Source organism: Streptomyces sp. NPDC059832 (assembly GCF_042731715.1).
Taxonomy (GTDB): domain Bacteria; phylum Actinomycetota; class Actinomycetes; order Streptomycetales; family Streptomycetaceae; genus Streptomyces.
The window spans coordinates 1-53,763 of sequence record NZ_JBHWIY010000026.1; the positions used below are offsets into that span (position 1 = coordinate 1).

Annotated in this window: 48 protein-coding genes and 10 pseudogenes; 27 read left to right on the forward strand and 31 right to left on the reverse strand. The window is 68.8% G+C overall.

The features are described from left to right. Nucleotides 1–2: 2 nt before the first annotated feature. From ACFV8T_RS32960 to ACFV8T_RS32975, 4 genes and pseudogenes are all read right to left on the reverse strand, one after another. The gene (locus tag ACFV8T_RS32960; protein ID WP_385334761.1) at nt 3–248 is read right to left on the reverse strand and encodes a zinc-ribbon domain-containing protein; all 246 of its coding nucleotides are present in this window, start codon (nt 246–248) and stop codon (nt 3–5) included. Nucleotides 249–317: 69 nt separating this feature from the next. Further along, entirely contained in the window at nt 318–839 is a 522-nt protein-coding gene (locus tag ACFV8T_RS32965) for an ATP-binding protein (RefSeq protein WP_385334763.1), read from the reverse strand. 822 nt (nt 840–1,661) lie between these two features. Next, a pseudogene (locus tag ACFV8T_RS32970) lies at nt 1,662–2,243 on the reverse strand (IS630 family transposase); the annotation flags it as partial. A 151-nt stretch (nt 2,244–2,394) separates the two neighbouring features. Beyond that, a complete protein-coding gene (locus ACFV8T_RS32975; RefSeq protein ID WP_385334945.1) occupies nt 2,395–3,093 on the reverse strand; it encodes a hypothetical protein in 699 nt (232 codons plus the stop codon). Nucleotides 3,094–3,758: 665 nt separating this feature from the next. Here ACFV8T_RS32975 and ACFV8T_RS32980 point away from each other — a divergent pair. After that, nucleotides 3,759–3,974 (forward strand): hypothetical protein, encoded by a 216-nt coding sequence (locus tag ACFV8T_RS32980; protein WP_385334765.1) that lies wholly within the window; start codon nt 3,759–3,761, stop codon nt 3,972–3,974. A gap of 131 nt (nt 3,975–4,105) precedes the next feature. Beyond that, the gene (locus tag ACFV8T_RS32985) at nt 4,106–4,405 is read left to right on the forward strand and encodes a tail fiber domain-containing protein (RefSeq protein ID WP_385334767.1); all 300 of its coding nucleotides are present in this window, start codon (nt 4,106–4,108) and stop codon (nt 4,403–4,405) included. A 370-nt stretch (nt 4,406–4,775) separates the two neighbouring features. Here the strand turns inward: ACFV8T_RS32985 and ACFV8T_RS32990 are convergent, their stop codons facing one another. From ACFV8T_RS32990 to ACFV8T_RS33000, 3 genes are read right to left on the reverse strand one after another with little or no spacing between them, the layout of a single operon-like run. Next, nucleotides 4,776–5,102: a hypothetical protein gene (locus ACFV8T_RS32990; RefSeq protein ID WP_385334769.1), complete on the reverse strand. Its 327-nt coding sequence runs from the start codon at nt 5,100–5,102 to the stop codon at nt 4,776–4,778. 42 nt (nt 5,103–5,144) lie between these two features. Then, nucleotides 5,145–6,008: a DUF3592 domain-containing protein gene (locus ACFV8T_RS32995; RefSeq protein ID WP_385334771.1), complete on the reverse strand. Its 864-nt coding sequence runs from the start codon at nt 6,006–6,008 to the stop codon at nt 5,145–5,147. A 23-nt stretch (nt 6,009–6,031) separates the two neighbouring features. Beyond that, nucleotides 6,032–7,117, reverse strand: a complete 1,086-nt coding sequence (locus ACFV8T_RS33000; RefSeq protein ID WP_385334773.1) for a hypothetical protein — start codon at nt 7,115–7,117, stop codon at nt 6,032–6,034. A 598-nt stretch (nt 7,118–7,715) separates the two neighbouring features. On the opposite strand from ACFV8T_RS33000, the gene ACFV8T_RS33005 reads away from it, so the two are divergent. From ACFV8T_RS33005 to ACFV8T_RS33020, 4 genes and pseudogenes are all read left to right on the forward strand, one after another. After that, nucleotides 7,716–8,630 (forward strand): serine protease, encoded by a 915-nt coding sequence (locus ACFV8T_RS33005; protein WP_385334775.1) that lies wholly within the window; start codon nt 7,716–7,718, stop codon nt 8,628–8,630. Between the two features lie 326 nt (nt 8,631–8,956). Further along, nucleotides 8,957–9,197 (forward strand): annotated as a pseudogene (locus ACFV8T_RS33010) (IS5/IS1182 family transposase); the annotation flags it as partial. Between the two features lie 118 nt (nt 9,198–9,315). Then, a complete protein-coding gene (locus ACFV8T_RS33015) occupies nt 9,316–10,119 on the forward strand; it encodes a MerR family transcriptional regulator (protein WP_385334777.1) in 804 nt (267 codons plus the stop codon). Beyond that, complete coding sequence (locus ACFV8T_RS33020; RefSeq protein WP_385334779.1) at nt 10,116–11,129, forward strand: BtrH N-terminal domain-containing protein; 1,014 nt, start codon at nt 10,116–10,118, stop codon at nt 11,127–11,129. Before ACFV8T_RS33015 ends, ACFV8T_RS33020 begins: the two co-directional genes overlap by 4 nt. Before the next feature lie 297 nt (nt 11,130–11,426). On the opposite strand, the pseudogene ACFV8T_RS33025 reads toward ACFV8T_RS33020, so the two are convergent. Continuing rightward, nucleotides 11,427–11,894: pseudogene (locus tag ACFV8T_RS33025) on the reverse strand (aldo/keto reductase); the annotation flags it as partial. Nucleotides 11,895–11,965: 71 nt separating this feature from the next. Here ACFV8T_RS33025 and ACFV8T_RS33030 point away from each other — a divergent pair. Together ACFV8T_RS33030 and ACFV8T_RS33035 are read left to right on the forward strand one after the other, a co-directional pair. Further along, nucleotides 11,966–12,235: a hypothetical protein gene (locus ACFV8T_RS33030; protein WP_385334947.1), complete on the forward strand. Its 270-nt coding sequence runs from the start codon at nt 11,966–11,968 to the stop codon at nt 12,233–12,235. A 94-nt stretch (nt 12,236–12,329) separates the two neighbouring features. Then, nucleotides 12,330–12,768: pseudogene (locus ACFV8T_RS33035) on the forward strand (transposase); the annotation flags it as partial. Nucleotides 12,769–12,863: 95 nt separating this feature from the next. Here the strand turns inward: ACFV8T_RS33035 and ACFV8T_RS33040 are convergent. From ACFV8T_RS33040 to ACFV8T_RS33055, 4 genes and pseudogenes are all read right to left on the reverse strand, one after another. Continuing rightward, nucleotides 12,864–13,631 (reverse strand): alpha/beta hydrolase family protein, encoded by a 768-nt coding sequence (locus ACFV8T_RS33040; RefSeq protein WP_385334781.1) that lies wholly within the window; start codon nt 13,629–13,631, stop codon nt 12,864–12,866. 393 nt (nt 13,632–14,024) lie between these two features. Beyond that, nucleotides 14,025–14,470: pseudogene (locus ACFV8T_RS33045) on the reverse strand (cupin domain-containing protein); the annotation flags it as partial. Between the two features lie 66 nt (nt 14,471–14,536). After that, nucleotides 14,537–15,138, reverse strand: a pseudogene (locus ACFV8T_RS33050) (IS5 family transposase); the annotation flags it as partial. Next, nucleotides 15,138–15,404, reverse strand: coding sequence for a hypothetical protein (locus ACFV8T_RS33055; protein ID WP_385334783.1), 267 nt, complete (start codon nt 15,402–15,404; stop codon nt 15,138–15,140). The pseudogene ACFV8T_RS33050 and the gene ACFV8T_RS33055, both read right to left, overlap by 1 nt. 124 nt (nt 15,405–15,528) lie before the next feature. Here ACFV8T_RS33055 and ACFV8T_RS33060 point away from each other — a divergent pair, with 124 nt between their 5' ends. Continuing rightward, nucleotides 15,529–16,137, forward strand: coding sequence for a hypothetical protein (locus ACFV8T_RS33060; RefSeq protein ID WP_385334785.1), 609 nt, complete (start codon nt 15,529–15,531; stop codon nt 16,135–16,137). A 339-nt stretch (nt 16,138–16,476) separates the two neighbouring features. Here ACFV8T_RS33060 and ACFV8T_RS33065 read toward each other — a convergent pair whose 3' ends face one another. Then, a complete protein-coding gene (locus tag ACFV8T_RS33065) occupies nt 16,477–17,193 on the reverse strand; it encodes a TetR/AcrR family transcriptional regulator C-terminal domain-containing protein (protein ID WP_385334787.1) in 717 nt (238 codons plus the stop codon). Nucleotides 17,194–17,292: 99 nt separating this feature from the next. Between ACFV8T_RS33065 and ACFV8T_RS33070 the strand changes: the two genes are divergently transcribed. From ACFV8T_RS33070 to ACFV8T_RS33095, 6 genes are all read left to right on the forward strand, one after another. Next, nucleotides 17,293–18,978 (forward strand): CocE/NonD family hydrolase, encoded by a 1,686-nt coding sequence (locus ACFV8T_RS33070; RefSeq protein WP_385334789.1) that lies wholly within the window; start codon nt 17,293–17,295, stop codon nt 18,976–18,978. A gap of 596 nt (nt 18,979–19,574) precedes the next feature. Beyond that, on the forward strand, nt 19,575–20,801 hold the full coding sequence (locus ACFV8T_RS33075) for an acyl-CoA dehydrogenase family protein (protein WP_385334791.1): 1,227 nt from the start codon (nt 19,575–19,577) through the stop codon (nt 20,799–20,801). Between the two features lie 5 nt (nt 20,802–20,806). Next, on the forward strand, nt 20,807–22,039 hold the full coding sequence (locus ACFV8T_RS33080; protein WP_385334793.1) for a CaiB/BaiF CoA transferase family protein: 1,233 nt from the start codon (nt 20,807–20,809) through the stop codon (nt 22,037–22,039). After that, nucleotides 22,036–22,818 carry a crotonase/enoyl-CoA hydratase family protein gene (locus ACFV8T_RS33085; RefSeq protein WP_385334795.1) on the forward strand — a complete coding sequence of 261 codons (783 nt, stop codon included), beginning with the start codon at nt 22,036–22,038 and terminating at the stop codon, nt 22,816–22,818. The genes ACFV8T_RS33080 and ACFV8T_RS33085 overlap by 4 nt, the downstream gene beginning before the upstream one ends. 67 nt (nt 22,819–22,885) lie before the next feature. Beyond that, entirely contained in the window at nt 22,886–23,875 is a 990-nt protein-coding gene (locus tag ACFV8T_RS33090; RefSeq protein WP_385334797.1) for a 3-hydroxyacyl-CoA dehydrogenase NAD-binding domain-containing protein, read from the forward strand. Beyond that, a complete protein-coding gene (locus tag ACFV8T_RS33095; protein ID WP_385334799.1) occupies nt 23,872–24,777 on the forward strand; it encodes a 3-hydroxyacyl-CoA dehydrogenase in 906 nt (301 codons plus the stop codon). Before ACFV8T_RS33090 ends, ACFV8T_RS33095 begins: the two co-directional genes overlap by 4 nt. A gap of 233 nt (nt 24,778–25,010) precedes the next feature. On the opposite strand, the gene ACFV8T_RS33100 is transcribed toward ACFV8T_RS33095, so the two are convergent. From ACFV8T_RS33100 to ACFV8T_RS33110, 3 genes are all read right to left on the reverse strand, one after another. Next, nucleotides 25,011–25,172 (reverse strand): hypothetical protein, encoded by a 162-nt coding sequence (locus ACFV8T_RS33100; RefSeq protein WP_385334801.1) that lies wholly within the window; start codon nt 25,170–25,172, stop codon nt 25,011–25,013. 179 nt (nt 25,173–25,351) lie between these two features. Further along, entirely contained in the window at nt 25,352–26,089 is a 738-nt protein-coding gene (locus ACFV8T_RS33105; protein ID WP_385334803.1) for a transposase, read from the reverse strand. Beyond that, nucleotides 26,086–26,910: a dienelactone hydrolase family protein gene (locus tag ACFV8T_RS33110; RefSeq protein WP_385334805.1), complete on the reverse strand. Its 825-nt coding sequence runs from the start codon at nt 26,908–26,910 to the stop codon at nt 26,086–26,088. Before ACFV8T_RS33110 ends, ACFV8T_RS33105 begins: the two co-directional genes overlap by 4 nt. Before the next feature lie 99 nt (nt 26,911–27,009). Between ACFV8T_RS33110 and ACFV8T_RS33115 the strand changes: the two genes are divergently transcribed. After that, nucleotides 27,010–28,020 (forward strand): GlxA family transcriptional regulator, encoded by a 1,011-nt coding sequence (locus ACFV8T_RS33115; protein WP_385334807.1) that lies wholly within the window; start codon nt 27,010–27,012, stop codon nt 28,018–28,020. 530 nt (nt 28,021–28,550) lie between these two features. On the opposite strand, the gene ACFV8T_RS33120 is transcribed toward ACFV8T_RS33115, so the two are convergent. Beyond that, nucleotides 28,551–29,660 carry an FAD-dependent oxidoreductase gene (locus ACFV8T_RS33120; RefSeq protein ID WP_385334809.1) on the reverse strand — a complete coding sequence of 370 codons (1,110 nt, stop codon included), beginning with the start codon at nt 29,658–29,660 and terminating at the stop codon, nt 28,551–28,553. Nucleotides 29,661–29,730: 70 nt separating this feature from the next. Here ACFV8T_RS33120 and ACFV8T_RS33125 point away from each other — a divergent pair, with 70 nt between their 5' ends. Continuing rightward, nucleotides 29,731–30,411: a TetR/AcrR family transcriptional regulator gene (locus tag ACFV8T_RS33125; protein WP_385334811.1), complete on the forward strand. Its 681-nt coding sequence runs from the start codon at nt 29,731–29,733 to the stop codon at nt 30,409–30,411. 245 nt (nt 30,412–30,656) lie between these two features. Here ACFV8T_RS33125 and ACFV8T_RS33130 read toward each other — a convergent pair whose 3' ends face one another. Continuing rightward, entirely contained in the window at nt 30,657–31,040 is a 384-nt protein-coding gene (locus tag ACFV8T_RS33130; RefSeq protein ID WP_385334813.1) for a hypothetical protein, read from the reverse strand. Between the two features lie 398 nt (nt 31,041–31,438). Here ACFV8T_RS33130 and ACFV8T_RS33135 point away from each other — a divergent pair, with 398 nt between their 5' ends. Continuing rightward, nucleotides 31,439–31,981: a DUF4232 domain-containing protein gene (locus tag ACFV8T_RS33135; RefSeq protein ID WP_385334815.1), complete on the forward strand. Its 543-nt coding sequence runs from the start codon at nt 31,439–31,441 to the stop codon at nt 31,979–31,981. Here ACFV8T_RS33135 and ACFV8T_RS33140 read toward each other — a convergent pair. Next, on the reverse strand, nt 31,962–32,939 hold the full coding sequence (locus ACFV8T_RS33140; protein ID WP_385334961.1) for a hypothetical protein: 978 nt from the start codon (nt 32,937–32,939) through the stop codon (nt 31,962–31,964). The two genes, ACFV8T_RS33135 and ACFV8T_RS33140, sit on opposite strands and share 20 nt — an antisense overlap. Here ACFV8T_RS33140 and ACFV8T_RS33145 point away from each other — a divergent pair. Then, nucleotides 32,884–33,198, forward strand: coding sequence for a Tn3 family transposase (locus ACFV8T_RS33145; RefSeq protein ID WP_385334949.1), 315 nt, complete (start codon nt 32,884–32,886; stop codon nt 33,196–33,198). The two genes, ACFV8T_RS33140 and ACFV8T_RS33145, sit on opposite strands and share 56 nt — an antisense overlap. On the opposite strand, the gene ACFV8T_RS33150 is transcribed toward ACFV8T_RS33145, so the two are convergent. Both ACFV8T_RS33150 and ACFV8T_RS33155 read right to left on the reverse strand, forming a co-directional pair. Next, nucleotides 33,191–34,288, reverse strand: a complete 1,098-nt coding sequence (locus ACFV8T_RS33150; RefSeq protein WP_385334817.1) for a winged helix DNA-binding domain-containing protein — start codon at nt 34,286–34,288, stop codon at nt 33,191–33,193. The two genes, ACFV8T_RS33145 and ACFV8T_RS33150, sit on opposite strands and share 8 nt — an antisense overlap. A gap of 83 nt (nt 34,289–34,371) precedes the next feature. After that, entirely contained in the window at nt 34,372–35,406 is a 1,035-nt protein-coding gene (locus ACFV8T_RS33155; protein WP_385334819.1) for a zinc-binding dehydrogenase, read from the reverse strand. Nucleotides 35,407–35,525: 119 nt separating this feature from the next. Here ACFV8T_RS33155 and ACFV8T_RS33160 point away from each other — a divergent pair, with 119 nt between their 5' ends. From ACFV8T_RS33160 to ACFV8T_RS33175, 4 genes are all read left to right on the forward strand, one after another. Beyond that, on the forward strand, nt 35,526–36,482 hold the full coding sequence (locus ACFV8T_RS33160; RefSeq protein ID WP_385334821.1) for a helix-turn-helix transcriptional regulator: 957 nt from the start codon (nt 35,526–35,528) through the stop codon (nt 36,480–36,482). A gap of 600 nt (nt 36,483–37,082) precedes the next feature. Then, nucleotides 37,083–37,448, forward strand: a complete 366-nt coding sequence (locus ACFV8T_RS33165) for a hypothetical protein (protein ID WP_385334823.1) — start codon at nt 37,083–37,085, stop codon at nt 37,446–37,448. A gap of 1,040 nt (nt 37,449–38,488) precedes the next feature. Beyond that, on the forward strand, nt 38,489–38,716 hold the full coding sequence (locus ACFV8T_RS33170) for a hypothetical protein (protein ID WP_385334825.1): 228 nt from the start codon (nt 38,489–38,491) through the stop codon (nt 38,714–38,716). Between the two features lie 7 nt (nt 38,717–38,723). Continuing rightward, nucleotides 38,724–39,827, forward strand: a complete 1,104-nt coding sequence (locus ACFV8T_RS33175; RefSeq protein ID WP_385334827.1) for a helix-turn-helix domain-containing protein — start codon at nt 38,724–38,726, stop codon at nt 39,825–39,827. 36 nt (nt 39,828–39,863) lie between these two features. Here the strand turns inward: ACFV8T_RS33175 and ACFV8T_RS33180 are convergent, their stop codons facing one another. Beyond that, a complete protein-coding gene (locus tag ACFV8T_RS33180) occupies nt 39,864–40,388 on the reverse strand; it encodes an AAA family ATPase (RefSeq protein WP_385334829.1) in 525 nt (174 codons plus the stop codon). Nucleotides 40,389–40,792: 404 nt separating this feature from the next. Here ACFV8T_RS33180 and ACFV8T_RS33185 point away from each other — a divergent pair, with 404 nt between their 5' ends. Continuing rightward, nucleotides 40,793–41,146 (forward strand): hypothetical protein, encoded by a 354-nt coding sequence (locus tag ACFV8T_RS33185; RefSeq protein ID WP_385334830.1) that lies wholly within the window; start codon nt 40,793–40,795, stop codon nt 41,144–41,146. Nucleotides 41,147–41,404: 258 nt separating this feature from the next. After that, nucleotides 41,405–42,784: an FtsW/RodA/SpoVE family cell cycle protein gene (locus ACFV8T_RS33190; RefSeq protein WP_385334832.1), complete on the forward strand. Its 1,380-nt coding sequence runs from the start codon at nt 41,405–41,407 to the stop codon at nt 42,782–42,784. A 510-nt stretch (nt 42,785–43,294) separates the two neighbouring features. Here the strand turns inward: ACFV8T_RS33190 and ACFV8T_RS33195 are convergent. Then, nucleotides 43,295–44,257 carry an alpha/beta fold hydrolase gene (locus ACFV8T_RS33195; RefSeq protein WP_385334834.1) on the reverse strand — a complete coding sequence of 321 codons (963 nt, stop codon included), beginning with the start codon at nt 44,255–44,257 and terminating at the stop codon, nt 43,295–43,297. A 109-nt stretch (nt 44,258–44,366) separates the two neighbouring features. Between ACFV8T_RS33195 and ACFV8T_RS33200 the strand changes: the two are divergent. Beyond that, nucleotides 44,367–44,750: pseudogene (locus tag ACFV8T_RS33200) on the forward strand (Tn3 family transposase); the annotation flags it as partial. A 260-nt stretch (nt 44,751–45,010) separates the two neighbouring features. Here ACFV8T_RS33200 and ACFV8T_RS33205 read toward each other — a convergent pair. The 8 genes and pseudogenes from ACFV8T_RS33205 to ACFV8T_RS33240 form a co-directional block, all read right to left on the reverse strand. Further along, nucleotides 45,011–46,597: an FAD-dependent monooxygenase gene (locus ACFV8T_RS33205; protein WP_385334836.1), complete on the reverse strand. Its 1,587-nt coding sequence runs from the start codon at nt 46,595–46,597 to the stop codon at nt 45,011–45,013. A 165-nt stretch (nt 46,598–46,762) separates the two neighbouring features. Next, nucleotides 46,763–47,094, reverse strand: a pseudogene (locus ACFV8T_RS33210) (MarR family winged helix-turn-helix transcriptional regulator); the annotation flags it as partial. A gap of 30 nt (nt 47,095–47,124) precedes the next feature. After that, nucleotides 47,125–47,202: pseudogene (locus ACFV8T_RS33215) on the reverse strand (site-specific integrase); the annotation flags it as partial. Nucleotides 47,203–47,885: 683 nt separating this feature from the next. Then, a complete protein-coding gene (locus ACFV8T_RS33220; RefSeq protein WP_385334838.1) occupies nt 47,886–49,364 on the reverse strand; it encodes a multicopper oxidase family protein in 1,479 nt (492 codons plus the stop codon). Between the two features lie 284 nt (nt 49,365–49,648). Next, complete coding sequence (locus tag ACFV8T_RS33225) at nt 49,649–49,876, reverse strand: hypothetical protein (protein WP_385334839.1); 228 nt, start codon at nt 49,874–49,876, stop codon at nt 49,649–49,651. 151 nt (nt 49,877–50,027) lie between these two features. Then, complete coding sequence (locus tag ACFV8T_RS33230; protein WP_385334841.1) at nt 50,028–50,540, reverse strand: DUF402 domain-containing protein; 513 nt, start codon at nt 50,538–50,540, stop codon at nt 50,028–50,030. Nucleotides 50,541–50,838: 298 nt separating this feature from the next. Next, nucleotides 50,839–51,348 (reverse strand): helix-turn-helix domain-containing protein, encoded by a 510-nt coding sequence (locus tag ACFV8T_RS33235; protein WP_385334843.1) that lies wholly within the window; start codon nt 51,346–51,348, stop codon nt 50,839–50,841. 77 nt (nt 51,349–51,425) lie between these two features. Next, complete coding sequence (locus ACFV8T_RS33240) at nt 51,426–52,415, reverse strand: LD-carboxypeptidase (RefSeq protein WP_385334845.1); 990 nt, start codon at nt 52,413–52,415, stop codon at nt 51,426–51,428. Nucleotides 52,416–52,589: 174 nt separating this feature from the next. On the opposite strand from ACFV8T_RS33240, the pseudogene ACFV8T_RS33245 reads away from it, so the two are divergent. Continuing rightward, a pseudogene (locus ACFV8T_RS33245) lies at nt 52,590–53,517 on the forward strand (transposase); the annotation flags it as partial. Nucleotides 53,518–53,763 lie beyond the last annotated feature (246 nt).

Genomic DNA, 53,763 nt, shown 5'->3' on the forward strand with positions numbered 1-53,763 from the left:
ATTCAAATGTGCTTGAGATCCGTGGGGCCACCCGCCAGGGCGAGTATTGGCGGAACGTGTTCCGCCCGCGCGACACCCCCCCCCCTTCGCGGGGGACCCCCCCCCCCGGCGACGCGGGAGTGGACCTGAGCCTGCCAGACGTGTCCGTCGTCGCACTGCGAGAACGCCGCTTTGCGGGAGCCGGGACCGACCCGTGCCAGGTCCAGGCCGGTGTTCCGGTCCGGATGCCACTGAGTGGCGATGGACACGCGCCGTAGGGCGCGCCACTGACATGCCCTCGCTGCATGCCGGGTAACGCGTGGCGGGAGGATCAAGCCTCAGCCCTTGACGGCCTCTGCGATCTGCAGGGCGGCCTGGGCGGGTGTGAGGTGCGTGGTGTCGACGACCTCGGCCTTGTCGTGCAGCCACGTGCGGGCCGCCTCGGCGTAGGGCTCAAGGTATTCGAGGCGGAATGCGGAGGGTCCCATGACGGTGTCCCCCTCGATGCGCCCGCGGAGGGTGTCCTGGTCGGCGTGGAGGACGAAGTGCCGTACCGGAATGTCATGTCGGGCGAGGCCTGTGCTGATCTCGCGCCAGTACTGCTCGACCAGGACGGTCATGGGCATCACCAGAGTGCCGCCGGTGTAGTCGAGTACGTGGCGGGCGGTCTCGACTACGAGCGGCCGCCACGGCGGCCAGTGCTGGAAATTGCCCGTCCAGGGCAGCCCCGGCGTGATGTCCATGAGCGTCTCGCCGACCTTCTCGGCGTCGAACACCCGTGAATCCGGGATCAGCTGCTGCACGAGCGCACTGGTCGTCGTCTTGCCTGCGCCATGGGTGCCATTGAGCCATACGATCATGGACCCGACACTAACGGTGTGCGGGCCGCGGGCCGGTGCCGATCACGTCACAGAACGGGCACGGCAGAAAACTGGTACGGCTTCGGCATCTCATTGGTGAACCCGAGTGGGACACACCACAGGCCCCGGGCATGGCAGTGATGACATTCCCGGGGCCCGGCGCCTGGAACGGTCACGCGACAGCCGGCTGCGGCTTTTCCAGCGCCTCCGTGACCTTCCGGCTACCTGCGGCGGCAGACAACCGTCCAGCGAGTCGACGCCGTCACACAGCTGGGCACGCAGCCCGTGGAGGCACGCCTGCGTGAGCAGCATCTGCGGGTCGTCCCCGACCACCAGCGCCTTCTTCCCGTATGCCTGCCCCGCGAGAAGCGCAGCAGGTCCTCCCGGCCGGCGTCGGGAGAGGGCACGACGAGCATTCCGGCGATCTGCTGCCGGTCCGCTTCATGGTGTCGGCCGCGTCCGTGGCCCGGGTTGTTCGCGTCGACCGACAGCACTGCGACGTCCGCGATCGACGGGAACAACAGCTCCTCCAGCCGGAGCAGGATCTCTTTCACAGCCACGAACTGTCGGCCCAGCTACTCCTGTCACTGCTCGTTTTGCGGCAACTTCCCGAGGCACCGCAGGGAGTTCAATCGTCACTCGCAGTGCGCGGATCACACAACCTGAGCCAGAACGGGAGAAACCTCAAAAGGGAAACGTTCGGGGGGCGAACCAGGTCGATCCGGTGCTGCGGAACGCCGTCGAGGGACGATGCCGCCCTCTCGCCTTCGTCCTGACACCCGGCCACTACGGCGACGGCCCCAGCAACGTGGTCACTCAGCCTCGCGCGTAGTCATGGCTGCGGCGCTCGGGCCATCCCCGGCATCATCGGCAGTACAGGGGCCGACCGGGCCAACGCCTGGATCTGTGTCTTCTCGTCCACACACAGCACCAGTGCCCGGTCCGGCGGGGCGAGGTGGAGCCCGACGACGTCGCGGACCTTCTCGATGAACTGCGGGTCCTTGGACAGCTTGTAGGTGCCAGTCCGAAGGTCCGCCAGATACGTGAGACGGTCGACTGGGACAGCCCGGTCTGCCGGGCCATTTCCCGCGTCGACCAGTGCGTTGCATTCTTCGGCGAGGTTTCCAGCGTGCGCACGACGACCTCTTCGACCTGCTCATCGCTCACCGTCCGAGAGCCGCCCGGCCGTGGCTCATCGGCCAGGCCCTCCAGCCGGTCGCGGACGAACCGGGCCCGCCACCGGCTGACCGTGTGCGCCTCGATACCGAGCCGGGCAGCAACATCCTTGTTCGTCGCACCCGTTGCGAGTCGAGCTCTGTCCGCGCCTCTGTCGACGGCCGATGGCCGCGCCGATCTCGGCGGTGCCGTAGGCCGGCGGGATGTCCCAGTCGCAGTCCCAGCCACCCGCTGCGGCGAGCGCGGTCAGCCACCGCCGGGCCGGAGCGAGATCGAACCCGGGCAGGGCGGGGGGCACGGATACCGGCGAGCATGACGGGCACCGTGTCGACGGACGCCGTGGTGTGGAGCGCGACATCGACGGCCCCGGTCCGGCTCGTCAGACGATGACGGGGACGGCCTCGGCGCGGTTGGTGGCCCAGTTGGTGACGATGGGCTTGTCGACGTTGGTGGTGTCGGGGAGCTTGAGTTCGGCGGGGTTGGGGTCGTCGTCGGTGGTGGCGATGATGACGTTGTCGAACTCCTTGCCGGCATTGCTGTCGGTGGTCTTGGGGTTGATGCCGGTGTACGCGACGGTGGAGCCGGTGAGCTTGATGGGGTCTTCGCCGCCCTGTCCGACGGGGGAGGCGACGCCGTCGGCGCCGGAACCGAAGGACACGCTGGGGGTGTTGATCTCCAGGTAGCAGGTGATGCCGGACTTGGCCTTGGCGGTGACGAGGTAGTAGCCGCCGGCCTGGGACTCCGAGGTGATCGTGAAGTCCAGGTCGTTGGTGCCGCAGGACTGCCCGTAGCCGCCCTTCTTGCCGTCGCCGGAGTCGACGGTCTTGTCGGTGGAGCCGCTGGAACCGGAGCCGCTGGAGTTGGAGCCGCCGGCGGAGGAGCCGCTGGTGGAGGGGGTGTCGCTGGAGGAGCTGTCGCTCCCGCCGCTGCCGGCGGAGGCGACGGCGGAGGGGGCCGCGGAGACGCCGGCGTCCGCGACGTCGTCGGGGTCGCAGGCGGTGGTGGTGGCGGCGAGGGCCGTCACGGCCGCGGCGGCCAGGACGAGACGGGCGGAACGGGCGGCGAGACGCGAACGCATCATGATCTCCAGCGACTGTCGGTTGCGGTGTTTCCTGCTGACACCGATGACACTAGGGCCGATTCGATCCTGAAATGATCCTGCGAATGTCCGGGTCCTGTCTCAGCAACTTCGGTTCCAAAAAACGGCGTTGGATTGCACCGACCTCAGCTCAAGGGGGCATGTCCGGGACCGCGCGAGTCGCCGGGACACTGCGAGAGATCCAGCGGCTCCGGCAGCCGCAGCACCCGGGCCCCGGTGACAACCCACCGGCCGTGCCGGGGTCCGGACCCGTGCCCCGGGAGGGTTCTCCCGTCAGGCGCAGGCGCAGGCGGTGCGCGGGTCCAGCCGACCACTTGAGTCCTCTTCACCAGCCGGGGCGGTGTCGGTCGGCACGGCTTCGGCCTGGGCGCCACCGGCACCCGGCCGCACATCATCTGGCCCCGGCGTGAGGAGGGCGGGCGGACCGTGTACACAGCCGTTGTTCACCATCCCGGAACGACTACGAACGACTTCCTCGCTCGGGTTCTTCGCGAAGCGCTCCGATTCGGATCCCTGGGTCTCGTCAACATGTGGTCGTGCTGCTCGTGACCGACGGGGGGCGGTGTCGTTGCCTGGTTGATCTGATCTCTGACCAACCCGGAGCGTGCTTCATGTCTCTTACCGCAGCTACCCGGCTTGCCGCAGTGTCCTCCGCTGCGATCGCCGCCGTGTCGGTGTGCCTGGGCGCAGCCTCGGCGGCCGAGGCCGCCGAGCCCGCGCAGGTCCGGGCAGTGGAACACAGCGCCGCCCCGGCCGACGACGACCCCGAGGTCTCCGCTCAGTTCGTCCCGCTGGGCAGTCTGCTGTTCTCGGACCGGGCCGTAAAGACCAGCGTGAGCCCGGTGCGATGGGATCGCTGACCGAACGCCTTCACCGCGCCCGGATCGCCGGCATTCGGGCGTACCGGGCGCGCCTGCACCCCGACACACCCCATCCCGCTGGAATGACGTCCACAGCCTCCCGGGAAACAGTGGCAGAGGCGGGTGACGGCGTGAACGGGTTCGATGTCCTCGCCGCGGTGGTCGGCCTGCCTGTGAGCACATGGCGGTACCGGTGGGAGGACGACGAAGTGCGCCACCTGGGGCCGATGGCACAGGACTGGCGGGCCCACCTGGGCCTGGGAGCCGACGACAGGACGATCTGCTGCACCGACGCCAACGGCGTCGCGATCGTGGCGATTCAGGCACTTCACCGCCAACTCACAGACCTTCAGGCTGAGGTCAGGGAACTCCGGGCGCAGAAGGGTGAACCGGCAGCTCACGCACCTGGTGCGGAGATCCCGCGGGTCTGACCGTCTCAACCGCTGGGCCTGGCTGTGGCTGGGTGCAGCGGTTGCGGATGGCAGACGCTGCCCGGCACGGGCGGGGCGGCTGCACGAGATGCGCACCGCCGCACCGCCCCGGCCGGCGCGTCCATCTGCCGTGCCGGATCGTGCGCGGCAGATGGGCCCACCGTGCGCGGCACGGGAAGCGAAGACCGGTGGACTCGCCCGGCGGACCTGCAGCCGGGTCACACCGCCCCTGCGGGTCTCCGCGCGGGCCTCGACCCAGTGCGGAGGGGCCCGGTACGACCCGATGACGCGGTTGCGCCGGAACACCTCGAAGATTGCGCGGTCGACCCGCATGCGCACGGTGTCGTGCTCGAAGTCCATCCGTTCCAGGTCAGACCACCGACCGGTCGGCGAGCCGCGCCACTTCGGTGAAGCAGGCGCGGAACAACGGCTCGTCGCCGGGCGGCACCTGGAGCGCGGGCGAGGTCGAGTACCGCAGGGCGAGCCGGTCGGTGTTGTAAAGGGCAGCCTGCGGATCACGGACCACGCCGAAGTACAGTGTGCCCGGCCGGTCTGGCTTCTTGTAGTGCAGCGACACCCCGAGCCAGCGCAGCGGGACACGGAACGTGTGCGCCGAACTGTCCAGGTTGAACAGCTCGAACACCCCCCGGTCCACACGCGCATGCAGGTTCCCGTAGTCGAACGTGAACGGTTCCATGGGGGAGAAGGTACACACCCGGTCCAGCGCCCGTCCTGGGCCTCAGAGGAACACCACTCCCACCACTGTCGTCGCCACGAGCGCGACGAACACCAGGACGCTGAACGTCACCTCCCGCTCCTCCGAGCGGTGTTCGGCCGCGCGGTCCAGCGTGAATTCGGCCGGGTCGGCGGGCGTGTAATGAACCGTCACGTCACGGCCGTACGCGCCGGCGGGGTCCGGAAGGTTTGACGTGCAGTAGGCCGTGACGGCCCTGCCCTCGCGGGTGGTGAACGACACGACCGGGGTGATCGTGGTCGAGACGTGACCGTCGTCCTGGTCGACGCTGACGTCCTTGAGGACCGCGACGACCCGTCCCGGGACGGTCTCCATCGCAGCCAGCCTCTCGATGCGGCGGTTCTTGGCGCGTATCGCCCCGGGCAGGTGAACGGCGCCAGAGACCGCCCAAGTCCCGCCGAAGCCGATCAGCGCCCACGGCCACCCCCACTGGAGCACGGCGAGGACCACCAGCCCGACGTAGACCAGGAGGACCGCGAAACCCGGCCAGCCGAGCCCACGATCGGACTCCTTCGGTGTGTTGGAGAACTGGTAGGCGTGCGGTCTGCCTCGCGGGTGGCTGACCCCGATCTCCCGGCCCTCCCACGCGGAGGTGATCATCTCGCCGCGCTCACCGTCGTTCGTGACGGTGACCTCCTGACCGGAGGCCGGGTCACGGTAGGAGACGACCACCGATATCCCGCCCTTCCGGGACCCGCCGTGCCGCGGCTCCCGCACCCGCGCGATCCACCCCGTGAGCCGGACCGTCCGCTGCGCCTTCGTCACCCCGGCCAGCGACCGGACGAACCCGACCACCGCCACTGCGCCCCACACCGCACACCACAGCGCCAGAAACGTGTCCCACCCCATGCGCCCTCCTCCGCCCGATTCGATCAACTGCCGCTGCGCCGCAGCACTTTGCCCCGCGCGTCCGCCTCCAGCATTCCCGTGCCCCCGCCGCCGGTCACCACGACTCCGAGCGTGAGCGAGCCGGTGACGCCGTCGGCGGTGAGCTGCCAGCTCTGCGGGGAGTCGACGCCGAGGGTGGTCCTGGCCTCCTCGACCAGGCCGGGGACGCGATCGTAGGGCAGGGACCTCGGGTCGAACCCGGCGGTCGTCGCGCCGGTGGGGGAGAAGACGACCGTCAGCAGGCGGTCCTGCACGACGACGGTGAGTGCCTGGCGCTCGTCCCCGCCTTCGGTCAACGACTCGACGGCCTTGCGCAGTTCACCCTTGTCCAGCATCGACTGGCCCGGCCCCAGCGTGACCGTGCCCGTCGCCGACGTCACGACGCTCGTGGACGACGAGGAGGAGACGGACGGCTCGGGGGCGCCGCTCCCGCCCTCGGGGGAGTCGAACAGGTCGGTACGGAAGAGCACGAGCACGGCGGCCACGCCGAGCAGCAGCCCGAGGAGAGTGAGGAGCCCACCGAAACAGCCCACCGGGGTGTCGCTCTTCATGGCAGGGCCGGGCACCGAGTCCACCTGGGCCATGGCGGCCCGCTCCTCCCACTCCGGCGTCGGCCGCTTCATGATCCGCGTCTTCCACGGTCGGTCGGGCGGATACTCCACCACCACGACCCCGCGCACCCGGTAGTCGGGGAGCTCGACGAGGTTGACGTCCTGCCGTATTTCGACGCGGAACGCGGGCGCGTCGTCCGGCGCGACGGACAGCTCGAACCGCACCGGCACGTCGCTGGCCTCACCACCCCCGACGGCCTCCAGATCCTCGATCACCGCGAGCGCCGTACGCGGTACGACGGCCGCCTCCCGGGCCCGGCGCGGCTGAGTGGCGAGGAGGAAGACCAGCCCGTAGACCGCGGGCAGGACCAGCCCCGTGACGATCAGCGGCGCCCTCTCGACGATGCAACCGCCGATGAAGGCGGTCAGCGACGCCCCGATCACCCCGCCCGTCAGGAACCCCAGGGCGAGGTCGGCAGGCGAGTTGTGCGTGGGCGGCGCGCCCGCGGTGATCGTCATGTGGCTGATTGTGCCCGTCATGGATGACGACCGACAGACTTGTGGATGACCCTTCGCGGTCACGACGGGATCGCCTCGACCGCCTTCCTCAAGCGGCACGTGCCCAGGCGTGCGACGCCGAGAACAGGAGCCAAGCCGATGTGCCCTCCCATCTTGGGACGAGACAGTCCCAGGACATGTTCCGCCCTGCCCGTCCCCGCAGAAGAGCGCTTCCAAGACGCTCGCCTCACCTGCCTCAACGGTCCCTCATTCACACTCCGCGAGAGTCACGGACAACCGAGAATCAACCGCTCACTTACTCCTCGCCACCTGGGCCGGCGCATGCCCCACCCGCCACCGCGGCATACCCACACCGATGCCGACCTGACCAAGCCCTACTAGGGCACCGGAGCCAACTCAAGGTGCCGGGACGGTCGGCCGTTGTGTGCCCATGACCAAGAAAGACAGTCACGGTGCGGTGGCCGTCAAGGGAGCGAAAGGAGCCAGGACAGAGCTGCGGGGTAGCGAAGAACTTGTCTGTACGCCGACAATGCGGTCACCCTTCACCGTCCAGGGGCCACCGGGCTTCCGGACCGAACCGAGAGGACCGACCATCACCATGCGCAAGCCTCTCCTCGCCACCCTCACCGCCGTTGCCCTCGGTGCCGCCGCCTTGGCAGCCACCACGGGCACGGCAGCCGCAGCACCCAACCGCGTGAGCGGGGCGACCCCCACTGCCGCGACGGCCGCCGTGCACCCCGACAGTACGCCCGCCTCGGTGACAGCCTCCTCCTTCGCCGGCACCGTGGCGCTCAGTAACTGCTCAGGCTCCCTGATCCGCATGCCGAACTCGCAGGCGACGGACCCAGGACTGGTCATGACGAACGGCCACTGCCTCGAAACCGGCCTCCCGAGCGCAGGTCAGGTCATCACCAACCAGTCCTCCACCCGCAGCTTCACGCTGCTCAACGCCTCGGCCGGCACCGCCGGAACGCTCAAGGCGAACAAAGTCGTCTACGCGACGATGACCGACACGGACGTCACGCTCTACCAACTGACCAGGACCTACGCCCAGATACAGCAGTCCACGGGAATCGCGCCGCTGACGCTGTCCGCGACCCACCCGGTGCAGGGGCACGCGATCGACGTGGTCTCCGGCTACTGGAAGCGGGTCTACTCCTGCTCCGTCGACGGATTCGCGTACCGCCTGAAGGAGGGCCAGTGGACATGGAAGGACGCCGTCCGTTACACCCCGGAATGCCAGGTCATCGGGGGCACCTCGGGTTCGCCGGTCATCGACACGACGACCGGGCAGGTCACGGCGATCAACAACACCATCAACGAGAACGGCGAAAGCTGCACTCTTGACAACCCCTGCGAGGTAAACGAGCAGGGGGCCGTCACCATCCGTCAGGGAACCGGATACGCCCAGGAGACCTACGGCATCCCCGCCTGCTTCACGACCGGCAACAAGCTCAACCTGTCGGCCACGGGCTGCACGCTCGCGAAGCCGACAGCGGTAGCGGCACGCTGAGTTGACACCTGAGGGGGCAAGCAAGGCTCGTCCACGGTCAGTGACCGCCCGGCCGCCCTCGCCCCAAGCCGCTACCGGACGAATCCTCAACCGCCCGGAATCCCCGCCCGAGCCCCAACAGCTCCACCCCAGGACCGTCCCCACCCACTGCTCCGAACTCAACACCCGGACCCGTCATATTCACCCCTTCGCGACCAAGCTCACCGAACACCTGGGCAAGTGCCCCGCCAGACCGGCTCGACGCCGTCCAGCAGGACGAGGAGGGCCAGGGTCTGTCCGGCGGCTCATGTGACTGTCGGTTTGTCGGCTCGTTGTTCCCGGCGCGGGGCGGCTGGAAGACCGTCTGTGAACGGCACCGGCGTTGGTCGGCGGACGGCACGTGGGACCGGATCCTGCGCGCCGTCCAGGCGGATGCCGACCTGGGAGACCGGATCGACTGGAGCATGGTCAGTGTCGACTCGACGTCCTGCCGTGCTCATCAGCACGCGGCCGGGGCCCGCAAGAAGAAGCCGTGTGTCCCGAAAAAGGACGACGCCCCGGCACCACCGCCCCGACGAGGGACTCGGACTGTGCTCGTTGTACGACCCGTACGCCCGAAACGATGACGCTGGCGAAGAGGACGTCCTTGAGACCCCGTTGAGGCAGCGCTGGACTCTCCCATCGTGGGAGAGTCCACCATGACGGTGTGCAAGATGAACTTCTCACCATCGGGCGCTTCGCCCGCCTGTGCCGCCTCAGCGTCAAACAGCTACGGCACTACGACGAAATAGAACTGTTGGCCCCGGTCCGCGTAGACGTCAGCTCGGGCTATCGCTATTACGCACCCGAACAGGCGCGTGATGCCCTGACCATCGCCCTGCTCCGCGAGATGGACCTTCCCTTGGCTGTGATCGCCCAGGCGCTGGCTGCCGAGCCTGAGCGCAGGGCACAGATCCTGCACGCTGAGCGGGACCGGCTGGCCGAGCGGATCAGCAGGGACCAGGCCCGGCTGGAGATGCTGGAGCGGCTGACGGAGGGCGGTCTGCCCGGCTATGAGGTGACGATGAACAGAGAGCCGGAGCGACGGCTGGCAGTGGTGCGAGCGGTCTGCACCCCTGCGGAGATCGGAGGCAAGTTCGAGGAGTGCGTGGGCCGACTGCTGCCTGTGCTCGGTAGGACGGGAATCGCATGGGAGCCGCTGCTGTGGGGGCTGTACCCGCTGGATCTGGAAGAGCGGATGGAGATCACCGTCGGAGCGCAGACCCCGCAGGGAGAAGTGCCCGGCCTGGAATTTGAGGTGCTGCCCGGCGGACTCGTTGCCGAGACCATGCACATCGGGCCCTACGCGCAACTGCCTTTGGCCTACAACGCGCTCTTCGCCGCCATCCACGAGCGTGGACTGCGCCCGCAAGCACCCGTACGCGAAGCCTATCTCGTCGGACCGGCAGAGGCACCGCAAGAAGAACTGATGACCCGACTGATCATCCCCGTCCAGGAGAGCATGGCATGACCGCGGTAATAGACATCGATGCCCGGGGTACGCAGCACTGCGAGACGACAGCCCTGGGGGTGCTGCTGCGGCACCAAGGACTTGATCTGTCCGAGCCCATGCTGTTCGGCCTCGGCGCTGGTCTGTCGTTCATCTACTGGGACGGCAAGAACATGGGCTTCCCCTTCCTCGGGGGACGGGTCAAGCCTTTCGACCTCACCAGAAATCTGGCCACCGGACTCGGGCTGGAGCTCCTGGTCCAGGAGACCACCTCCCCGCGCAAGGCATGGGACAACGTGGTGGCCTCCATCGACGCAGGCCGCCCGGTCGGGCTGCAGCTCGACAGCTACTACCTGGACTACTTCAGCTCGAAGGTCCACTTCGGTGGCCACGTCGTAGCCATGTACGGCTACGACGACCACAACGCCTACCTGGTGGACACCGACCAGCAAGGCGGAGCAGTATCCACCAGCCTGACCAGCCTCGCCCAGGCCAGGGCCGCGCGCGGCCCGATGACCGCCAAGCACCGCTCCTTCACCCTCACCGTACCGAGGAACCCGCCCTCCCCCCAGGGCCGGATCATCCCCGCCATCACCGCCTGCGCCGACGCCTTCCTCAACCCGCCCATTGCCAACCTCGGCCACCGAGGCGTTGAGAAGGCGGGCAAGCTGGTGCGTACATGGTTGCAGCGCACCGACGCCCCGCAGCGGGACCTGCCGCAGGCTGCCCGCTTGATGGAGAAGGCCGGCACCGGCGGAGCCCTGTTCCGTAACCTCTACCGCGACTTCCTCGCCGAATGCACCCATCTGCTCGACAGCAGCCATCTGCGCACCGGCCACACGCTGTACGCCGAGGCAGCCGGCCTGTGGACGGAAGCGGCAGCACTGATCAAGAAAGCTGGCGAATCGGGCAGTGGGCAGTGCCTCGTCCAGGCCGGCTCGGTCCTCGATGATCTTTCACGTATAGAGCGAGAGGCCATGCAGGCGCTGAGCTGCCTGGGGAGTGAGACCCCAAGAGTGATCCAGCCCTGACAGCCTTCGTCGGTGACAGTGGTGAACGTCGCCGGGCCTTCGTGGTCGGCGTCGCGGACGATGCCAGCGCGCGTTCACGCATGGCGGCGGCGAACCAGCGAGAGCTGGGGTTCGCGGAGCGGACGAAGATGCTGTTGTGGGCGACGACGGACCGGACCCAGATCAGGGTTTTGGGCGTCGCACCGTCTTCACGGTAGGGGCGACATGCAGATCGCCGGTGGAGGCGACCGTCTTGAGGGGCCGCGGCGACCAGGTGGACATGACGACAGCCCGCTTCCTGCAGAGAGGAGATTTGGGTCAGGGAGCGCGGCGTCGCAGTGCGGGATTTGTGATTGAGGGCGCGGGAGTCGGGTTCTTCTCCTGTGCAGCAAGGTCCACTCCGGGTGCCACGATGGCATCGATGGCGTCGAGGATCTCTGCGGACAGGGTGGTGTCAGCGGCGGCCAGTTGGGAGTGCAGGTGGTCCATGGTCCTGGGGCCGATCAGAGCGCCGGTGACTGCCGGGTGGGCGGTCACGAAGCCGAGCGCCATCTGGATCACGGTGATGCCGGACGCGTCGGCGAGCGCGGCCAGCTTCTCGACGGCGTCCATCTCGGCCCGGTTCTCCGGAACGGAGACGTCGAAGCGCTGAGGCATGAATGCCGACCTGCTCGTGGTGACCTCGCGGCCCTCGCGCACAGCGCCGGTCAGCCAGCCGGACGCCAGCGGGCTCCACACGAGCACCCCGAGGCCGTACTCCTCGGCGAGGGGCAGAACCTCGCTTTCCGGTTCTGCTGGCCTCCGCCGGCTCGCCCCACGCCGCCCTGAAGCAGTGGATCGACCTGTTCGTCGACTTCCTGGTCACCAAGCATGGGCTCGCCGAGGCACTGCAGTCCGACAGCGCGCGCTTCGAGACCCTGCACGCCTACTTCCTCGACCGCATGGTCCCCGCGTGCTCGGCGTTGCTTGAGGCAGCCGTGCAGGAAAATGAGGCTCCCGCAGACGTCACCGCGTACTCACTCCTGCGCGGCATCGGCAATCTGTGCATCGGAGCCGATTCCCGGTACAACGCGCGCCGCCTCGTCGACCTGCTGGTCATGGGGCTGAAGCAGCAAGGCGCCACCTGAAGTATCCAAGGGCTGCCATGCACGCACCCGCGGCTCTCCCGGCAGCCTTACCGCTGCCGCTCAGGCACGTTGCCCTCGTCGCTTCATAGCCGGGCGCCGACGGCTGCGTCGGCGCTGCCGGGCCCGGCGCAGGGCGGCGGCGCTGGGGCGCTCGCGCAGTGGGCTGACCAGCAGGGTCCACCTTGCGGCAGACCGGCGCTGTCGCCCGCCGGCGTTCGTGCTCACGCCTGGGCAGACCGCCGACGGTCCCGGTTCGTCGCGGTGTTGGAGAAGGTCAGGGTGCGCGGGCCGGTGGGCCGTCCGCGCACCCGACCGGACGCGGTCGCTGCCGAGAGGACGTACTCCTCGCGGGCGAGCCGGGCCTACCTGCGCAGACGTGGGATCAAGGCGGTCATCCCGGAGAGGCCGATCAGGCTGCGAACCGCAAGAAGCGTGGCAGGGACGGCGGTCGGCCGGTGGCCCATGACGCCGAGGAGCACAAGGAGCGCAACACGGTGGAGCGCTGCATCAACAAGATCCGGGCATGGCGGGGCTCCGGCTACGTGGATCCATCATCTGGATACGCAGCCTCAACCCGGGCCGCGGTAGCGGCGCCCGGTGGGCAGACCGACGCCGCTACCGCTCACCTTCAGGCCGGTGAGGTGACCGCCCGGCCAAGATGCCGGGCGAAGAACCGGACCGCGCTGTCGGCCTCGAACCTGGGGAAGTCGAAGTGCTTGCCCGCGTTGGCGTGCAACGTCTTCTCCTTCGAGGCGAAGGCGTCGAACAGCGCGAGGCCGGCCTCGCGCGGGATGCGCTCGTTGTCCCACTGCATGGCGAACTCGATCGGGATGGTGATCTGCTTCGCCGTCTCGACCAGGGCATCGGGCCACATCATGCCGAAGACCGCGGCCGTGATCCTGGGCTCGATCGCCACCAGCGGCACCCCGATCGCGGTGCCCAGGCCGATGCCGACGTAGCCCACCGGGCCATCGGCGCCGATCTCCGGAAGTTCCTGAAGGGCGTCCAGGGTCGCCCGCCACTCGGGTATGGCGAGCTCCGCCAGGCGGGCGTTGTAACGGACGACGATCGGGCCTTCCGACTCGCCTGCCGCCTGCGCCTTGCGCAGCTCGGCGATCTCCTGCTCGTCGTGCGCGGTGCGCGGCCGGTCGCCGTGACCGGGCGCGTCGATGACGGCGACATGGAAGCCGCAGCCGCTCACGAGAAGGTGGGCGCGGCCCGCCATCGCTCGATGCTTCTTGTGGGTGCCGCCGCCGTGGCCCATCAGGACCAGGGGCGCGCGATCGGCCGCGCCGGAAGCCGGCGACCAGAGAACGCCAGGGACCTCGCCCACGGTGAAGTCGCGCTCGACCATGCCGTTCGACGACGACTCGGCGGTGAACTGCAGAGAGTGCATAGGTGTGTTGCCTTTCGGAGTGCCTTGTTGTCGAGGCGCTCCCGGCGACACCTACGTCAATCGCCGGCCGTGACGGGAAGGGGGAGCACCCACGTCGATACAGCGTTCATGGGTCTCACCTCCTCGGGTGGCGTCACGGTCAACTGCAAGCTATAAGCCTGAGTATCATCCCGTCCAATCCTTTTCCCCGCCGCGTGATCACGACTCCAGACAGGCCCGCATCGTCGCGGTCGTTTCCGACTCGCCCGAGCAGAGGGGACGCCGGAGCGACACGGTCTGCCGTGTCCACTGGCGTTCGGCGCCTGGCCGATCTCCGCGGGCGCGACATTGCCGACTGCGGCGTTCGCGCGGTGAGGCTCACTGCTGACGGGAATACAGAATCTCTCGCCGAGTTCACTGTCGACTCGCGGCCTGAGACGACCGATGAGGGCCGGTGCGTATGTGCGCACGCATCCCTTGCAGGCCGAACAGGATGAGAAGCTCAACCACTCCGCCGTCGGCGCTGCCCAGCCAGTGGGGCAAGGACGTGTCGGACTCGGCTGCCTCACCGGGCGGCAGCGCCAGGTCGCGGTCGCCGATCAAGAGTCGCAGGCGTCCGTTGAGCACGTAGAGCCATTCGAAGCCTTCGTGGGTCTGCGGGGTCGGTTCGAGTGGTTCCGGCTGGGCGGGGTGATCATCTTGAACGCGTGCACACCGCCCGGTCGCCGCGACAGGGGCACAAAGGTCATTCCGAACCGACTGATCGGCTTGAGGTGGATCCGGGGGTCGCCGGTGCGCGGGGCACCCACGAGGTCGTCCAGCGGAACGTCGTAGATACGGGCCAGCGGCAGTAGCAGCACCGCCCCTGGCTGAGGGCTGTCGCGACGCTTCTTCCGACGGCCTGGCTGATGTTGCTGGCGAGGCACCTTTGACCGGAGCCAGCCGCGCAGGTGATCGTAGTCGTAGCCCTTGTCCGCGTGGAGCTTGGGGGGCCGTCGTCGGCGCGGTCCGCGCCACGAGCGGATCGGCGGGATACCCCGCACCAGGGGCTCCGGCCCCTGGCTGTCGTGGGTGTTGGCGGCGGAGATGCCGACGGAGAGGGGCAGACCGGTCCGCTCGCTTAGCAAGTGGATTCTTGAGCCTCTCTTGCCGCGATCTACGGGATTCGGACCTGTTAGGTCTCCCCTTTCATCGCCCGCATGTTCACCGAGTCGATCGCGCACCGCGACCAGTCGAGGTTGCCGCGCGCGCCGAGCTCGTCCAGCACCAGGCGGTGGAGCCTGCCCCGGACCCGGGCCCGGCTCCACTCGGTGAACCGTCGGTGTGCGACCGGCCCGGACGGGCCGAAGCCCGCCGGTAGTTGGCGCCACGTCGGCCCGTCGTGTCCACGAACACAATGGCCGCAAGCACTTGACGGTCCCCAATACCGGCGTCGGCCACCGCCTTGGCGTCGTACCGGAGCAACCGGGACCACCCGCTGGAACGACTCCCACAACCCGTCCGGCACCAGCCGCTCCACCATCGCCATCACGGCCGCCAGCCCAGTGATCGAGCCAGTTGAGACGATCTCCAAAGGCCGAACGGCTCGCCGATCCGCGCCCAGGAGGTACCGGCGGCGCGCTCCTCCAGGACACACACGCGCACCAGGTCCGCCGCGCGGGACCCGACGCCCGAGGCCGCCAGGGCGAGGACGCCGGGCCAGGCGTCCTCCTGCCACACGGCCCGGAGCAGGACCTCGCGGGGGTTGTGCAGGTGGCTGCCGGCCCATCCGCGCTTGAAGGTCTTCCGTGCCATGAGGGCTCCCGGGCATCGTCACGATGCCCGGCCCGGAACCAGTGGCGCGCATCCCAGGTCTCAGCTCCGTCACAGACCCCGTACCCATTACGACCACGAGCCTGAAGACTGACATTCTCACCACGTGGAGACAGCTGAACTCGTTCTGGAATACGTGAAGACCTTGGTGTGGCCCATGGTCACACTCACCCTGGTGTGGGGCCTACGCACCCACATTCAGTACGCATTCACGCGCATGACCAGATTGGAGACACCAGCAGGCGCAATCGAGTTCGAGGCTGACGCGCGGGAGGTCCGGCAGAACGCAGAAGAGCTGTCCACCAACCCCGACTCCGACAATCCGGCCTCTCAGGGATCTGGCGAACCAACCCCTGAACAGGAGGAGATTCCGCTCGACATTTACGAGTCCGCGCGAATCACGGCTATCCGTTCTCCTGCACTGGCCGTTATCCGCAGCTGGGATTTCCTCCAGGAGGATCTGACCCACGCTCTGAATCAGCGTCGCATTCCCGACCCCCCGGACGGTGCTCGATGGCATCCTGCGGACATTTCATGGGAGCACTTGCACAGGCTGGGTCTTGAGCCCGGAGCAGTGGCCGTTTACATGTCGCTGAAAGACCTATGGGACAGAGCAGCACACACCCTTACCGTGGTCACTCCGCAAGCCGCAAACAACTTCATCGCCAGCTGCCGCGACCTTTCGCATCAGGTGAATTCCAGATACCACACGTAGCGCTCGATGGCTGTCGCCCGTCCACTCATGTCAAAGTGCTTCGCGCAGCGCCTGGGTGAGGAAGTTGTCGGCCGCGTTTCCCGGGTGGTGCACGACGGCCGCGGCGGGTCCACTCCTCGCGCACGAGGTCGGCGAGCGGCACACCGATCGGGTCGGCGATGCGGATCAGGGGGTCGACGAGTGTGACGGCGTGACCCTGCTCGATCCGGTTGTACGGGCCGAGACTGATGCCGGCCCGGAGTGCGATCTCGGCTCGCCTCCGCTCGCGCGGAGTGGACAAGGTCGACGGCTTGTTTCTCCGAGGTGCCGTGGACAGGACGCATCCACGGGTGGGCGCCATCAGCCAGCGCCGAGACCGTCAACCAGGCGGCCCAGGAACCGGGCGAAGGTGGCTTCGGCGGTGAGCGGGCGTCCGGGGGCGGAGAGGGCTTCGGCGAGTTCCGGGTGGCGGCCGTCGGCGGCGACAGCGGCGAGGTAGCGGGCCTCGGCTGCGACCCGGTCCGGGGATTGTGAGGCTGCGGCCTGCGTGATCTCGTGAGCGACGTGTCCGGCCACGAATGCGGTGAGTTGGGCGAAGACCTCCAGCTTCGCTGCACCGTCCAGCCCGGTGGGCCGCAAGGCGGCGAGAGCATGTTCCAAGAAGGCCAGAGTGTTGGGGCCCGGAACGCGACGGGTGGACAAGGCGGCGGGCAGCCAGGGGTGCCGCAGCATGTGGGCGCGCTGCAGGTGGGCGATGGTCTTCAGATCTGTACGCCAGTCACCACTGGGTGGGCCCGTGACCGTGAGTTCGCCGCTGACGTGGTCGACCATCAGTTCCAGCAGTGTCTCCTTGTCGGGGGCGTAGCTGTAGAGCGACATGACGCCGGCTCCGACCTGGGCCGCCACCCGCCGCATGGTGACCGCTTCGAGGCCTTCGGCGTCCGCAAGGGTGACGGCCGCCGCGGTGACCGCTTCCCGGCTGAAGGAGGGCTTGCGGCCCCTGCGGGGTTCGGTGCTGCGCAGCCAGAGCTGTTCGGGGTCGGCGCCCGCGGCGCCGGACCTTCCGTCATTGGGCACGGTCTCGCGCTCCTTCCCCTGTTTCCAGGACGGCTCTTGCGAAGGTCATCCAAGCATCCTCTATTCTCGTACATCGTACGAGAATAGAGGAGGGGAACGATGCCATCACGCACGCCCGACGCCGTGGCCGGACCGGCATGGGTGCCACCTGCCGGGAAGCCACCGCTGTCCTCACGGATGATGAGGGCGACCTGGCGAGGTCTGCCGGCGAAACGGCACGAGGTCGGGTGGGAACCGGGGCTGGTGGTGCCGGCCGCCGACGGAAGCCTGCTGATCACGGACCACTACTTCCCGCGTACGCAAGGCGACTTCCCGACCCTCCTGGTCCGCTCCCCTTATGGCCGCGGCCTGCCATGGTCGCCCCAGTACGGCCTGCTCTTCGCCGAACAGGGCTTTCATGTGGTCCTGCAGAGCTGCCGCGGCACCGGCGGTTCGGGAGGCGCGTTCGACCTGTGGCGCAACGAGGTCGCCGACGGCCAGGCCACAATGTCCTGGCTGCGTGAGCAGCCCTGGTTCAACGGAACACTGGGAACGGTAGGCCCCAGCTACCTTGGCTACGTGCAATGGGCCCTCGCCCTGGACCCGCCGCCGGAACTCAAGGCAATGGTGGTGCAGGTAGGGCTGCACGACCCCTACGCCCTGTTCTACGCGGACGGTGCGCTGCGCCTGGAGAACGCCCTCGCCGTCGGCGCGGGCATGACCTACCAGCACCAGGGCATGGCCCCCTTCCTGAGGGCGACGCTGCGCCTGCAACGCGGCCTGCGCGCCGTCACCACCGCTCAGCCCCTGCGCGGTGCGTACGAGTCCGCCCTCGGGGGCGAAGTGCCCTGGCTGGACGACGTGATGACACACCCGGACGCCAAGGGCACCCACTGGGCCGGCGCGTCGTTGGCGGATTCGGCAGAGCGGCTCCGCGTGCCCACAGCTCTGATCACCGGATGGCACGACGCACTGGCCGACCAGACCTTCGAGCAGTACGACCGGCTGCGTCGGGCCGGATGCGAGACCGCCCTGCTCGTCGGCCCCTGGACCCACACCTCGGCCCTGCAGCGGGGATGGCCAGAGGTGTTCGCCGAAAGCCTCGCCTGGCTGCGTGCCCACCTGTACGCCGACCCATCCGACCTGCGCCCCACCGGGGTGCGCGTGCACATCGGCGGCGAAAACACCTGGCGGGACCTCGACAACTGGCCACCGGCCCTCGCTGCCACCTCGTGGTATCCCGCCCCGGGCGGGCACCTCACCGAGCAGGCCGCCACGGACTCCGCACCACTGACGACGTTCCGCTACGACCCGGCCGACCCCACCCCGTCCATCGGCGGCCCGCTGCTCTCCCGCACCGCCGGCCCTCGCGACAACAGCAGCCTGGAGGCCCGAGACGATGTCCTGACGTTCACCGGCCCACCGCTGACCGAGCCCGTGGACATCCTGGGCCAGGTCTCCGCACGGCTGAGCATCTCCACGGACACCGGGCACGCCGATGTCTTCACCCGCTTGTGCGACGTGGACGCACAAGGCCGCTCAGTCAACGTCTGTGACGGGCTGGGTCGACTTCGAACGACTGGTCATACGCCCTCGCAGGTCAGCGTACCGATGAGCTCCACCGCCCATCGCTTCGCCGCGGGTCACCGCCTACGCTGGCAGATCAGCGGAGGCGCCCATCCGCGCTACGCCCGCAATCCCGGCACCGGGGAATCGCCGGTGGACGCCACCACCTTCACACCGGTGCGCATCACGGTCCACGCGGACTCGGCACTGATGCTCCCCTTCAGCCCTGGGCTCGCGTAATTCCTCTGCTCTCCGGGAAACGGACTGACGAGCCGGGCCGTCCGGCCCGGCTCGCTCCTCGACGACCAACTGCTCGCGCGCCCCGGCGGCGACATGGACCATCACCTCGACCAGGTCCCTCCAGCGGCTCGGCATCCTGACCACCACCGCGGTGCCGGAGGTCTCCAGCACGCCGGTGGCCACGCCATCCTGGTGGGCGGTCAGTACTTCCGGCCGCTCGCGGTACAGCCGGCACAGACCCGCGCGGGTCCGCTTGACCGTGCGGCGCCGACCCGACTCCCACACGTGTCCATCAGGGTCGGGGCTGGAGACTGGCAGGCCCGCATGTTGAGGTGCCGGGTATTGCCTGGCTGCCGTTGCTCGGCGCGCACATGATGTTCCGTCACTTCTCATGGTCCTGCCTCACTCTCCCGCAGAGGCGGCTACGTGCCAGTGGGGTGGTCCGCGGCGACACGGCACCCCTGGGCGGCGCGGATCCGGGGGACCGGCTCCGGATCCGCGTTTAATCGCGCCCGAGAACCGAAACACCGGGCACGGAGAGCGCTGACGGGCGCGGATCCCCGGGCCACGCCCCACAGCGCTTGAGGGAGATTGCCATGAGCGGCACAACGGCTTTGCCGACACCGTCCGGTCCCTATCTGGACGAAGGGCTGCTGCCCGCCGATTTCTACGCCTACGAGGAACTGCTGTCGGACGGCGAGCGGGAGAAGGTCGAGTCCCTTCGCGCGTTTCTCCGCACGCAGGTCGCCCCGATCGTCGACGACTGCTGGGCCCGAGCCGAGTTCCCCTTCCAGTTGGTCGAGGGCTTCGGGAAACTCGGCTTGATGGACTGGGCCGACCCGGACTCCCCGGAATCCAGGCCCAGCAACCTCCTCGCGGGCTTCATCGCGCTGGAGCTGGCGCATGTCGACGCGTCCGTGGCGACGTTCGCCGGCGTGCACACGGGTCTGGCCATGGGCACCATCCTCACTTGCGGTTCCGACGAACAGAAGCGGCGGTGGCTGCCGGCGATGAGCCGCTTCGAGAAGATCGGCGCCTTCGGGCTGACCGAGCCGCACGGCGGATCCGACGTGGCCGGCGGCCTGCGGACGACCGCGCGCCGCGACGGCGACGTATGGATCCTTGACGGCGCGAAGCGGTGGATCGGAAACGCGACGTTCGCCGACCTGGTCGTCATCTGGGCCCGCGATGTCGAGACGCAGCACGTGCTGGGCTTCGTCGTGGAGAAGGACACCCCCGGGTTCACCGCGACGAAGATCGAGAACAAGATGGCGCTGCGGATCGTGCAGAACGCCGACATCGTGCTCGACGGCTGCCGCGTTCCGGAGGCCAACCGGCTGCAGAACGCGAACTCGTTCAAGGACACCGCCAAGATCCTGCGCCAGACGCGCAGTGGCGTGGCGTGGCAGGCGGTGGGAGTGATGTTCGGCGCCTACGAGATCGCCCTGCAGTACGCGAAGGAGCGCGAGCAGTTCGGGCGCCCGATCGGGGGCTTCCAGCTCGTGCAGGACCTGCTGGTGAAGATGCTCGGCAATGCCACGGCCTCGTGCGGGATGATGGCGCGCCTGGCCCAGTTGCAGGATGCCGGGGTGTACCGGGACGAGCAGTCCGCCCTGGCGAAGGCCTACTGCACCGTGCGGATGCGCGAGAACGTGGGCTGGGCGCGGGAACTGCTGGCCGGCAACGGCATCCTCCTCGACTACAAGATCGGCCGCTTCGTCGCCGACGCCGAGGCCATCTACTCGTACGAGGGCACGCGGGAGATCCAGACCCTCATCGTCGGACGTGCCGTGACCGGCGGCCTGAGCGCCTTCGTGAGGTGAAGCAGATGACCACCGAATCCGTCTTCACCGGCCTGAAGGTCCTTGACGCGTCGAGCTTCATCGCGGGACCGGCCGCGGCCACCGTGCTCTCCGACTTCGGAGCGGACGTCATCAAGATCGAGCCGCCGGGGACGGGCGACCCCCAGCGGCGGCTGGGCTCCGTACCGCCCAGTCCCCGGGCGCAGGCCAACTACAGCTGGCACCTCGCCAACCGCAACAAGCGCGGCATGGTGATCGACCTGAAGTCACCGGCGGCCACCACGGTCCTCAAGCGCCTCGTCGAGTGGGCCGACGTGGTGATCACTAACTTCCCGCACGGCACACGGGAAAAGCTGCACCTTGGCTACGAAGAGGTCGCGGGCTGGAATCCGCAGGTCGTCTACGCCGACATCACCGGCTTCGGGGACACCGGCCCCGACGCCGGGCAGCCGGGCTTCGACCTGACCGCCGCCTGGTCGCGCAGCGGACTGCTGGCCTCCACCCGGGACGCGGGAGCCCCGCCGACGGTGCCGGTCTGGGGCAGCGGCGACTACATGTCGGCGGTCGCGATCTACGCGGCGATCGTGACCGCCCTGTACCGCCGTGAGCGCACGGGACAAGGAGCCAGTGTCGGGACGTCGCTGCTTGCCGCGGGCGTCTGGGCCACGGGAACGCTCGTGGCCGGCGCGCTCGCCGGCGGCACGCCGTTCGAGCTGCACGACCGGAAGGCGCCGGCGAACCCGCTGATCAATCCCTACCGGACCGCGGACGGCGAGTGGTTCATGCTGGTCGCCTCACCTCCGCACTGGCCGGGGCTGACGCGGGCCATCGGACACCCCGAGCTGCTCGAGGATCCCCGTTTCGCGGACATCGAGGGCTTCGTCAAGAACTCCGCCGCGCTGAGCGAGCTGCTCGACGCCGAGTTCCGCACGCGGCCCTTCACCCACTGGAAGGACGCCCTGGGCCGGGAACGCGTCACCTACAGCCTCATTCAGACGCCGGAACAGGCCGCGCGGGACCCGCAGCTGCGCGCGAACGACATCGTGGTGCCGCTGGTAGGAGTCAGCGGACTGGAGGAAACCATCAGCAGTCCGGTCAACCTCCGAGGGGTGCCGAAGGTGCAGGCGAAGCGAGCGCCCGATCTGGGTGAGCACAACGACGAGATCCTCGCCGAGCTGGGATTCGGCCCCGCCGAGATCGCCGAGCTGCGCGCCCAGGGAACGATCCCCGGCACGACGGAAGGCGAGGCGTCGCCATGAGCACGGCGTCCGAAGCGTCCGGCACGGTGCTCCACGAGCGCCGTGGCGGCGTGCTGACCATCACCCTCAACCGCCCGGCGCAGAAGAACGCCGTGGACCACGAGGTCGCGGTACGGCTCGCGTCGGCTCTGGATCTGCTCGACGCGGACCCGGAGCTGTCGGTCGGCGTACTCACGGGCGCGGGCGGGGTGTTCAGCGCGGGCATGGACCTGAAGGCATTCGCCAAAGGTGAGCTGCCGGTGCTCCCCGGCCGGGGTTTCGGCGGGCTTACTGGCACGGCGGTGCGCAAGCCGTTGATCGCCGCGGTCGAGGGCTGGGCGCTCGGCGGCGGCTTCGAGATGGTGCTCGCCTGCGACCTGATCGTCGCCGCGGAAGACGCCCGGTTCGGGCTTCCCGAGGTCACGCGCGGCCTCGTGGCGGCGGCGGGCGGACTGGTCAGGCTGCCGCGCCGCCTTCCGTACCACGTAGCCGCGCGCGTACTGCTCACGGGCAAGCCGCTGACCGCGGCCGAAGGCAAGGAGTACGGCCTCGTCAATGAGCTGACCCCACCCGGCGCCGCGCTGGACGCGGCCCATGAGCTGGCGGAGCGCGTCGCACGGAACGCGCCGTTGGCGCTGGCGGCCGTCAAGGAGGTTCTGCGCGAAACGCAGGGCTTGAACGAGAGCGACGCCTTCACACGCCAGGACGAGCTCACGAGCGGGGTGTTCTCCAGCGAGGACGCGCGGGAGGGCGCACAGGCATTCGCCGAGAAGCGCGCCCCTGTCTGGCACGGCCGCTGAAGCCGGCCAGGTCAGCCGCCTGCCTCCCCCACAGCCCGCGTCCGACTCCCAGGAGCAGTGACCAACCATGAATGCGCACAGACCCGTCCACCGCGTGGCAATCGTCGGCACTGGCACCATCGGTGCGAGCTGGGCTACGCACTATCTCGTCCGAGGCTTCGACGTGACGGCGACCGACCCCGCCCCCACCGCGGAGGCGGCCCTGCGTGCGTACGTGGCGGCGGCATGGGACGCGGCGACCTCGATCGGGCTCGCGCCCGGTGCCTCGCCCGATCGCCTGAGCTTCACCACGGACCTGCGTCAGGCCGTCGCGGACGCCGATTTCGTACAGGAGAACGCGCCGGAGCGCCCGGAGCTCAAGGTCCCGCTGTTCGCCGACATCGACGACGCAGCGCCGCCGGGCGCGATCATCGCGTCGAGTTCGTCGGGCATCACGATGAGCGTCATCCAGGCCGAGTGCCGGCGTCCGGAGCGGACCGTCATCGGTCATCCCTTCAACCCCCCGCACATCATCCCGCTTGTGGAGGTCGTCGGCGGGACGAGGACCGCTCCGGAGACGATCCGGGACGCCATGTCGTTCTACGCCGCGATCGGCAAGAAGCCGATCCACCTCAAGAAGGAGCTTCCCGGGCACGTCGCCAACCGCATCCAGGCCGCGCTGTACCGCGAGGTCGTCCACCTGGTCCAGGAGGGGGTGCTCGACGTGGCGGACTCCGACGACGCGGTGTCCTGGGGACCGGGGCTGAGATGGGGCGTCATGGGCCCCCATCTGCTGTGGCATCTCGGCGGAGGGGAGGGCGGCATCGAGCACTTCATGGAGACCCTCATGCCCCGGATGGTGGCGTCCTGGCAGGAACTGGGCACGCCCGAGTTCACACCCGAGCTCAAGGAGAAGATCGTGGGCGGCGTCCTGGAGGAGGCGGACGGCCGCTCGGTCGATGAACTGGCCGCTCGGCGCGACGCGATGCTCTCGGCCCTGCTGGCCGTGCGCGCCCAGTACGACCCGTCCGGCCCGCCGAGCACCGCAGCCGGTCACCCGGCGAAGGAGGGACTGTGACGGGGGGCCGGGAGAAACTGTTCGTGCTCGAGGCCAGCAGTGGCGGTCGGCTGTTCTCCGTGAACCCCGACGGTTCCGACAAGAAGGTTGTCGTCACCGAGTGCAGGATCCCCGACGGGGTAGCCGTCGATGTCGTGGCGGGGCACATCTACTGGACGAACATGGGCCTTCCACCGGAGAACGACGGCTCGATCGAACGCGTGGATCTGGACGGAGGCAACCGGACGACGATCGTCCCCAGAGGCGTCACGCACACGCCCAAGCAACTCCACCTGGAGGCCGCCGGCCGGAAGGTGTACTGGGGTGATCGTGAAGGCATGCGCGTGATGCGCTGCGACCTCGACGGCTCGAACGTCGAAACCCTCGTGCAGACGGGCCAGGGGGAGGACGACCGTCGCGACGAGACCAGATGGTGCGTGGGAGTCGCCGTCGACCCTGTGGGCGGACACCTCTACTGGACACAGAAGGGCCCGAGTGACGCGGGACTCGGGAAGATCCTACGGGCCGGAGTCGACCTGCCCGCCGGGGAGGGAGCGGCCGAACGCGGCGACATCGAGGTGCTGTTCGAGGGGCTGCCGGAGCCGATCGACCTCGAACTCGACCTCGCGGAGCGCACGCTGTACTGGACGGATCGCGGGGACCCGCCGCGGGGCAACAGCGTGAACCGCTCGCCGATGGACCCGCCGGACGGGCGGCGGACGCCGGAGATCCTGTTGACCCACCTGATGGAAGGCATCGGCCTCGCCCTCGATCCGGACGACAACCGCATGTACGTGACCGACCTGGCCGGGAACGTGTACGCAGCCGATCTCGACGGATCGAACCGGAGGGAGATCCTCGTCCTGCAGGGCAACCTCACCGGCATCGCCCGTGCCGTGTTGCCGACCGGGACGAGGGTCTGACTTGATCTTTACCTGCGGGGCGAGGGCCGGGCGGCTGAGCCGAGGTGTCTCCTTCGCCGTCCTCGGATTTCGCCGGACCCCTCACCGGCCGCCCGAAACCAGCACCTGTGCGTCGCAGCCGCTTGCTGCCCCGATGTCGATCGTCGGGAGCGCCACGTGTCGGCCGTTTGCGCAACTGCTTCTGGCGGGCCGGTGAATCCCTGTGGCGTGCTGCCCGAGCACCGTGTCCCTGATCAGCTGGTTGCCGTCAATGCTGCGCGCACGGCGGTGAGGATCTCCGCGGAAAGCGAGGAGCCCTTGGTGGCTCGGGCCAGGACGAGTGCGCCGAGCATGGTGCACAGCCCGTTGACGCCGTCCTGGTCCTCGGTCGCGAGCCACTCGGCGAAGCCACCCACGCCCTCGGTGCAGACGCGGCGTGGCGGCGGACGGATGCCCCGTTGCCGCACTCGCCACCGACATGGCGCGCGAACCCGGAGATCGCGACGAGGCCGAGCGGCTGATCGACGCCCTCGAACGAGAACAGCCCGAGCCGCCGCCGGGTCGCGGGCGCAGCCGCTGCCAGGCCGGCCGGCGGTCACTTCTGGATGTTCTGACCCCGACAGATGGGTCGGCCCTGCGGAACGTGCGAAGTGACCGCAGGGCCGACCCAGGAGCACCGTCCTGTCAGGGTACCCACGCCCGACCGTATGAGCAGCAGCAGTTCGCCGCCCGGTGAGCTGCTGCATACGTGCTCACCCTGCCCTCGGGCAGGGCTACGTGGGCGGGTGCCCCTGTCCGCCGGGTTCGGCATCGCGGGTTGTCCCCGTGCTGACGGTGATTTCACCTGTCGCCGTGGGGACCAGCACACATGGCTGGTCTTCTGAGCCAGGAATTCTCTGTGGACGCCTGGCCGTACCTGCTTGTTCGTCAGTTCGGCGAACCATCGCTCCACCAGGTTGAGCCAGGACGATCCGGTGGGTGTGAAGTGCAGGTGGAACCGTGGGTGTGTCAGCAGCCGGGTCTTGATGGCCGGGGCCTTGCGGGTGGCGTAGTTGTCCAGCACCAGGTGGACCCAGAGGCCGGCCGGGACTTCCTGGTCGAGCTTGATGAGGAACTTCTTGTACTCCTCGGTGCGGTGGCGTCGGTGCAGGGAACCGGTCGCCTTGCCGGTGGCGGCCCCCGGAGCGGCGGACGGAGTGGTGGTGCCGGGGCGTACGTAGCCGTGGGGGTCCGCCGCGGAACTCCGGGCATTATCAGCAGTACGGGCTGAGAGCGGTCCAGGGCATGGATCTGCGACTTCTCGACGACAGGTGCCGGAGCGCCAAGGGCTCATTCCGGCCGCGTCCCGAGTCGCTCGGCCAGAAAGGCGATGATCTCGTTCCGGGCCTGCACGGTGGGGTGACCGTCCTGGTCGACGAGGTGTGCCGTGACGACGCTGTGGGCGCAACCGACGACGTCACGGAAGAAGGGCGGAGGGTCGGTGTTCGCCGTCTCGGCGTTGAGGACGCGGCCGTCGAATGCGTCCCCGAGCAGTGCTCGGTAAGCCGCGAACCGCTTGCCGGTGCACCACCTGTCATTGTCGAAGCGGTAGCCAAGAACCTTCAATCCGTCTCGCGCTACGCGTTCAGCCACGGCAGCAGCATCTTCGTCGCTGATCTCCAGACCGCCGGGGTCGTCGAGCGGAAGCGACGGATGGTTGACCACTGGTGCGATGACAGCGGGTTCGAGCGCCATGGTCAAGGCGAAGTTGCCGGTAAAACACAGGCCGACGGCGCCGACGCCAGGCCCACCACGCTCGGCGTGCGCCAGGCGAGCGAGGCCGCGCAGCCACGTGACGACGGGGCTGGTGCCGCCACCGGCAAACGCTCGGAACTCGGCGCTGACACACGCGCGTCGAACAATGGTCTCGTGTGTCTCGGCGAGCGGATAGGCACCGTCGACGCCGAAAAGAGAAGGCAGGTACACGGAGAAGCCGGCATCGCGCACCCAACGCGCGAACCGCGCGACGTCGGGGCTGATACCCGGCATCTCGGGCATGAGGATGACTGCCGGTCCCGACCCGGCGACATACACGGTCTTGTCGACGTCATCGACGCCGACGGCTCTCCGAGAGAAGTCGTCCAAAGGGTCGCTCTGCCCTCGCATGATTGTCATGACCGAGATGATGGCGAGTGGCCGCCTTCCTGAGAAGCGGCGACATCGCCATGTATCCCGTTAATATCGCCACCTGTTCAAAGGCGCTGGAGGGGCCGCATGAGTCCGCTGCGAGTTGGTGTGCTGGCCTACCCAGGCTGCTTCGCGTCGGAGGTGTTCGGAGTCCCCGACCTCCTGGCGATGGCCACACATGTTGCCGCGGCACAAGGGGCGGTTCAGCGGGCCTACGAGGCGTCGGTCATCTCGCCCCGGCGGCGCGTGACCGCGTCCGGCGGCTCGGTCATCGACGTCTCTGCGGTTCGCCCCGTAGACGTCCTGATCGTGCCGGGCTTCGAGCTTTCGCCCACACTCGATCTCGACGCGACACTCGCAAACCTGGGACCGGAAGTAGCGTCGATTCGATCGCAAGCGGCCTCGGGGACCGCTGTCGTATCGATCTGCGTGGGCGCCTTTCTGGTTGCTGAGGCGGGGCTGCTCGGCGGGCGTGAAGCGACCACGTCCTGGTTGTTCGCGGATCGGTTCGCCCGCCGGTACGCCGACGTGTGCCTCCGCCCGGAGAGCTTGGTCGTGACCGACCGGGGGGTGACGACCACGGCGGCCTTCAGCGCCATGTACGACTTCGCGCTGCAGTTCATTCGCGAGCACGACGGCCCCCGCGTCGCCCGCAGCACCGCGCGCATCGCACTTATTGATGACGCACGCTCCACGCAGGCTCCCTACGTCGACTCGGGGCTCATACCCACGGTGGGCAGAGAATTCTCGCTCAGCGTCAAGCGGTGGCTCGACCAACACCTCAGCGCTCGCTATGACCTGCCCACCCTCGCCAAGGAGTTCCACGTAAGCACGAGAACCATGCTCCGTCGCTTCGGTGACGAAGCCGGCGAGACGCCACTCGCGTATCTGCAGACGGTCCGGGTGCATCGAGCCAGATACCTGCTGGAGACGACCGACAGGACCGTCGCAAGCATCGCCGCCGATGTCGGGTACCGCGACCCCGGGGCGTTCAGCGGCATCTTCGCCAGACACACGGGCCAGCGGCCGAGGGAATACCGCGCGAGATTCCATCGTCGCTGTGACCGCCACGGGTCAACCCGACGAACAGAGACGTGAGATCCGCCGACAACGGCCACCAGCAGCAGCGGCGCATCGCAGTGTGGGCAAGGAGGCGTCGTCCCGGAGGGCCCCGGTTCGACAGCGGCAGTCTCGCCGGTCCCCGGTATCAGGCCAAGCCTGCCCACGCGTCAGCTCCGAACGTGCCCTGCAGCGGCTCAAGCCCGACCCGGTTCCTCGCCCGGCGGGAAGAGGCGTCGGCGCTGTCGGCGTCGTCAACATGCCCGTGAGCGTCCATCATGATGGCCGTTGCCCGGCCCTGCGAGGTGATCAGCCACGCGAGCACCTGTTAGAGCGGGGCTTCCCCCGGTCCCTCGTTTTTCCAGTGGGCCCGCCACCCGCCACCCGCCACCCGGCACCCGGCACTGCGGCTACGACCTGGTCGGCTTTCTCAAGGTGGGAGAAGTCCTCGTAGTCCGTGACGGGACGCATGGCGCCTCGCTCGGGGCCGACGACAAGTGCCGTTCCCGAGCTGGAGGTCGTGATCGCGCTGGCTGGACGACCGGTTTCCTGGTCGTAAGTGGTTACCTTCAGCCGGGTTGGAAGAATGCGAGCATTTTCTGGGCGGCGTCCGGCGACGTCAGCAATTCCTGCATGTCCGCGGACATCCGGGCGGCAGCGCTGGTGCGTTCGAACATCTCGCGTTCGTATTCTTTGACGGCGGCGGGAAAGTCGTCCGGGTGCGCGGCCAGCGCGAGACCGAGCACGGCGCCGTCGAGCAGCGCCATGTTGGCGCCCTCTCCCACCGGCGGCATCAGGTGCGCGGCATCGCCGAGCAGCGTGACGCCTGACGTCGACGGCCAGGTCAGGCCGACCGGGAGAGTGGTGATCGACCGCGGCACGACCGTGTCGTCGCAGGCCGCGATCAGCGCGGTGAACCGTGAGTCCCAGCCGGGGAGCAGGTCGATCAGCCGCGCTCGGGCGGCGGCCGGGTCGTCGAACGGTATCCCGCTGGTAGCGAACCAGTCCTCGGCGGTGTTGTAGAAGCTGAGGCCGATGCGAACGCGGCCGTCGCCGTTGCGCTGCGCCGCCAGGGACAGTCCGTTGCCGAGCACCCAGTAGTTGCCGCGCCCGACCATCGCCGCGAGGTCGGGGTGCGTTCGGTCGATGTCGGGAATGCCGACCTCGACGATGTTCTGGCCGATATGCGCCGGGCGGGCGTCGGTGAGCAGCGCGCGGACCCGGGACTGCGCGCCGTCCGCGCCGACCAGCAGGTCATACGTCGCACTGCTGCCGTCGGCGAAGTGCAGCAGGCCGTTGTCGGCGGATGTGAACGCGTGCCCCCAACGCACCACGTCTTCAGGGAGGGAGTCCAGCAGCAGGTTGCGCAGATCGGCGCGGTCGACCTCGGGTCGCTCAAGCGGGGCGTCGTCGGGCGTGTCCTCCTGGAGCAGCAGGGTGCCATCCGGCTCCAGAAGACGCATGTCCTGGCCTTCACCACGGGCAATCGCGCAGAACTGGTCGATCAGACCGGCCTCGCGCAGCGCCCGCTGGCCGGAGTGGATGTCGAGCATGCCGCCCTGACCGCGCGCACCGCGTGACGATTCGCGTTCATACACGACGGCGTCGATGCCGTTCACGTGCAGTACCCGGGCAAGGGCCAAGCCACCCAAGCCGGCTCCGACAATGGCGATGGTCATGGTTGCCTCTCCTCGATACGCCGTAACGGTCGATACACTGTATCGCCCGATGCGATGTATTGTTAGCGGCATGTTGGTGTGGGAGAGGCCGGAGCCACCGAATCGACCCGTGCCGGCCCCGTTGAGCCGGGAACGGATCGTGCGAGCGGCGATCCGGCTGGCCGACGCGGACGGCCTGGATGCGGTGTCGCTGCGCAAGGTAGCCACCGCGCTGGACGTCCGTCCGATGCGGCTGTACGGCTACATCGCCAGCAAGGAGGAGTTGCTCGACCTGATGGTCGACGCCGCCCACGCCGAGATCCGGCCGGTCAAAGACGGCTGGCGGGAGGTGCTCCGGTCTCTTGCCGAAGCCACTCGGCACGCCGCTCACGAGCACGAATGGCTCGCCGATCTACTGGGTGGCCGACCCCAGCTCGGGCCGCACGCGCTGGCCAGTGGGGAGACCGTGGTGGCCGCACTGGGCGACATCGATGTGGACGCCATCATGCCGGTGGTCGCCGCAGTCAACGCGTACGTGATCGGCGCGGTGCGTCGGGAGATCGCCGAGCGGCGTGCCGAGCGGGGCACCGGGATGGACGAGAAGCGTTGGCAGGCCTCACTCGGGCCCTATCTGGAGCGGACCTTCGCGACTGGCCGATTCCCCGCGCTGGCCACGGTGGTGCGCGATGCCGCCCACCTGGACGCCGACCACACCTTCCGGATCGGCCTCGACTTCCTGCTCGACGGCATCGAAGCACGTATCTCAAGGTGACGCGCGGTACCTCGCTGCGCCCTCCGGGCGGCTATCGTGACGGCGCAGATGAGCATGACGGCCCGGTCGGCGGCCCATCGGGGGCCGGCTTTCCAGGACGTGCGGCAGGACCGTCATGAGGGCGACGACGGTGAACGCGCCGCGGGCTCCGGCGCAGTTCCCATCCCAGGCCGGTGCACAGCTGACTGTAGGAGGGACCGTGGCCGTGTTCCGCACGGAACACGACGGTGAACTGAGCGGCCGGCTCACCGCGGTCGGGTCAGCGTGCGTGTGGTCCAGCTCGATACCCGGGTGCGCGCCGGTCGGCCGAAGGACAGCGGGTGGCCCGTCTCGGCGGCCAAGGCGGACACCGTGACCGCGACCGGGATCTCCGGGGCTCCGTCAAGAAGTTGGTCGGGGATCTGCCGGCCCAGGCTGCGCAGCGCGGCGACGGTCTGGACCGGGTCGGTCAGCTTCAGTGACCGCAGGTCCTGGCCCGTGATGTTGCCTGTGCCGCCCCGGGCGGACCGGATGGCCATGATCACCGCGAGCAGTTGGGCGTCCGGGGAGGGCAGAGGCAGCGTTGCTCCGTACGACAGGAGCAGGCGTGCCGCGCCGCCCTGGGGCGTCGTCAGCAGGAACGGCAGCACGGGGACGGGGGCGTGAGCCGGCGACCGCCCTGGCTCGCGGGGGCAGACGCAGTGTAGGCCCGGCACCCACCGGGCCTACGTTTGAGTAGCGGGGACAGGAATTGAACCTGCGACCTCCGGGTCATGAGCCCAGCGAGCTATCGACCACGCCGCCACCGGTCCTGCTGTGCTGGACCGGACGCTGAGCGAGGTCGCGGGCCGTTGCGGTGTCTTCCCCTACGGCGCTGCAACGGCCCGCACCGCATGAGTTCTCGTACGCGGCCACAGTTGGGAGCCCGGCCGTCGGAGAAAAGGTTCTCCGGCACACCGAACCTCCCCCGGGCGTTGCACATCTTCAGGTGCGTAGGCGCGCACTGACTTCGCGCGCCGATTCGTATGCGAGGGGAAACCGAAACTTCATGAAGAGCAAGCTGACCGCCGTGGCCCTTGCGGCCGTCGTCGTCGCCGGCACTGCCGCTACCGCCATCCCGGCCTCGGCAGCCCCCGCCAACGCCAAGCCGACCCGCTGCCACACCGCCGACCTGAAGGCCGGCTTCGCCATGGGGGACGACGCGAAGCCGGAGATGGAGCAGACCAAGAAGCAGACCCAGGCGTACATCTGGTTCACCAACCGGAGCAAGCGCACCTGCACCCTGTCCGGCTTCGCCGGTGTCGACATGATCGGCGCTCAGAAGACCGACGGCACCTGGTCGCTGGTGCGCTCCTCCAAGAAGCCCGAAAAGATGATCCTGGAGCAGGGGGACACGGTGGACTTCAGCATCAACCTGCTCCCGGTGGCCAAGTCCACGCCGCAGAAGGAGAAGTTCGTTCCGGCGAAGTTCCTGGTCACCCCGCCGAACGAGACGGAGCACTTCACCCTGAAGTGGCCGTTTGGCGGCCAGATCCTCAAGCAGGACGGCGCCACCCGCCCGGCCACCTACCTCAACCCGGTCGGGCTGTAACCGACTGGACAGCCTCTGAGCTTCCCTTCAGTGTCGCTGGTGGCCACCACAGGACTCCCGGAATGAGTCGAGGCTTCCGGGTTGTGCGGTGGCCACGTCTGACACGCGGCACGCCCGGCCTTCTCGCCGGGGCCCGGAGGTTGTGTTTCCGGCACCGGATCTCCTCAGCAAGTCCTGACCGCTTGCGTTCTCGGGGCCGCCCCGGCGGGACGGACGTCGGAGGCGTGGGGGACCGGGCCGACGGCTGACCGCGTGGATCGACCATTGATGGCGGCCGGGCGGGGCAGTGGTGGTGAGTGGATTCCGGCTGTGGTCCAGGCGGCGTGGATCTGTTCGTAGGCGTCTGGATGTGGGTGTCCTGCGGTGTGTTGAGGGCGAGGGCGGTGGCGAACGTGCGGACGGCGGAGGTGTCGAGCAGTAGCACGGCGAGTACGCGGTTGAGCCGGTCGACGATGTCGTCGGCGGTCTGGGGAGGGGGGCAGTCCTCGCCCACTTCCCGGAGGAGGTCACCGAGCGCGGCGGCGTCCGGCTCCCCGTCCCGCGCACACCGCAGGGCGACATGGACTTGCCACAGGGCGTCGGTCTCCCACGCGGGCACCGCCCGGAGGAATACCGTGTCGGAGGTGCCCTGCGAGCCTGCTGAGGGCGAGCCGACGGGAGCCGGGAGCCGGGGGAGGGCGGCGGCAAGGTTGTTGACGGCGTCGGCCGCGGCCCGGTACGGGGCGTCGGGCAGTCCGGCCGGGCTGGTGCCGGTCTCGGTCTCGTCCTCGACGGCGTCGGCGAGCTGGGGCAGCACCATGGTGTCGAGGCAGCGCACGCCGTGAAGCCACGACGCGCTGTTCGGGGAGCCGGGCCGCGACGTCATCGACCGGGGCGTGATCGAGACCCACTGCCGGGACCTGATGCGGGTGATCGTCTCGATCAGGGAAGGCACGATCTCCTCCACGCTGCTGCTCAAGCGGATTCGCTCCGGCTCGCGCCGCAACGCCACCTACACCGCCTTCCGCGAGATCGGGCGGGTGATCCGCACCGTCCAACTGCTGCGCTGCCTTTCGGATGCGCCGCTTTGCAGCCGGGTGACGGCCGCGAGTACTCCACCCACAGTTCGGCATCACCCCGGACGACTACGACGCCCACCTGGACATGGACTTCAGCGTGCTCGGCGAGGACGAGGCGGACGCCGCATGAGGGGGAAACGTCCCCTCGTTCTCAGGTAAACGTGACCTCCCGCTTGGTCGCATCGGGTGCGACGAAGGCGAGAAGTCGCTCGGCCTCGTCCAGTACTGCCTGTGCGCCCGCTCGCGACAGCGGCCGGAAGGGGGAGATGAGAAGTACGGAGCCCTTCACCGACCATGTGCCGTGGACGAAGCCGTCAACGAGGAAGGCGGGCCGCACCATGGCCTGACCCGGCATCACCAGCTTGCGGTCTGCCTCGCTGATCACTCGCGCGCGGTCCGCGTGCCCGAGGAGGAGGTTGTCGAAGGCGGGCAGAAATCGCACGGGGACGGGCAGGTCCGGGTCGGCGAGCGGCGCGTCGGGCAGGTCGAAGAGCTCAGTGCCCCGCTCGTCGTGGAAGACGCGCAGTTGTGACCGCAGCCCGTCGAGAGTCTCACGCAGCCGGGTCAGCCCCGACCATGTCTGGATGTCCATGACGCCAGCCGGGCCGAACGCCGCCAGGTAGCGGCGGATCATCGTCTCGACTCGTGGCGCTGCCATCGGTCGGCCGATCCAGTGCTCCGCGAGGGTGATGGCGATGTTGGGGCGGTTGCCCCACGCGCCCCAGGCGCCGGTGGCCGGGGTGTGCACCATCGGTACCCGCAGCTCCACCGCCCCCGCGAGCACGCGGCCGTCGCGGCCTGGGAAGCGCTCGGCGAGCGACAGGGCGAGCTTCCGCCGAGGAAGGGTTCGGTCGGCCATCAGCTCCCGACCGGCGTCGGTGAGCTCGGCGATGTTCAACCCGGCGGTCTGCGCGGCGAAGTACTGCGCTCGGGCGGTGCGGTCCAGGACGGGCTGGACGACGGGCCGCAGCCAGCGGAAGTCGTTGCTGCTGGTCAGGTGCTGGGTGCTGCGTAGGGCTGTGGAGCGCACCACGCGCCCGTCGCGGAGCAGTGCCATCAGGCCGTCATGTCGGAAGTCGGCCAGCCGGGTCCACAGCCCCACGTAAGGCCAGTTGGGCTCCTGCCCCTGCAGAGCGACCAGGTGTTCGACGACGTCAAGTACCGGGCGGGAGGTTCGGGCGGCGAGGAACTGTCGCTGGAGCAGTGTCCGGTTCAGGGTGCGGGTGGACAGCACGGAGGCGTCGGTCATGTGGTGCCGGTTCTCCTTGGATGGTGGGACGTCACCGGGAGCGCGTCGCCCGTCCGTGTGTGACGGGCGGCGTGCTTCGATCCTCAGCCGGCGACCCTGACGGAGACGTTGCCCTTGTAGCTGCCCTTCAGCAGGGAGACGAGCGCCTGGGGAGCTGCCGAGAGGCCGCCTTCCACGATCGTGTGGGGGAACACGAAGCGGTCCTCGCTCAACCACGTACTGAAGCGCTCGGTCCACACCGCGATCTGCTCCGGGGTGTGATAGGTGGAGAACGGCAGAACCTCGATCCCCTTGGCGGCCGTCGCAACGAGATCCGGCTCGGGGAACCGGTCCTCGTGGTCGCCGATCTGAGTGGCCAGCGCGCCGCACAGCGCGAAGCGGGCCCCCGGCGCCGCCGCCTCGACCGCCGCGTCGAACTGCTCTCCGCCGACGTTGTCGAAGAACACGGTAATGCCCTCGGGCGCCAGGTCCCGCAGATGATCGAGGACGGGGCCGTCGTGGTAGTCGAACGCCGCGTCGAAGCCGAGCTCGTCAACCAGGTAGTCGATCTTCGCCTGGCTACCCGCGCTACCGATCACCTTCGCGGCGCCCCGGCACTTGGCGATCTGTCCGGCCAGCGACCCGACGCCGCCCGCCGCGCCGGAGACGAAGACGACATCGCCGGCACCGGCCTTGGCGATCTCGGACATCCCGTAGTAGGCGGTGGGCCCCTGGCTGAGGTGGTGCACCGGGCTTGGGAACAGGTCGGGGGCCAGCTTGAGGTACTGGTCGGCAGGCCCGGCCGAGTACTCGCACCAGCCGGCCATGGTGCGGACCTGGTCGCCGACGGCCAGGTCCGCACTGATGGACCGCACGACCGTGCCCACCGCGCCGCCGCCGATGCGCTGGCCGACCTTCCACGGCGGGATCGGCAGACGGGAGTCAGTCCGCAGCATCTCCAGGTACGCCACCGACAGACCCAGGTAGTCCGTGCGGACCAGTACCTCTCCCGTGGCCGGCTCGGGCGTCGGCACCTGTACGAGGTCGAAGGTGTCGGTCCCGAGGTCTCCCTTCAGGTGTTTGGCCAGTCGCACCTCCCACATCGTGTCGGGGGTCGTCGACATCGTGCTGCCGGTCATGGTTCTCCTCGTTTCGATCAGTCGGCGCACCCGGCCTGGGCCCGTGCCGTTCTCGTGAGACCCACGCTATGAGCCGTAGCGGTCACTTTCCGACCTCAATTGCCGCCATCCTGGAGGGCATGGCGAACACGAGCTCACGGACTCTGCGGCTGCTGTCCCTGCTCCAGACCCACCGGCACTGGCCGGGCGGCGAGTTGGCCGACCGACTCGGGGTTTCTGCGCGTACCCTGCGGCGCGACGTCGACCGGCTGCGCGAGCTGGGCTACCCGGTCGAGGCCAGTCGCGGCGTCGATGGCGGCTACCAGCTCACGGCAGGCGCCGCCCTGCCGCCGTTGGTGCTCGACGACGAGGAGGCGGTCGCGCTCGCCATTGGGTTGCGTGCGGCCGCCCAGGGCGCGGTCACCGGAATCGAGGAGTCCTCGATCCGCGCGTTCACCAAGGTCGTGCAGGTCATGCCGGCGCGACTGCGCCGCCGGGTCGACGCGCTGCGGGTGGTGACCGTGCCCTCGGCCGAGGGCGGTGGGAAGACCGTCGAGGCCGGTGTGCTGACCGCCATCGCGCAGGCGTGCCGGGACGAGGAACGACTTCGCTTCTCCTACACCGCCCGCGGTGGCGAGCGCAGCGCCCGCCATGTCGAGCCCCACGGGCTGGTCTCGCTCGGGTACCGCTGGTACCTGGTCGCCTACGACCTGACCCGGCAGGACTGGCGCAGCTTCCGCCTCGACCGTCTCGACGGTCCGCGCGGGACCGGAGAGCGGTTTCGCCCGCGCGAGCTACCTGCCGACGACGCCTCGGCCTTCGTCCGTGCGGGGAGCGGCGGCGTCCCCGTTCAGCACACCGTCGAAGCGCTTGTGCACGCCCCCGCAGCGGCTGTTCGCGCGCGCGTTGGCCCGTGGGCGACGGTCGAGGAGGTCGACGAGCAGCGGTGCCGGGTACGGATGACCTCGCAGACCCTGGACTGGCCGACTCAGGCACTGGGCAATGTGGGTGCGGAGTTCGAGGTGCTCGGCCCTCCCGTGTTCGTCGACTTCGTCCGGGAGTGGGCTGCCCGCTTCACCCGTGCCACCGGCTCGTGATGTCCGGAGCCGGAGGTCCGTCGTCGCAGGCCAAGCGATCAAGATCCTCAATGAACCACGGCGAGCTCCAGGTGGTCAGCAGATCTGCCTTCATCGCCGTCCTCTGACAACGGTTCTTGCCGCCAACCTCTTTTCGGCCCTTGGGAATTGCCTTACGGGTAGGGACGTGCCGTGGTTCGTGCTGCAGAGCACGGGCAGCGCCGCCGAGGCCGGGATCGTCGCGTTCTGCACGCTGTTGCCCGTGGTGCTCGCTGCGCTCGTCGGTGGTCCGGTCATCGACCGGATCGGGCGACGGCGGGTGCCTGTGCCTGATGACGCTGATGACCAGGGGTCTCGACCAGGGACGGAGTGCCGTGCTCCTCCCCGTGCATGCCCGTGAGGAGCTTGGTGGTTCCATCGATCTCGGTTTGCTGAATGCAGCGTTCGGGGCCTGCGCGCTCACACGGGCGCGCTGGTCCATGGCGCGGTGGGCAGCAGCTTTCGGCGGTGGCCGGTGTTCACGGTCGCGTTTCTCGTCATGGGCCTGCCGCGCTTCGTGCCGGCTCCAGGCTTCCTGGGGATTCGGTCGGCCTGCGCTGCGCGCTGCTGACCGTTGGCGGCGTGCTGCTCGCCACGCTGTGCCCGGTGATCTTCCCGGCCTGGAGACAGAGGGACCGTTCCGGTGTTCCTACGGGCCAGGGCTGCGGCTTCAACCGCCTGCGCCTCGTATTCAGCGGTGCGTGCCCGGTGTTCAGCAGCCTCCGCCTTCGCGGCCTCCTCGCGGACGACCGAGGCGGCGATTCCTTCCTTGCCGCGCTGCTCCTGCTCGGGGATGCCGGCCTTGCGGGCGAGTTCGTCACGCTCGGTGCGGGCGGCGGCTTCGGATGCGAAGTAGGCGGCAGGGCCCAGGTGACGCTCTTTGAAGGTGTTGCATCAGGGGAACGTGACGAAGCCCTTCCCCGGTGGAGGGAAGGGCTTCGTGAGTGAGCGCTGGGCAGGCCTTGCACCTGCATTTCCCCACGGGAAGCGGGGCGTCTTTCCTTGGACCACCAACGCAGCGCCAGTCACCGCAAGTTCCGGCGAACTGTCAAGATCAATAATAGCGCATGAATAGCGCATGCGGGCCGTCGACCGGCCCCCGGCCGGCGCTCGACGGTTTCCCGGGATTCCAGCTCCGGCGCGACTTCTCCACTCCCGCACCCGGCTCCGCTGCGCACCACGGCTTGGTCATCACGTGATGCTCGGTCAAGTTCGCCTGTCGTAGGTGGTTCCTGCCGCGCATCGTGACGGGTACACGCCTGGTAGGCGCCTCGCGTCGCGGTACGGCCGGAGGCGGAGTGGTGCATGCAGGGACCGTGCTGGATGGGCGCTACCGTCTGATCGAGCCCAGCGGCGCGGGCGGGTTCGGCCAGGTGTGGAAGGCACATGGCCCCGACGTCGACCGTCCTGAGCCTGCCGAATGGTTCAGGGCTCGTACGTGTACCGGGGACGAATGTCTGCGGGGTGGTGAGGGGCAGCCGATCTGGCCAACACTCTGCGCCTGGCCCGAGTCGGGGTGGCCGGATGTTCTGGAGAGGGGCGCATCCGGTGGGGATGCGCCCCCTCGTGGGCGCCGCGCTGGAACGCGGTGAGCCCGGTCCCTGTTTCATGGTGCAGCCACGACGCCAGGGAACCTCGGCAGTAAGTGCCGGAGGCGGCGTTATAGGGACCATGGCATCCGGTGCCCCGCTTCGGCAATGGCACCTGGACGAAAATGAATGAAAATAGCGGTTTCACTCCTCTGATCTGCGGTTTTCGAATAGTCAGGGTTCCATTCGGCACTCATTCGCCATCCCTTGGTGGTGAACGCCTGGACGCACAGGCATCAACACCCCCATCTCGGGGGCCACGCATTGTGGTGGTCGGGTCGCCGGTGGGAGGATCAAGCGGTTGGCGGGCAGACCTGGAAGTCGCCGCCGACAGTTCACGGTGCAGCCGATTCATCGCGCCCACAAGGGGCGTGATACGACGTCAGGTAGGTATCAGGCATGCGTTCGTTCTCCTCCTCGCCAACTCCCGGCGGCCCTTCACAGGGAGCTCTGACGACAACGGAACTGGTCGTCGTGGTCGTAGTCGTGGTCGTGGCAGCGGGCCTCGCGGCTCTCAGGATGCCGGTGTTCGGCACCCTTGAATTCATCGCCGGTGCTCTTTACGTCGCCTGCCGGTCCGTCAAGGCCATGCGCGCGGTGGAAGTGCCGCCGTTCGAGGCTGTCTGACGGTCCGATGGGACGGCGTGAGAACGCCGTTGCCGCCGATACCCGGCAGTCCGAAGCGCTCGCGCTGTGGTTACGTGCCCAGCGCGAGCGCCGAGGAGTCACCTACGCGGCAATGGCCAAACTGACCGGTCACCAGTTCACCGCGTCGGCGCTGTCGCGCGGCGCCAACGGCAAGGTTCCATCCCGCCGCCTGGTGCTGGCATACGTGATCGCTTGCGACGCGGACACCAGGGAAGCGATGCGTCTGTGGAAGGCCGCGCGCAGGGCCGAAGAAGAACGTCGACGCCGCGCGGGAATCTCTCCGGAGTTCCGGGACCTGGCCGTATCGCTCCGATCCGTGATGACCCACCCCGACCTCATCGACAGCTTCGCCAAGCTGCACGACGTCATGGTGGAGATGCGGGCCAGAGAAGGCCAGCCGTCCCTGAGCGACCTGCAGACAGCGGCAGGGCGAACCTCCGGCGGCCAACGGCACCGGCTGCCCAAGAGCAGTCTCAGCGTCATCCTCAGAGGCGAGGCGGTTCCCTCACGCGCTCACCTCACGGCGTTCATGGAAGCCCTGAACGTCTCCCCGAACAACGTACGGCGCTGGCAACAGGTATGGGACCGCCTGGCGGACAGTACTGCCCGAAAGCCGTCCGTAGCCGTCACGATCAAAGTGGTGGACGCCCCGTCGGCCGAAGAACCCCACGGACACCACACCCCACCCGACGCCGGCACTGCGGGTCTCGACTTCCTCCGGGGCCAGGTTCTCCTGGAGACCGTCCTGCTCACCGGACCCGGCGTACTGCAGGGCCCCCAGCCCGCAAGCCCTCCGGCCGGCGTCACCCGCTCCGGCCTGCCCATCAGGACACCACGCCGCTACGCCCTCACACCCCGGTCGCACGTGCCGCCCGGCAGCCGCACGACCGGGCGCATCACGTTGCTGCCCCGAGAGATCCCTCCCAGCCACCCCGCGACCATCAGGGACTCGCTTCCGGCCGTCCCGGAGCACCACCACCGGGTGAAGACCACTGTGCCACCGGTTCCCCGCGGACGGATAGGACGCACGGTCGAGCGCTGGCTCCGTAGGAAGCCGCGACAGGACTACACCCACTGGCCGAACTACTGACGCCGCGTACCTCAGCTCGGTAGTTCGCCGGACCGGTCAGCCGATCTGAGCCCTCTTCATGACGATCTCCGCGACGCGGGAGGGAACGGCATCAGTGGTGTCGATCACCTGGGCTTCCCGACGGAGCCAGGGCAGGGCGCGCTGATACTCGCCCAAGTGATCGAGGCGCCACTGGCGAGCACTGATGCTCTCAGGCTTGGTGTCGGTCTCGATACGTTCGACCAGCGTGTCCTGGTCCGTGTCCAGCAGGAAGTGGTGCACGGGAACGCCGGCTTCAGTCAAGCCGCCATGGATCTCCTGCCAGTACTGCTCGACCAGCACTGTCTGGGTGACCACCAGAGTGCCGCCCACGTAGTCGAGAACCTGCCGTGCGGATTCCACCACGAGCCCTCGCCACGGCGGAAAATCCTGAAAGTCACGTTCGGGGACCCCGAGCACGTGCCAGAGCATCTCCCCGACCTTCTCGGCATCGAAGAGCCTGGAGTCCGGAATGCGAGAGGTCAGTTCCTTCGCGGTCGTGGTCTTGCCCGCGCCGAAGGTGCCGTTCAGCCAGATGATCACGCATCCAACCCTACGTGACAGGTCACCCGATGGGGCGCCGACGGCACCACCCGGGCCTTCCCCGCCCTGCCACCACGCCCCGCCCCGTCCCCGCCCGCACCGGGCAACGCACAGCCCGAGACATCAGCTTCCGCGAGAACGAACCAGGTTGGCAGCGGGGCCCCTGCCCGGTCCGTCGATCCCGCACCGCCCGTGAGCCCGGAACAGGCCGAGCCCTTTGTACCGTCGGGCCTGTGATGGTCGCCTTCAGCGCAGCGGCCGGTCCGCGGATTGCCACCAGACCCTCACGCTGTATCCGCAGCGGGCCGGCACCGGCGCCTCGCTGAACCTGCACGAACCGGGCGCCGCCCGGGTCCCTGCTCGACGCGGCGTCGGCCCGGGGGTGGCAGCCGCGGGAGCGGCGGGTGGTGGAGTTCGACGCCTGGCCCTTGCTGGAGGCGGCGGCCGCCGCGCCCGTACCCGAACGCCAGCACCTCGATGAGCACGCCGCCGCGTCATTCGACCCGGAGGAGGCTGATCTCGAAGCGATCGAGGACCGGCTGGGCGTACGACCGCCGGTCTCGAACCGGGTTGAGGCCTCCCGCGCCTACGACGGACACCTTGTCGTCGGTATCTCCTGCGATCTGGAACACGTCCTCGACGCCGTGGTCGAGGACATCGGAACCGACTACCTCGACGACCTCAAGTTCGTGAAGCAGACGGAGTCTGTCGCCGGGCTGGTGACTGCCGCGAAAGCACGCGCGAAGCGTCACTCCTGATGTGGGCGTGACACTTTGACGACAAGTCCTGGAGCAAGGACGGCAGTACCACAGGAACCGCACACGGTTCCTTCACGTCTAAGGCGATAGCCAAGGCAACAGCGCCGCCGACCATGGCGGCTTCGAAGCCGCCGTTCCAGACCACTACCGCACCCACTCTCAGCCCCGGCTCCGGCCCGGCCTTTTGGAGGAGAGCAGAAGGTTGCCTCCTTGCTGTGCGGTCAGCAGCATCCAAGCCGTGAGAGGCCCCGTCACACGATGAGCCGTGCCACAAACATGTCGACGCACCACACGCACACGATCGGCACACCGAGCCGGCGCAACACCGAGTTGGCGCTGCTGGTGTTCGCCGTCGTCATCACAGCGTTCGCCTACGCCAACGCGGGCCTGGCCATCAACAGCCAGGTGCCGACGGGCCTGCTGAGCTACGGCCTGGGCCTGGGCCTGCTGGCCGGCGTCGCCCATCTCGTTGTACGGAAGGCCGCGCCGTACGCGGACCCGCTGCTGCTGCCGCTGGCCACGCTGCTGAACGGACTCGGCCTGGTCGTCATCTGGCGGCTGGACCAGTCCAAGCTGCTGCAGTCGATCAAGCAGGCGGGAACGGCCGCGCCACGGCAGCTGATGTACACGACGATGGGCATCGCCCTCTTCATCGTCGTCCTGATCTTCCTCAAGGACCACCGCGTCCTGCAGCGCTACACCTACATCTCCATGGTGGGCGCACTGTTCCTTCTGCTGCTGCCGCTGGTCCCGGGCCTGGGCGCCGACATTTACGGCGCTAAGATCTGGATCCACATCGGCAGCTTCAGCATCCAGCCGGGTGAGTTCGCGAAGATCCTGCTCGCGGTCTTCTTCGCCGGCTACCTGATGGTCAAGCGCGACGCGCTGGCCCTGGCCAGCCGCCGCTTCATGGGCCTGTATCTGCCGCGCGGTCGCGACCTCGGCCCGATCCTGGTCATCTGGTTCCTCTCGATCCTGATCCTGGTCTTCGAGACCGACCTCGGCACGTCACTGCTGTTCTTCGGAATGTTCGTCATCATGCTGTACGTCGCCACCGAACGGACCAGCTGGATCGTTTTCGGTCTGCTGATGTCCGCGGCCGGCGCCGTCGGAGTCGCCTCCTTCGAGTTGCATGTCCAGCAGCGTGTCCAGGCCTGGCTCGACCCCATGCACGAATACATGCTCAGCCGCCAGGGCGTGGCCGGTCACTCCGAGCAGTCGATGCAGGCGCTGTGGGCGTTCGGCTCCGGCGGCACCCTCGGCACTGGCCTCGGCCAGGGCCACTCCGAACTCATCCGGTTCGCCGCCAACTCTGACTTCGTCCTCGCCACCTTCGGCGAGGAACTGGGCCTGGCGGGCATCATGGCAATCCTGCTGATCTACGGCCTGATCGTGGAGCGCGGCGTCCGTACTGCCCTCGCCGCCCGTGACCCATTCGGCAAACTCCTCGCCATCGGCCTGTCAGGCGCATTTGCCCTGCAGGTCTTCGTCGTTGCCGGCGGTGTGATGGGCCTGATCCCGCTGACCGGTATGACGATGCCGTTCCTGGCGTACGGCGGTTCCTCCGTCATCGCCAACTGGGTCCTCATCGGTATCCTGATCCGCATCAGCGACACCGCACGCCGCCCCGCGCCGTAGCGTGCACCCACGACGTTTACGTACGTACTGCCGGTTCCGGCGGAACGGATTCGGCAGTTGCCCACCCAGGACGTCGCGCTCCCCCTCCTTCTGCGGCACGTTGCCGACAGCGACAGGACGCCCCGCGGGCCGGTGGCGGGCGAGCCGGCGGGAACCTGGGGGAGGACGGTGGCGAGGTTGTCGATGGCGTCGGCTGCGGCCCGGAACGGGGCATCGGGCAGACCGGCCGAACTGCCGGTCTCGGTCCCGTCCTCGACGGCGTCGGCGAGCTGGGGCAGCACCGACGCATACGAGCGGTCGCAGTGACGTCGATGCCATGCGCATCGTCGCGGATGCCGCGTACAGCAGGCCGAGAACCGTCACGCTCGCGGAGCGGTACGGATCACTCGTACGGCCTTCGGGCCAGCGCCTGCGTGTACGGTCTCGCCGACCGGACTCCTGCACGCTCCCGTGGAACCGAGGCGCTGCTGAACAATGCACAAACGGACTGCGGGTCGAGCCTGTTCGCCGTCAGCGGCGGGCGCGTCGCAGCCGGTGGCCGAGAAGAACAGATCCCGCACCGACGATCAGGGACGCCCCGGCGAAACGAGCGAGGGCGGTACTGGCACGTGCGTCATTCGCGGATCCGCTGGCTGCCAGTGACGGCCGGGCGGAGTCGGGAGCTGCAACTGCCTGGAGGATGAGGTCGGCGACCGCCTCGGGGTGGGCGATCAGGGACACATGTGAAGAGTCGATCTCCACTGTGTGCGAGCCGGCCCGCCTTGCCTGGAAGCGTTCCTGATCCGGGTTGATGGTCTTGTCCTGTCGGCCTACCAGCGCCCAGGACGGTATCTGCTTCCAGGCCGCGACCTTGGCCGTCTCCGAGAAGGCGGTCGTGGCGGCGGGCCGCTGGGTGACCCCCAGCAGATTCGCCTTGCTCTCCGGCAGGTCTGCGGCGAAGACCTGGTGGACCTTGTCGCGCTTGAGGTACAGGTCGGTCCCACTGCGACCGCTCTCCCGGAACGGGACGGCTTTGGTGGCGGTGCTCAGTTCACTGGGGAACCGTGCGGCCAGCGACATGCCGCTCTCGCCCACGTCGGGCATCAGAGCCGATACGTACACGAGCGACTTCACCCTGGGGTTTCCGGCCGCGGCCGAGCTGATTACGGCGCCGCCGTAGGAGTGGCCCACCAGCACGACGGGGCCCTTGACGCTGTTCAGTACCGAGGCGATGTACGTGGAGTCGTTGTACAGACCGCGCAGCGGGTTGGAGGGCGCGATCACCGGGTAGCCGCTGCGCTCAAGGCGCGAAATCACCCCGTCCCAGCTGGAACTATCGGCGAACGCACCGTGCACCAGAACCACCGTGGGTTTCGCGCCGGAACTATCGCTGTCCGCGGCAGCCGGGACTGCCGTCGTCGTGCACAGGACCAGGGCACATCCGGCCACGATGACGTGCGCGCGCGATATGCCGGAGATCGCCAATGAGGTCATGCTGTTCTCGCCTTCCTCGATGCCAACAGCACCTCAGCGTTCACGCAGTGGCGCGGCCGGGCCCGGCGGCGCCCCCCAACCAGGTGAAAGGCGTGTGCATCGGAGTGACCTGCGCCTGGCCGACGAGCCCGGCTACCGGCGGCAGATCAAGGTGCAGGCCAACCTCCAGGAGGGCCGCCACGCGCTCGCCCGGCAGATCATCCACGGCAAGGCCGGGCAGCTCTACCAGCGCTACCAGGACGGTATGGAGGACCAGATCGGCGCCCTGGGCCTGGTCCTCAACGCGCTCGTGCTGTTCAACACGCGGTACATGGACGCCACGGTGAACCAGCTGCGCGCGGACGGCTTCGACGTCCGCGACGAGGACGTGGCCCGCCTCTCCCCGTTCGTACGGCACCACGTCAACATGCTCGGCCGGTACTCGTTCCAGCTCCCCGAACTGCCGGGCGGCCTGCGCCCGCTGCACGACCCGGACGCGGCCGAAGAGGTGTGACCCCGGTGCGGTGACCGTCACCGCCGGGGCTGTCCCGGCGGTGACGTTTGCACTGGTCACCGGCTCGTAGGGTGCCGGGAGCCGTAACACCGGCGGAGGGCGTGGCGGCTATGCGTGGCGGCGGGTGCGGTTGGCAGCCGGTGAGAGCTCCGGGCTGCTGCTGGGCCGGGACTGGGGTGCGGGCGGCCGCCACACCGGGTGGGTGCGGCGGCGGTGGGTGGGATCGGCTCGTGGTTCGAGTCAGTCAGCAGAGCGGCGGATCAGCCCGGCGTCACCGCACCCTCTGGCACTCCGAACCACTCCTCCAGCGCCTCCGCCAGCCCGGCCGTCGACGCCGGCGCCTGCGCCCCCGCGTCGGCCGCCCAGGCCGTGAAGCCGTCCGGACGGACGAGGACCGCCGCCAGTTTCGGGCGGGACGGGCAGCCGGCCGTCAGGGTGTCGACGCGGCCGGCATACCCCGCAGCGAGGGCCCGGAGCTCCGGGTCGTCGGTGAGGTCGAGCAGGAGCGCCCGGCCGCCGTGGAGGTGGTCCGCGAGGCGGCCGCCGTCGGTGAGTTCGAGGTCCGGGGTGCTGCTGCCGGTCAGCGGGTGCTCGCCCGGCAGCTCGTACCGCACCCCGGCACCGTTGAGCCGCGCGGTGAGGTACGTGGTGCCCACGACCGTCCCCGCCAGGTCGCTGACGATCTCGCGCAGGGCCCGGGACTGCGGGTCCGGGCGCATGGCCGCGACCTGGGACCGGGTCCAGTCCAGGACCCACGCACCGACCGGGTGCCGCTCGGAGGTGTACGTGTCCAGCAGCCCTTCCGGCGCCCGGCCGCCGATCACCGCGGCGAGCTTCCAGCCGAGGTTCATCGCGTCCCCCATACCCAGGCTCAGCCCCTGGCTCCCGAACGCGGAGTGCACGTGCGCCGCATCGCCCGCCAGCAGCACCCGGCCCTTGCGGTACTCGGTGACCTGGCGTGCGTGGTCGGTGAAGCGGGTTGCGGTCCGCACCCCGGTGATCGTGACGTCCACGCCGGATACGCGGCGCAGCCGCGCCTGGAGGTCCTCGGCGGTGACCGGCGCGTCCCGGTCGGCCGGCGGGCCGTCGAACTCCACGGTGACGACGCGGCCCGGCATCGGCCCGTAGGCGTACACCCCGATGTCCGTGGCGGTCCAGCCGACCTTCAGGTCCTCGGCGCCGGTCATCTCCACGACCGCCTGGTGACAGGTGATCTCCGGTTCCGTACCGGGAAATTCGAACCCCGCGAGCTTGCGGACCGCGCTGCGGCCGCCGTCGCAGCCCACGAGCCAGCCGGCGCGTATCGCCCCGTCGCTCGTCTGCACGGTGACGGCCCCATCGTCCGCGTCGAAGCCGGTCAGCTCCACTCCCCGGCGCACGTCGACGCCGAGCTCGTCCGCCCGCCCGCCGAGCAGCCGCTCGATGTCCTGCTGCGCCACGAGAGCGATCTCGGCGGCGGGTCCGGCGTCGCCGAAGCCCGGCTCCGTACGGTCGACCAGGTCGGCGCGCAGCATGATCCCGGCGAAGTGCCCGACGAACCCGAGCCCTTGGCCCGCGTCCCCGCCTCCGTCCCCGCCTCCGTCCCCGCCTTCGTCCCCGCCGTTCCGCTCGCGCATGAACGCCTGGAAGCGGTCCATCGCCTGCCGCTGCACCTCGGCCAGCGCGGGCAGCATGCCCCGGCGGTAGAGCACCTCGGCGCTGGGCGTGGTGATTGCCCCGCCCTTGATCGTCGGGTCCACTTCGGTGAGACGTTCCAGGACGGCCACCCGCGCGCCTCCGAGCCGGAGCTCGCAGGCCAGCATCAGTCCGACCGGGCCGCCTCCGGCCACCACTACGTCATAGTCCATGGCGCCCACTATGACCGAGGGCCAAAGAGGCCCTTTCACCGACCTGACCAGCCACAACAGGCGCCGCGATGTCAAGGGACCGGCCCCGCGAGGATGGACGGCAAGCGGGCCGTCCGCGTTCTTGCTCGGCTACCTCACCCGCCGCCCGCCGCCCGCCGGTGTCCCGGCTTGCCCGGTGACGGCCTGGCCCTGCTCGGTGAGGGCGAGCCGCACGGCGCGCGGGTCGCGGGGATTACGGGTGCGCTCGATCAGGCCCGCCGACTCCAGGGCGCGCGCCGGCTTCGAGACGTACAGCGCCTCCAGGCCGGTGTGGTCGGCGAGTCGCGTTGACTGGGCCGCTCGCCGGCGCGCTGCATGCCGTGCAGCGACGCGACCAGTGAGTACTGCGCGTGGGTGAGGCCCGGCGGAGCCACCACGCGATCGACCGCGACGCGCCACTTGTTGGCGAGTCGCCATACGAGGAGGCCGGGCGTGGGGCCCGGTGAACCCTTGCTCAGTCAGCGCTGAGAACGATCAAGGAACGAGGCTCATCGGCTGCTGTCGCCGGGAGCGAGCAGGCTCGTGAGCTCGGTGATCGCCTCCGGGGACGGCTTGAAGCAGCGGCGCGCACGCTGCAGCCGTCGCGCCTCAAAATCCGCAGAGTGGTCGGACGGCCCGATCTGTCGAACCTGCTACGAACGCGCGATGCGTGTCCGCGGCTGCTGTCCCAGCTGCCGAGCCGACCGACTGCTGCCTGGCAGAGACACCGCTGGCATACCGATCTGCCGTGACTGCGCTGACATCACCCGCGACTTCTTCTGCGACCGCTGCGGCTTCGAGGGGTTGCTCCTCGGCGGAAGCCTCTGCGAATGCTGCTCGCTCGCCGACACCCTCGGCCGACTCCTCAACGACGGCACCGGCCGTGTCGTTCGTTCACTGCAACCGCTGGTTACCGTCCTGCTGGAGACGGACCGGCCCAGGAGCCGCCTGATCTGGCTCCGCAACCCCAACGCCGTCCGTCTCCTCCACGCCTGCCAGGGACGGGGATGCCTCCCGTTCTCGGGCTCTGGCTCAACTTCTGTGGTGGTACGTCGCTCCCGCCCGTACCCGATTCGGGGCGATCCCGCTGACCTGCTGGTTTCCCGCGTCCGACGCGCCGTCCTTGCGATCGACAGGCCGGCATCACAGAAGTTGAGCCAGAGCCCGTTCTCGTGAACATCGACTTCGGCAACGGCGGGCCGCATCTGCTGTCGGGATCCGTGAATAGAACCACCGCGCCGCTGCCCGCGCTCTACGGGTCGCCCGGTGGTCACTTGCTGCGTGACTCCTGGTCCCGGCTGCGGGGCGGGACGATGTCGAGGACGGTCATCATGCCCATGTCCTCGTGGTTGAGGATGTGGCAGTGCAGGACGGTCTTGCCGGTGTAGTTGGTGAAGTGGATGCGGATGACGATTTCGCTGCGCGCGGGCACGTTCACCGTGTCGTACCAGCCGTGGGAGGGCTCGTGGGCCTTCCCGTTCGTGCTCATCAGCTGGAAGTCGTTGGTGTGGATGTGGAAACTGTGGTCCTCGTCCGTGTCGTTGCGGATGGTCCATTCCTCAACCGTGCCGAGGACCGAGGTGAAGTCGATCCGCTGGGGGGCGTACATCCGGCCGTTGATGAAGAATTTCGTGCCTGCCGCGTTCTCCGTGTAGACCACGTTCTTGCGGGCCGCGATCGTTGCGCTGCTCAGGTCCTCGTGCGGGGCGAAGGCGGTCGGGACAGCGGCCTGCTTCGCGTGTGTGCCGCCGGTGACGACGGTCGCGAGGGTCGCTTGGGGAAACTGGTTTCCGGCCGAGCCGGTGTTGTACGGGAGGGTTTCCAGCGGGGTGGTGCCGGGACTGCCGCCCTGGACGAGGACGTCGAAGCGGGCGCCGGCGGAGATGATCAGCGTGTCCTGGGCGTAGACCTTCCGGACGGGAATGCCGTCCTGGGCGATCACGTGGAAGAGGGTGCCCGGCAGGTGGAGCTTGTAGTAGATGTTGGCGCCGATGTTGGCCAGCCGCCACAGCTGTGTCTCGCCCGGCCGGATGTTGATGACGGGGTTCGTCTGGCCGTTGACGGTGCGGTTGGTGGCTGCGCCGATGCTCAGGGGATGGGTCTTGATCGAATCGCCCTGGATCTGGAAATCCTTGAGCGCGATCGTGTGTTCGGTGATGCCGCGCAACGACGGGGGCAGGTAGTGCTGCAGACCGTCGACGATGAGGACGCCGGACTCGCCGCCTGCGACCTGGGCGGCGGACTTCATGTCGGCGTGTGAGTGGTACCAGTAGGTGCCGGTGGGCTGGTTGTGCTGCAGCTGGTACGTGTAGTGGTACGACTGGTTGTACTTGATGGCGATGAAGATGTCGTCGGCAGGAGCGCGCGGCGAGACATGGAGCCCGTGCGTGTGCACATTGGTGTCTTCGTCGATGCGGTTGGTCATGGTGAGGTCGATGCGGTCACCGGGCCGTACGCGCAAGGTGGGAGGCATGTACGCCCCGTTGTAGGTCGTCGCGTACAACTGACGGTCGCCGACCCGGACCTTGCGCCGTTCCACCACGATGGTCGCCTTGAGGACACCGTCCCGGCTGACCAGCTCCGGCGGGTCCTGCAGTCGCGGGCCCGGGACCGCAGATGCGGCGCGGCCCTCCGCCGCGAGCTGGCTCCCCATCGGTGTCTGGCTCGCGCAGCCGACCAGCCAGGCCGAGGCAAGGGCCAGACCGATGACCATCCGGGCCGGCGCAGAACGGGTACTGGACCGGGTCACATCTCTCCCCAAAGAAGTCGTACGGCCGGGCGGGGTGATGCCCGGCTGAAGTCACGAGGAAGGCCGACGGCCTGTCAGCCGGAGCGTAGGCATGCGCATTTCACGAGCCCCACGGCCACGCGCCGACGACGGTGGCATCCGCCCGAACGGTGGACGCCGTGCACCAGGGTGGCGGAGCGGAGGGCCAGGAGGGAGGGAGAGTCCGTCGGTGGGCGGCACCCCATGCGGGTGCCGCCCACCGGGCGCTTCGCGGGTGCGGCACCACGGGGGCAGCGCCGAGGGGGTCAGGCGGGCTGGTGGGGCAGTTCCTTGTCGGCACGGCCACCGGTCCCGAGGGCCCGCCGCGGTGACGGCGGCGCCGCCGGGCGCGTGCCGAGTACGCCTCGGGCTCGCAGTTCGTCGAGGTCGGACAGGCGCTCTCCGGGAAGAGCGCCGAGCAGGTCGGCCTGGGCGGCGCGGATGCTGTGCGCGGGAGCCTGGGGGCCTGCGCCAAGGGCGCGGCGGACAGTCACGTCTGGCATCGTACGGGCAGCGCATCACCGACCGTCCCGGCCGCCGGGCTCCGTGGAGCGGGCCGCAGCGGGGTGTCGGCCGCTGCGAGAAGGGCATCCGCTGGGCGGACGCTCCCTCGCTACCGCAGCCTGACCAACACCAAAGCCAATCTCAACTGACCCGGTCCAGCCATGTGCGGTAGCGGCTGCCGAAGGGTTCTGCAGCGTCGCGCAGCGCGGCTGACAGCCACTCGGCGGCACTCTCCGCGTGCGTGATGACGTCTCGTGGATAGCCGTACTGCCGCTGATGACTGGCGAACTCGTCCTCGTCGTCCACGAAGACGGATCCGTCTTGCCGTATCCGGCAGACATCCAGATCCAGGTCCACCGTGGTCACTTCTCCCTTGTGCGGCCAATCGGGAGGAGTGGTGACGTCGCAATAGACGTCCAGGTGGGCTGGAGCTGCCTGGAACCGGGCCGTCCACCAGGCGCCGCGTGGAAAGAGCATGACTCGTTGCTCTTCGATTGTGTGGATCTCCCCCTTCCCGCCTTTGCTATAGATCGTCCCGATTGGCGCACCGAGCCAGACCCCGAACTCGTCCTCGCCCAACCACACCATCGAGTGGTGCCAGTGCAGGCTGCCATCGAACTTACGGACCACGACCCGGACCTCGGCTTCTTCCATGGCGGAAGGCTACTGGCAGCCAGGCAACCGGCATTCTGTCTCAACGAACAAGGAGAGCCCTCACATCTCGATGACTGATGTGGGGACCGTTCATGTCAGTGAGGACCGCTACGAGTCCTCCACGGGAGCTTTGACGCTGCCATATCGGTCGGCGGCGGCGTATAGCGCTCACTCACCTCTCGGCGCTTCTTGCGCTCGCGCAGCTCAGTCAGGTTGTAGGTCCCCGCTGGTGAGCTGGGCGGAACGAGTTCGTAACTGCCCTCCGGCTCCGCCGTCTTCTCCACCATCCCCCGCCCTACTAGACCGTCGCCGTTTGCGGCTGGGCCCGGACAAGATCAAACCCGCATGTTGATTTTCTGCGAGCCCTAAGCACGTCCTCGCGCAGCCAGCGGCGCACTGTGGACGCGGAGATGCTGTCGGTGATCCCGCGCGCGGTCAGCTCGACGGCCAGCTCCGGCCAGGACCAACGCGACAGTGGCACACCGGTCTCGGCGGGTAACTTGCAAGCCAGCGCTTGGGTCTCGGCGATCTGCACAGGGGTGAAGCGGGCCGGACGCCCTGAGCGTTTACGGTCGGCCAGGGCCGGCAGGCCGCCGTGGGCGAACCGGCCGCGCCAGGCACGAACCGTGTCCAGGTGCAGGCTGGTCTCGTGGGCGATGCGCGCGTTGGAGCGTCCCCGTGCCGCGTGCAGGACGATCTGCGCACGGCACCGCAGCCGGTGCTCGGTCTTGTGGCCACAGGCCATCTTCTTCAGTCGCTCGCGCTCGGCGGTGGTCAGGACGATCGGGCAGGCCGGCGCAACGGGCATGGCGGACGGGCCGATCGCGAGAGGCGGAACACTACGGGTCGCAGCCCTCCGGGCCTGCGGCAATATCCAACTGAACCTCAGCTTTCTGTGACCGCCGAATCGAGCAGGGACAGCGTCTGGTTGTCCGCGTCCACGTGTACGCGGACGCCGAGCGGCAGCGGCAGGTTTGGTGCGGTGTGGCCGAAGTCGACCTGGGCCAGGACCGGGATGTCACGCTGGGCCAGGACGTCGAGCACCACGTCGCGTAGACCTGCGCGGTCTCCGCCGCCCTCGTAGGGCGTGACCTCAGTCGGGATGCCGACCACCATGCCCGCGATCCGGTCCAACACACCGGACAGCCGCAAAGTATGCAGGTCGCCCCAGATCCGGGTGACCGGCCGCTGCACCTCCTCCCAGAACAACACGGCGCCGTCGAACCGTTCGGCGGCCAACGCGAAGGGTGTCGCCTGCAGTTGGATCAGGCGGTTCAGCAAACCGCCGACCAGTGGTCCCTGCGCGCGTCCCGGCTGCCAGGTTTCCCAAGCCCCCATCGGCGGCAGCACGCCCGGCGCCTCGGCCTTGGTGAGCACACGGGTGTAGAGGTCAACGAGCTCGGTGCGACGGGCCTCGTCGCCCTCCGTGTACCAGCCACTACCAAAACCGTGGGTGGCAATGTCGGCGTGGAAGCCGACGAGGCCGGTCCTGGCGTGCAACGCCATGTGCAGCAGCGAGATGTCGCTGTAGCCGAGGATCGGCTTCGGGTCGGCCCGGATCGCGTCCAGATCGATCAGATCGAGATAGCCGATGGTCGTCTGTCCACCGGTGTGCGCCACGATGGCCCGCACCTCCGGGTCCCGGAGCAGAGCGTTGAGCTCGGCGGCCTGCTCCGCCGGAGTGCCCGACGCCCACCAGCGATTCTGCGCTGGGTTGACCATCGGGCTGACTCGCACGCGGAAACCCATCCGCTCCAGTATCGCCACACCGCGGGCGAGGAGTGGTTCCTCGCCCGGCTCAAGCTGGCCTGAGGGCGCGGTAACGACCACGAGGTCCCCGGAACATAGCGCGCGGGGCCGAAGGATCACAGACATGGGGCCTCCTTGTTGATAAGCAACGGCCAGCAACAAGGCCCGTGCCGCAGATAATCCGCCTCCCCGACGTAATCAGGCCAAGCCCCGAAACCCTGGCCGGGCCCACCGACCGCCTCCCCGCGAACAACTAACGGACCGATGCGGAATCGGGCCCCGATGTCAACCCCCGAAGGACTTCGAAACTCGGCCACTGAGCTTCCGTTGCCCCGGGCTGCGGACGGGCGGTTGTCCTGGCGGTGGACGTCTCGCCGTGACTTCGGCCGGACGCCGGCTCAGTGGCGGACCGCTCGTTCTGTCACACCTACGGCCGTGGCAACGCCAAGCACCAGATGATGCCCGGCTGTCCGTACTCCGTCGTCGTTGCCCCGGAGTCCGGCCGTACCTCCTGGTCCGCGCTCCTGGACACGGTCCGGCTCGCCCCCGGCGCGGATCTTGCGGCCGTCAGCGCCGACCAGGTCCGCGAGGTGGTCGAACGGCTGGTCGCCGCAGACCAATGGGCCGAGGGTGACCGGAGATGTTAGCCGTACTGGACGCTCGCTACGACGCCCCACGCATCGCCTATCTGCTGTCCGGCCTGCCGGTAGAAATCCTGGGCCGGACACGGCCGGACCGGGTGATGCGCCGCCCGACGCCGCCGCGGGTCTACGACCCCAAGGGCGGCCGGCCGCCGAAGCACGGCGGCGAGTTCGTCTTCGGCGACCCCGCCACCTGGGGCGAGGAGCAGGCCGCCACGGTCACAGACACCCGGCTCTACGGCAAGGCCACCGTGCGGGCCTGGGATCGGCTGCATCCGAGGTTGACCCGCCGGGCCGCCTGGCTCGACCACGACGGCGCGCTGCCTATCAGCGAGGGCACCGTCATCCGCTTGGCCGTCGAGAACCTGCCGTTCGGCGGGGTGAACAAGCCGGTCTGGCTGTGGTGGTCGCGCACCGGCGCCACCCCGGCCGACGTCGACCGCTGCCGGCAGGCGTTCCTGCGGCGCTTCGACATCGAGCACACCTTCCGCATGCTCAAGCAGACCCTTGGCTGTTCGCGGCCCCGGCTCCGCGACTCGGCCGCCGCCGATCGCTGGACCTGGCTGATCTTCGCCGCCCACACCCAGGCAACCCGGTGCACACCGTTCCCCTGGGAAACCGCAGATCAGCAGCGCGTAGAGCGGACGGACGGTAGCACTAGGGGAACCGTGTCTGTTCTGGAGGACCAGAACAAACAGCGGCTGCTCCGGCGACGCGCACCCCTCATCAAGGAGGCTCGTCGTCGTGGGGCTGTTCCGGGTGGGGGAGAGTCCCCCGCGCCGACCCAGACAAGGGTCCGCTAGTTGGGGGAGAAAACGGTAGGTCTCGGTGCG

Bases quoted from the DNA above. Each gene is read 5' to 3' on its own strand.
- ACFV8T_RS33205 (WP_385334836.1), bottom strand. From the start codon at position 46,597: ATGGACTATGACGTAGTGGTGGCCGGAGGCGGCCCGGTCGGACTGATG.
- ACFV8T_RS32965 (WP_385334763.1), bottom strand. From the start codon at position 839: ATGATCGTATGGCTCAATGGCACCCATGGCGCAGGCAAGACGACGACC.
- ACFV8T_RS33240 (WP_385334845.1), bottom strand. From the start codon at position 52,415: ATGTCTGTGATCCTTCGGCCCCGCGCGCTATGTTCCGGGGACCTCGTG.
- ACFV8T_RS33105 (WP_385334803.1), bottom strand. From the start codon at position 26,089: ATGAGCCCTTGGCGCTCCGGCACCTGTCGTCGAGAAGTCGCAGATCCA.
- ACFV8T_RS33235 (WP_385334843.1), bottom strand. From the start codon at position 51,348: ATGCCCGTTGCGCCGGCCTGCCCGATCGTCCTGACCACCGCCGAGCGC.
- ACFV8T_RS33120 (WP_385334809.1), bottom strand. From the start codon at position 29,660: ATGACCATCGCCATTGTCGGAGCCGGCTTGGGTGGCTTGGCCCTTGCC.
- ACFV8T_RS33160 (WP_385334821.1), top strand. From the start codon at position 35,526: ATGGCGAACACGAGCTCACGGACTCTGCGGCTGCTGTCCCTGCTCCAG.
- ACFV8T_RS33145 (WP_385334949.1), top strand. From the start codon at position 32,884: ATGCGGGTGATCGTCTCGATCAGGGAAGGCACGATCTCCTCCACGCTG.
- ACFV8T_RS32990 (WP_385334769.1), bottom strand. From the start codon at position 5,102: ATGGAACCGTTCACGTTCGACTACGGGAACCTGCATGCGCGTGTGGAC.
- ACFV8T_RS33000 (WP_385334773.1), bottom strand. From the start codon at position 7,117: ATGACGATCACCGCGGGCGCGCCGCCCACGCACAACTCGCCTGCCGAC.
- ACFV8T_RS33075 (WP_385334791.1), top strand. From the start codon at position 19,575: ATGAGCGGCACAACGGCTTTGCCGACACCGTCCGGTCCCTATCTGGAC.
- ACFV8T_RS33080 (WP_385334793.1), top strand. From the start codon at position 20,807: ATGACCACCGAATCCGTCTTCACCGGCCTGAAGGTCCTTGACGCGTCG.
- ACFV8T_RS33150 (WP_385334817.1), bottom strand. From the start codon at position 34,288: ATGACCGACGCCTCCGTGCTGTCCACCCGCACCCTGAACCGGACACTG.
- ACFV8T_RS33040 (WP_385334781.1), bottom strand. From the start codon at position 13,631: ATGCACTCTCTGCAGTTCACCGCCGAGTCGTCGTCGAACGGCATGGTC.
- ACFV8T_RS32975 (WP_385334945.1), bottom strand. From the start codon at position 3,093: ATGCGTTCGCGTCTCGCCGCCCGTTCCGCCCGTCTCGTCCTGGCCGCC.
- ACFV8T_RS33190 (WP_385334832.1), top strand. From the start codon at position 41,405: ATGAGCCGTGCCACAAACATGTCGACGCACCACACGCACACGATCGGC.
- ACFV8T_RS33125 (WP_385334811.1), top strand. From the start codon at position 29,731: ATGTTGGTGTGGGAGAGGCCGGAGCCACCGAATCGACCCGTGCCGGCC.
- ACFV8T_RS33175 (WP_385334827.1), top strand. From the start codon at position 38,724: ATGGGACGGCGTGAGAACGCCGTTGCCGCCGATACCCGGCAGTCCGAA.
- ACFV8T_RS33005 (WP_385334775.1), top strand. From the start codon at position 7,716: ATGCGCAAGCCTCTCCTCGCCACCCTCACCGCCGTTGCCCTCGGTGCC.
- ACFV8T_RS33110 (WP_385334805.1), bottom strand. From the start codon at position 26,910: ATGACAATCATGCGAGGGCAGAGCGACCCTTTGGACGACTTCTCTCGG.
- ACFV8T_RS33055 (WP_385334783.1), bottom strand. From the start codon at position 15,404: ATGGCACGGAAGACCTTCAAGCGCGGATGGGCCGGCAGCCACCTGCAC.
- ACFV8T_RS33170 (WP_385334825.1), top strand. From the start codon at position 38,489: ATGCGTTCGTTCTCCTCCTCGCCAACTCCCGGCGGCCCTTCACAGGGA.
- ACFV8T_RS33020 (WP_385334779.1), top strand. From the start codon at position 10,116: ATGACCGCGGTAATAGACATCGATGCCCGGGGTACGCAGCACTGCGAG.
- ACFV8T_RS33085 (WP_385334795.1), top strand. From the start codon at position 22,036: ATGAGCACGGCGTCCGAAGCGTCCGGCACGGTGCTCCACGAGCGCCGT.
- ACFV8T_RS33195 (WP_385334834.1), bottom strand. From the start codon at position 44,257: ATGACCTCATTGGCGATCTCCGGCATATCGCGCGCGCACGTCATCGTG.
- ACFV8T_RS32995 (WP_385334771.1), bottom strand. From the start codon at position 6,008: ATGGGGTGGGACACGTTTCTGGCGCTGTGGTGTGCGGTGTGGGGCGCA.
- ACFV8T_RS33070 (WP_385334789.1), top strand. From the start codon at position 17,293: ATGCCATCACGCACGCCCGACGCCGTGGCCGGACCGGCATGGGTGCCA.
- ACFV8T_RS33230 (WP_385334841.1), bottom strand. From the start codon at position 50,540: ATGGAAGAAGCCGAGGTCCGGGTCGTGGTCCGTAAGTTCGATGGCAGC.
- ACFV8T_RS33155 (WP_385334819.1), bottom strand. From the start codon at position 35,406: ATGACCGGCAGCACGATGTCGACGACCCCCGACACGATGTGGGAGGTG.
- ACFV8T_RS33090 (WP_385334797.1), top strand. From the start codon at position 22,886: ATGAATGCGCACAGACCCGTCCACCGCGTGGCAATCGTCGGCACTGGC.
- ACFV8T_RS33115 (WP_385334807.1), top strand. From the start codon at position 27,010: ATGAGTCCGCTGCGAGTTGGTGTGCTGGCCTACCCAGGCTGCTTCGCG.
- ACFV8T_RS33135 (WP_385334815.1), top strand. From the start codon at position 31,439: ATGAAGAGCAAGCTGACCGCCGTGGCCCTTGCGGCCGTCGTCGTCGCC.